Below are 56,609 nucleotides of genomic sequence, written 5' to 3'. Positions count from 1 at the left end.
GCAGCGCCACAGCCTGCCCTTCCTCGAACGCATGGAAGAACAGGCGCGCAACGAAGGCTGGAGCCTGTCGCCGGTCGCCCTGGTGCAACAGGGCCGGGTCGCCGTCGCCGATGAAGTGGCCGAGTTGCTGCGGGCGAAGATGGTGGTGATCCTGATCGGCGAGCGCCCCGGCCTGTCATCACCGGACAGCCTCGGCCTGTACTTCACCTGGGCGCCGAAGGTCGGCCTGAACGACGCCTACCGCAACTGCATCTCCAACGTGCGCCTGGAGGGTTTGAGCTACGGCCTGGCCACGCACCGCCTGCTCTACCTGATGCGCGAGGCGTGCCGCCGGCAGCTGTCGGGAGTGAACCTGAAGGACGAGGCGCAGCTACCTGCGCTGGAAGGAGACGACGGGCCGTCACGGGGTAATTTCCTGCTCGGTGGCTGAGCAGGAAGGCCCTGCCGTGAACGCGACCACATGCCGCGCAGGTGATCGCCGTCTTTAAGAATCGTCTTAAATCGCCCCTCCCGCTCATCGCGATAAAAACCTCGCCATCAAGGACCGTGCACTGGCACGGAAGGCTGCGCCGCCCGGCGCACCCCAGTCGATGGCGAGAACATGGATTCACCCCGTAGCGCTACCTTCACCCGGCTTGCGAGCCAACGCGGCATCACCCTGGTCGAGACCCTGGTGACCATCGCGATCCTGGCGATCCTGCTGGGTATCGCAGTGCCCTCCTTCGACCTGCTGATCAACCGCAACCGCGCCCAGAGCGGCGGCAAGCAACTGATCGGCCTGCTGCAATATGCCCGCGCGCAGGCGCAGATCAGCCACCAGGAAATCAGCGTCACACCGCAGGCATCCGGTGACTGGGCTTCGATGCTGGTGGTGTCCCAGCGGCGTGGCGGCGACCTGGCTGGCAGCCAGGCCATCGAACTGCGCCGCACCCAGCTGGACGACTCGGCCAAGGTGCAGGTCCAGACCAGCACCAGCGCCGCAAGGGTAGTCTTCGACGGCAACGGTATCGCCGAATCCGGCCTCGACTACCCGCTGGTCTTCACCCTCGTGTCCGGCAGCTACAGCAGCCAGGTCTGCCTGCAACGCAGCGGAGCGGCATGGGTATGCGAATGAGGCCGATGCCCAGCGAGCGGGGCTTCTACCTGATCGAGGTCATGGTCGCGGTGATGCTCACCAGCGTTGGGCTGCTGGGCATGCTGGCCCTGCAGGCGCGCAGCATCAGCTACGCCCACGACAGCCAGCAGCGGCAGAACGCGATCCTTCTGGCGGCCGATCTCGCCCGCAGCATGCAGGCCAACCGCGAGGGGCTGGTCCGTGAGGGCAAGCTCAGGGACGATGCGGCATTCCTGGTGGCCAAGGGCAGCGCGTTCCCCAGCCTGGGCAGCGGTGCGTCCTGCGTCACCAGCGGGCTCGGCGCGAGCGACAGGATCCGTCGCGAGCTGGCCTGCTGGACGGCGCAGGTGCAGCGCCGACTCGTCACCGACGACGAACTGCTCAAGGACTCCACCTTCATCTGCGCCACCCGCGACGGTAAATCCTGCGCCAGCGGTTCGAAACAGCCCCTGCTGCTGATCCAGCTGGCCTGGCACAGCCGCAACTGCCGCAACGGCAGCCCGACCGTTGCCGAGGACGCCGACTCCGCCTGCCTGAGCGCGGACGCTGACGGTGGCGTCGAGCGCTATCGACTGAGTTTCCAGCCATGAACGCCAGCACACAGAAAGGCCTGTCACTGATCGAGCTCATGGTCGCGCTGGCGCTCGGCACCCTGGTGCTGTTCACCGTGCTGCAGATCTACCTGTCGGGCAGCGACCACGCTGCCTTCAACAATGCCCAGCAACAGAACCAAAGCCGCGCGCGCTTCCTCCTCGACCTGCTGCAGAACGAGGCCGGGCATGCCGGTTACGTCGCCTGGCAACGCCATGCCGTGGCCCAGGACGCCACGCAATTCGACTTCATCCTCGACCGCGACGGCCCCTTCCCTTCGCTGACCGACAGCCGTACCGGCTGCAGCTTTGGCGCTGGCAAGGTCAGTTCCGTCGACGCCAACGGCAAGGGCCTGTGTCTGCGCTACCAGCGTTCGCAGCGGGTCGACGCACAGTTCCAGCAGGACTGCAGTGGCGGCGCCCTCTACAGCGATACCGACAGCGGCACGCCGCTGGTACTGGTAAGCCACCTGTACTTCTCGAACGGCGAGCTGCGCTGCAAGACCAACAACAGCGCTTCCGCCGGCGAGGCGGTGCTCGCCACGGGCATCCACGACCTGCGTTTCCTCGCCGCCTCGGTCAACCAGGTCCGCGTCGGCCTGGTGCTGACTTCGACCCGCCCGCTGCTGCCGGAGAACTGCACCTATCCCGACCCGCTCGGCGACCAGCAGAAGGACACCGGTACGCGCGGGCTGTGCGGCGCCTTCGCGCAGACGCTCTACCTGAGGAACCAGCCATGACCCGGCAACGCGGCCAGACCCTGTTGATCGCCCTGATCCTGCTGCTCGGCCTGAGCATCCTGACCCTGGGCAATCTGCGCAACGGCCTGCTACTGGACAACAGCCTCGCCGACGCCCGCGACTATCAGGCGGCGCTGGGCGGCGCCACCTCGGCCATCAACGAGGCGCTGTACCGCAGTCGACATAGCCCGAGCATGGCGGTGGGCACCGTCGACGACTGCATCGATACCGCGCAGGACCAGCAGCAGGTGCTGCTCTGCGACCGTCTCTGGCTGAACCCTTCCGACCCGGCCAGCAGCGCCCTCATCACGAAAGCGCGCACCTACCGCGGCAACGACCTCGCCAGTCCGGGCGAGCTGGATGAACTCAGCCGCGCGCCACGCTGGTATGTGGCCGCCCAGTGCGAAAGCCGCTCCTCCAGCGCCATGGCCGACTGCCTGGCCGGCAGCGGCACCCTGCTGCTGCAGGTGAACGCCCTTGCCACCGGCATCACCGACCAGGCCCAGGTACGCCTGCAGGAGTACGCCCGTGTGCAACGCTGAAACCCTCCTGCGTGGCGCACTGCTGGGAGCCGCTGTGCTCGCCGGCGGCAACGCTGCGGCCGCCACGCCGAGCCAGGCACCGCTGTTCCTGGTCGAGGGCGTCTCGCCGAACCTGATCGTCACCCTCGACGACTCCGGCAGCATGACCAGCGCCTACACGCCCGACGGCATGAGTTCCTACACCATCGCCAACCGCTCCGCGTCGTACAACCCGATGTACTACAACCCGGCGATCACCTACGAAGCGCCGTGGAAGGTCACCTTCAGCGGTGGGCGCCTCATCAGCGAGCGCTACACCACCCAGTTCGACAAGGCGTACTACGACGGCTTCCTCACCCTCCAGACCGGGACGTTGGACCTGAACAGGTACACCGGCAACGGCTACGGGCAGAACTCGATCCAGGCTGTCAACACCACCGACAGCTACAAGCAATACGCCCACTACTACCAGTTCGACGCCGCCTGTCCGCATGCCCGCAACGTTGCCACCAATGCGCTCAGCGCCGTACAGAACTGCGCAACCGACTACTCGTACACCAATGCAAACGCCTGCACCAAGAGCTGCTTCGCGCCTCGCTGGGTCACGACGGCAGAGGAAAAACAGAACTACGCCAACTGGTTTTCCTTCTACCGTACTCGCCAGCTCGCGACGCGCACCGCCGCCAACCTGGCATTGTTCGAGCTGCCCGATCATATCCGCGTGACCTGGCAGGGGCTGAACAGCTGCTACAACACCAACTTCAACCTGTCCTCCACAACCTGCGGCAACCAGACCCTGGCGGCCTTCGCCGACCAGCACAAGGCTGACTTCTTCACCTTCACCAGCCGCCTGGTCGCCAGTGGCGGTACCCCGCTGGGCGCCGCGCAGAACCGGGTCAACAGCTACCTCTCCAGCACGTCCGCGTACAACCCCTATGCTCGCGCGCCGGGCGCCACGCGCGACGTGAAGACCGAGTACGCCTGCCGCCCCACCTACCACCTGCTGATGACCGATGGCTTCGGTGACGGCTCCGGTGGCAACAATGCCGACGGCACCACGCGCACCCTGCCCGACGGAAAGGCCTTCGCCGCCAGCGCGCCTTTCTACGACAAGTGGTCCAATACCCTGGCCGACAACATCTTCCTCGGTTGGGCGACCGATGCGCGCGCCGATCTGGAGAACAAGGTCCCGCCGCGCTACCGCGACGGCAACGACTACTGGAATCCGAAGAACGATCCGGCCACCTGGCAGCACGTCACCACCTACACCGTGGGATTGGGCCTCGGCCCGACACTGAAGTACCTGCAGTGGGGAGGTGACACCTACTCGGGTTCCTACCCGCAACTGCTCGATGGCAGCAAGAGCTGGCCCAACCCCAGCGGCAGCACGGTGCTGGACGGCATGACGGTAACCGCCAACGAAGGCAAGGTGGCGGCGCTCTGGCATGGTGCGCTGAACGCCCGTGGCGAGTTCTTCAGCGCCGACTCCACCAGCGAACTGGTACAGGCCTTCCAGGCCATCGTCAGCAGCATTTCCACCAACCAGCTGGCGGTCGCCGCGGCAGGCGCCAGCTCGACCTCGCTGAGCACCGACACCTACCTCTACCGCGCCAGCTACCAGCCCAACGACTGGAGCGGCGACATCCTGCAATACCGCCTCGATGCCGACGGCAACGCCCAGGCCAATACCGCGCTGTCCTTCCGCAACCAGCTCGACCAGCGCTCGCCTGGGAGCCGCAACCTCTACTTCAACTCACGCCCCGACCGTCCAAGTGGGAGCCTCCAGGCCTTCGCCTGGGACAACCTCGCGACCTCACAGCAGGACCTGCTCGACAAGGCGCCCGGCACCCAGACTCGCGACCATCTCGGCCAGCGTCGCCTTGCCTGGCTGCGTGGCGACCGCAGTGACGAAGACGCCACGTTCCGTGCGCGCAACCATCTGCTCGGCGACATCATCTACTCCTCGCCGGTCGTAGTCGGCGCCCCCTCCAGCGTCACCTACTACCTGGAGAAAGCCGCCCGCACCACGGGCTACGAAACCTTCCGTCAGGACCACGCGGACCGCGAACGGCGCATTTACGTCGGTGCCAACGACGGCATGCTGCATGCCTTCGACGAAACGGGCCGGGAACGCTGGGCCTTCATCCCTGCCGCCGTGGTCGACAAGCTCAACTACCTGCCGGCGAAAAACTACGCGGGGCGCTCGGAGGAGGAGAACACCAACAACCTGCACCGCTTCTTCGTCGACGGCACTGCCGTCACCCAGGATGTCTATTTCGACGGTGCCTGGCGCACTGTCCTGGTGATGGCGCCGGGACGCGGCGGGCGCGGGCTGTTCGCCCTGGACATAACCGATCCGGACTCGCCCGCGCTGCTCTGGGAGCACACCGCCCGCGCAACCAGCCGCGACGGCAAGACCATCGACTTCGGCTACCTGCTGGAGCGCCCGGTCATCACCTCCTTCGATGGCGAGCCCTACATCCTCACTGGCAATGGCTACGACGCGGGCAAGGGCTATTCGCTGTCGATCCGCCTGGCCGACGGCCGGATCGATGCCGCCAGCCACGCCACCGGCGGCGACGGTGACGTCGCCAGCACGGTCGCCTGGACCCAGGCCGCCAGCCCCGGGGAACTCGCCCAGCGCTATTACGGCAGCCTTCAGGGCAACCTGTATCGCCAAGGCGGCATCGATGCCAAGGCAAGCCTGCTGGCCAGCCTCGCCAGCGCACGGGGCCAGGCTGTGAGCGCGGCACCGGAAGTCACCCAGCATCCGCGCGGCGGGCAGCTGGTGCTGGCCGGCACGGGCAAGTACTTCGAAGGCAGCGACAAAGAAGGCCCGGCCACCGCGCAATCGCTCTATGGGTTCTGGGACCAGACCGACTACCTCGCCCACGTCGATGGCGCCGGCGATCCCGCCACCCTGACCAGACTGGGCGACCTGCAGAAGCAGACGCTCACCGAGGAAACCGTCAGCCACAGCGGCGGCAGCACCCTGGTCCGGCAACTGAGCAGCGCCAGCGTGAGCTGGGACAGCAGCGGCAAGCGTGGCGTCGGCATCCGAGGCTGGTACTTCGATCTGGCCGACAGCGAGATGATCCTCGACCAGCCCTTCATGCTCGGCGACGTTCTTTTCGTCACCGTCAGCAAGCCCAACGCCGACCCCTGCAGTGCCGGGATCACCTACTGGCTGCTCGCCGTCAACCCGAAGACCGGAGGGGCGCTGAGCTTCAACGTCTTCGACCTGGCAGGCGACGGCTCCTTCAGTGAACGCGCCAGCGGCATCCAGATCGAAGGCCCGGTGACACGCATCGGCGGCAACCTCTATACCCCCGACGGCAGCCGCCTGCCCGTACAGCTCTTCGACCCGGTCAACCAGGGCCGCTTCAACTGGCAGATCCTGAATTTCAACCTGCCCACGGGGTACCCCTGATGTCCATCCGTATGCCCGCGAGCCAGGTGCAAGGCTTCACGCTGATCGAGCTGATGGTAGTGGTCTGCATCCTCGCGCTGCTGGCCGGCATCGCCATCCCCAGCTATCGCCAGTACGTCCTGCGCGCCAATCGCAGCGAGGCCCAGACACTGCTGCGCGACGCCGCTGCGCAGCAGGAGCGCTACCTGGCGCAATACAGCAAGTACACCGATGCCGCGACCCGGCTGGCCTTCGGTTACCCGCTGGTCGATGGCAAACGCCTGTCGCCGCACCAGCTTTATGAACTGCAGGCCGAGTTCATCGGCGGCAACACCCGCAGCTACCGCCTGACCGCCCTGCGCCGGGGCGCCCAGGCCAGCGACAGCGAATGCGGCGACTTCACCCTCGACCACCAGGGCCAGCGCGGCACCAGCGCCGGCAGCGTGGATAGCTGCTGGCGCTGATCAAACGCTCGCTTGGATTGCGCTTTCCACAAATTCTGGTGCAGCATCGGACCAATGGCTATTCGCTGGCATAGCCCCTGCATTGCCATACCAGCCCACCCACCTCCCGCCGAGGCCCGCTTATGCGCATCGTGCAAGCCACGCTCGACCACCTCGATCTGCTCGCTCCGTTGTTCGTCAAATATCGCGAGTTCTACGGGATGCTCCCCTACCCCGAGTCCTCGCGGAAATTCCTCGAGAAGCGCCTGCGCCGCAAGGAATCGGTGATCTACCTGGCCCTGCCGGACGACGACGACAACAAGCTGCTGGGCTTCTGCCAGCTCTACCCGAGCTTCTCCTCGCTCTCGCTCAAGCGCGTGTGGATCCTCAACGACATCTACGTCGCCGAAGAAGCCCGCCGCCAACTGGTCGCCGACCACCTGCTGCAGACCGCCCGACAGATGGCCCGCGAGACCCAGGCCGTGCGCATGCGCGTGTCCACCAGCGTCAACAACGAAGTGGCGCAGAAGGTCTACGAGTCCATCGGCTTCCGCGAGGACAGCGAGTTCAAGAACTACATCCTGCCGATCAGCGACGACCTCAACTGAGGCACGCAACGGCCCGCTGGCGGCGGCGGGCCGGGCACACTAAAGTGCCATCATCGGAATTGCCGCGGCCTCCGCATGAAGGGATCCCATGCGTATTTCCCTGCTCGTCCTGCGCACCGCCTGCTTCTGCCTGGGTCTTGCGGGCGCCATCGCCCAGGCCCAGACGTTACGTGTCGCCACCCTGGAATGGGCACCCTACGTCGGTAGCGACCTGCCGGGCAACGGGCTGGCCAGCCGCATCCTCAACGAAGCCCTGGCGCTCAATGGCGACAAGGCAGAACTGGTGTTCCTGCCCTGGCAGCGGGCGCTCAACGAAACCCGCGAGGGCCGCTTCGACGCGCTGATGCCGGCGTACCTGTCGCCCGACCGCCGCCAGGACTTCTACACATCGATGCCGCTGCTGGACTCCCAGCTCGGCTTCTTCCGCCGTCGCGACCGCGCCCTGCCGATCAACCCCCGCGACCTCGATACCCTGCGCCCCTACCGCATCGGCGTGGTGCGCGGCTACGTCAACCAGGAGAGCTTCGACAGCGCCGACTTCCTCAACAAGGACGTGGTCAGCAGCGACTGGCAGAACCTGGAAAAACTCCTGCGCGGGCGCATCGACCTGGCCGTGGTGGACCGTTACACCGGCTACCAGTTGCTCAGCCAGAACGCCCCGGCGCTGCGCGAACAACTGGAGTTCGTCGACCCGCCGCTGGAGGTCAAGCCGCTCTACGTGCTGGTGCCGAAGAAGCGCGCCGAAGGCGAAGCCCTCGCCGCCAGCCTCGACCGCGGCCTGCGCACCCTGCGCCGCAGCGGGCGCCTGCAGCAGCTGATTGCCGAGGCACGCCTGGAAACCGCGATGAACACCCGTGAAGTCGCCGCACACCCGCTGGCCGAACAATTGCCAGCCGCCGGCGAGCAGCACGGTGCGGCATCGGCACCCAAGGTGGCGCCCGCCCTGTTGAGCTGGCAGGCGAGCCTGCTCTGACGCAGCGTCCAGCGCTTCTGCGGTATTTGTCACAAGGCGTTGCCGCGCTTGCAGCGACAGGATTTTCACGCAGAAGCTGTAATATCCTCCCGCGGCTCTCCGTCGCAGGATTCGACGGAGAGCGCCCCCGGCAGTCAGGTCGCGCCTTATAATGGTCGGCCCGGCCGTTCACCTCGTTGTCAAACAGGCTTCTCATGGAATTCAACCCGATCGACCTGATTCTCCACCTCGACAGCTACCTGTCGCTGGCGGTAGCCAACTATGGCACCTGGATCTACGCCATCCTCTTCCTGGTGATCTTCTGCGAGACCGGTCTGGTGGTGACGCCCTTCCTGCCGGGCGACTCGCTGCTCTTCATCGCCGGTGCCATCTGCGCCGCCGGCGGCATGGACCCCTGGCTGCTCGGCGGCCTGCTGCTGCTCGCGGCGATCAGCGGCGACAGTACCAACTACGTGATCGGCCGAACCCTGGGCAAGCGCCTGTTCAGCAACCCGAACTCGAAGGTCTTCCGCCGCGACTACCTGGACCAGACTCACGCCTTCTACGAGCGCCACGGCGGCAAGACCGTGACCCTGGCGCGCTTCCTGCCCATCGTGCGCACCTTCGCGCCCTTCGTCGCCGGCATGGCCTACATGCCCTACGCGCGCTTCCTGTTCTTCAGCGTGGCCGGCAGCATCGCCTGGGTCGGCGGCCTGGTGACCCTGGGCTACTTCTTCGGCAACGTGCCCTTCATCAAGCAGAACCTCTCGGTGATGATCATCGCCATCATCGCCTTCTCCCTGGTACCCATGCTGATCGGCTTCATCCGCCACAAGATGCGCCCATCGGCCAAGGCCCAGCCAGGCGAGCACTGATCCGCCCATGTGGTCGTTCAGCGCCTGGCGCCGCCGGCGCTTCCTCGCCCGCTATCCGCTCGACGCCCAGCTCTGGGAGCAGGTGCGGCGGCAGCTGCCGATCCTCGACGGCCTGAGCGAAGAGGAACTGCGCCGGCTCGGCGAGCGGGCGCTGCTGTTCCTGCGCGACAAGCGCCTCTCGCCGCTGCCCGGCATCGAACTGGACGACTACCGCCGCCTGCTGCTCGCCACCCAGGCCGAGCTGCCGCTGCTGCACCTGCCGGACCTGAACTGGTACAGCGGCTTCCATGAGCTGGTGCTCTACCCCGACGACTTCGTCAGCCCGCAGAAACACCGCGACCCCGCTGGCGTCATGCACGAATTCGACGACGAGCGCGCCGGCGAAACCTCCCTGCAAGGCCCGGTGATCCTTGCCTGGCCCGGCGTGGAGAGCGGCGGTGGCTGGGACGCCTACAACCTGGTGATCCACGAACTGGCGCACAAGCTCGATATGCTCAACGGCGACGCCAACGGCCTGCCGCCACTGCACCGCGACATGCGCGTCACCGACTGGGCCGCCGCCATGCAGGCCGCCTACGACGACATGAACCGCCAGCTCGACCGCGATCCGCAGGCGCACACCGCCATCGACCCTTACGCGGCCGAGAATCCTGCCGAGTTCTTCGCCGTCACCAGCGAGTACTTCTTTACCGCTCCGGACCTCCTTCAGGCGGCCTATCCCAAAGTCTATGAGCAGCTTTCGCTGTTCTACCGGCAAGATCCGCTCTCGCGCCTGCACCGGCTGCAAGCCGAGCACCCCGAATATCAGGAAACTCGGGCGCACTAGGCGATGTCTGTGGCTTGGACACGGCAATCTGCCTATAATCCGCCGCACTTTTTCGGCCCGACCACTATCTGGAGTCGTCCATGAGCTACAGCAGCATCCCGGCTGGCAAAGACCTGCCGAACGACATTTACGTCGCCATCGAGATCCCGGCCAACCACGCGCCGATCAAGTACGAGATCGACAAGGACACCGACTGCCTGTTCGTCGACCGTTTCATGGCCACCCCGATGTTCTACCCGGCCAACTACGGCTTCATCCCGAACACCCTGGCCGACGACGGTGACCCCCTGGACGTGCTGGTCGTGACCCCGTATCCGGTCGCTCCGGGCTCCGTGATCCGCGCCCGTCCGGTTGGCGTGCTGAACATGAGCGACGAAGCCGGCGGCGACGCCAAGCTGATCGCCGTACCGCACGACAAGCTGACCGTCCTGTACAAGGACGTGAAGGAATACACCGACCTGCCGGCCCTGCTGCTGGAGCAGATCAAGCACTTCTTCGAGAACTACAAGGATCTCGAGAAGGGCAAGTGGGTGAAGGTCGAAGGCTGGGGCGACGCCGCCCAGGCCCACGACTACATCACCAAGGCCGTCGCCGCCTTCCAGGCCAAGTGATGGTCGCGGGGTAGCCCCCGCCGCGAAGAAGCCCCGCCACTGCGGGGCTTTTTTGTGACCGGGATTAGGCTTTTCGTCCCGACTTTGCTACCATGCGCGCCCCGCACGCAGTCCCCTGCGTTGCCACAGAATCAAGGCGGCCCGCCCTACCAGAAGTAAGGTTGGACCACCCCCTGAAAGCCGGCCACAAGCCGGCTTTTTTAATGCCTGCGAAAAAGCCTCAGCCCATGTCAGACCGCTCGCCAGCCAATGCGCCGCTGTCACCAGGCAGGCATAAGATCAAGCTATCCCCTCGCCGGTTGCACCGACATGACACGCCTCTCGCCACTTCACGTTGCCTTGCTCATGGCAGCGCCACTGCTGACATGCAACCCGGCCTGGGCGCAGGCGCAAGACTGGAAACTGGCGAGGAACGAAGATGGCGTGCAGGTTTACCTTCGCGACGTGCCCGGCTCCCGCTACAAGAGTTTCCGCGGGGTGACCCTGGTGAAATCCGACGTCGCCACCCTCGGCCACCTGCAGGAGAACCTGCGCGTCTCCTGCGCCTGGCTCTACGCCTGCGCGCTGATGCGCCTGCTCAAGTACAGTGACGAGGCGATCTGGGTCTACCTCGACACCAAGCTCCCGTGGCCCGCCGCCCCGCGGGACCTGGTGCTGAAGGTGAGCACCGAGGAAACCGCGGACGGCGGCATGATCCGCCACCTGCAGGCTGCGCCGGACTATCTTCCTCCGGTGAAGGACCGCATACGCGTACCCAATGTTTCCGGCACCTGGCAGATGGTCCCCAAGGGCCCGAAGCTCACCGAAGTCACCTACGAAATGCGCGGCGAACCCGGCGGCAGCGTGCCGTCATGGCTGGCGAATCAGTTCGTGGTCGATGCTCCATTCGAGTCGCTGCGCATGCTCAGGGTGGTGGCGGAGCATCAGGGCGTCCGCGACGGCGGCTATTAGAAACCGGTCCGAAAGCGCCGCCGGCAAGGGTTGTGCAGTCGCTGGCGGCCTGACCGAAGATTTGCCCGCAAAGCCCGTCTCTGCTAGTGTCGCGAGGTTTCCGAATACCCCCGCCGAGATGTCCGCATGGCCCGCAAGAAAGCTTCCCTCGACTTCGAACAGTCCCTCGCCGAGCTGCAAACGCTGGTGGAGCGCCTGGAAAGCGGCGAGTTGTCGCTGGAGGACTCGCTGGGGGCCTTCGAGCAGGGCATCCGCCTGACGCGCGACTGCCAGGCGGCGCTGACCCAGGCGGAGCAGAAGGTGCAGATCCTGCTGGAACGCGATGGCGAACTGAGCGAAGCGCCCTTCGATCCGGAAGGCGAAGACGCATGATCGCCGGGTACCAGGCGCGCTGTACGGCGCGTGTCGACGCTGCGCTGGAAAAACTCTTCGTCGCCCCCCGTGAAGAACTCACTCGCATCTACGCCGCCATGCGCTACAGCGTGGTCAACGGTGGCAAGCGCGTGCGCCCGCTGTTGGCCTACGCGGCCTGCGAAGCACTGGGCGGCGACGCCGAGCGGGCGGACGGCGCTGCTTGCGCAGTGGAGCTGATCCACGCCTATTCCCTGGTGCACGACGATCTGCCGGCGATGGACGACGACGACCTGCGTCGCGGCCAGCCGACCACCCACATTGCCTACGACGAGGCCTGCGCGATTCTCGCCGGTGACGGCCTGCAGGCACTGGCATTCGAGGTGATCGGTAACGCCCAGCTCAATCCGCAGGATGCCCAGACCCGCTTGGACATGCTGATGATCCTCGCCCGCGCCGCCGGTTCGGCCGGGATGGTTGGCGGGCAGGCGATCGACCTGGAGTCCGTGGGCCGCAAGATCGACCAGGCCGCACTGGAAACCATGCACCGGCACAAGACCGGCGCGCTGATCGAGGCCAGCGTGCAGCTCGGCGCCCTCGCCAGCGGCCGCGCCAACACCGATGCGCTGCAAGCCCTGCGCCGCTACGCCGAAGCCGTGGGCCTGGCGTTCCAGGTGCAGGACGACATCCTCGACGTGGAAAGCGACACCGCCACCCTCGGCAAGACCCAGGGCAAGGACCAGGCGCACGACAAGCCGACTTACCCCGCCCTGCTCGGCCTTGACGAAGCGAAGGCCTACGCCTTGGCGCTGCGCGACCAGTCGCTGGCCGCGCTGGAAGGCTTTGGCGATAGCGCCGAACCGCTGCGCGCCCTCGCCCGCTATATCGTCGAACGCCGTAACTGATTCCCCGGCACGCGCATTGCGTGTGCAAATCCCCTGATTCATCCATTGCGATGACCGCTCGCCGGTGCTTCACTGCATTACAGGGATTTCGTATACCATATCCGACAACAACCACCTGACCGGACTGCATCGTGCCGCTACGCAACGCCCCCAACCTGGGTATCGTCCCCTCCGCCTCGGAGACCATCGCCAAGCACCTGCGCGAGGCGATCATTTCCGGCCAGATGGCAGAGCACGAGCCGATCCGCCAGGACGATATCGCGCAGATCTTCAACGTCAGCAAAATTCCCGTGCGCGAGGCGCTCAAGCGCCTGGAGGCCGAGGGGCTGGTGGAGTTCCAGCGCAACAAGGGGGCGCTGGTGACGAAGATATCCGAGCCGGAACTGGCGCAGATGTTCGAGGTACGGGTCGTTCTCGAAGCCCAGGCGATCCGCCTGGCGGTGCCGAACATGACCGCCGAGACCTTCGAGCGCGCCGAGCGCATCTGTGCCGAGTTCGTCGGCGAGGACGATGTCGGCCGCTGGGCGGAACTGAACTGGGAGCTGCATGCCTGTCTCTATGAACCGGCGCAGCGGCCCTACCTGGTTGGCCTGATCCGCTCCATCCATGACAAGCTCGAACGCTACCTGCGCATGCAGATGAGCCTGTCCTCCGGCAAGGATCGCGCGGATCACGAGCACCACGACATCCTCGACGCCTGCCGCGCCGGCGATGGCGAGCTGGCCGCGCGCCTGCTGGAAGAACACATCAACGGTGTCTGCCGCACGCTCTACGAGCACCTGCCGAATCGGCCGACACCGAGCTGATCGAAAAGACCCGCTGTGCCGATTTCATCATCGGCCCGGCGGAAAACCCTCAAGCTCCCATCCCCGCTCCGCGCCACCCTAGGGTCAACCACAAGACCACCTCAGGGGGCAGCATGAAACGCATCCAGGTTCTCGATTCCCACACCGGCGGCGAACCCACGCGCCTGGTGCTCGACGGCTTTCCCGATCTGGGCAAGGGCAGCATGGCCGAACGCCGTGCGCTGCTGGCCAGGGAGCACGACAGCTGGCGCGCCGCGACCGTGCTGGAGCCGCGCGGCAGCGATGTGCTGGTCGGCGCATTGCTCTGCGAGCCGGTGGACCCGAGCGCCTGCGCCGGGGTGATCTTCTTCAACAACACCGGTTACCTGGGCATGTGCGGCCACGGCACCATCGGCCTGGTCGTCTCGCTGGCGCACCTGGGGCGTATCGGCCCCGGCACGCACAAGATCGAGACGCCGGTGGGCACCGTCGAAGCAACCCTGCACGACGACCGCTCGGTGAGCGTGCGCAACGTCCCTTCCTATCGCTACCGCAAGCAGGTGCCGGTGCAAGTGCCCGGCCATGGCCTGGTGCACGGCGACATCGCCTGGGGCGGCAACTGGTTCTTCCTGATCGCCGATCACGGCCTGCGCGTCGCCGGCGACAACCTGGACGAACTGACTGCCTACACCGTCGCCGTGCAGAAGGCGCTGGAAGACCAGGGCATCCGCGGCGAAGACGGTGGCCTGATCGATCACATCGAGCTGTTCGCCGACGATCCCGATGCGGACAGCCGCAACTACGTGCTCTGCCCCGGCAAGGCCTACGACCGCTCGCCCTGCGGCACCGGCACCAGCGCCAAGCTGGCGTGCCTGGCCGCTGACGGCAAGCTCGCCGCCGGCGACGCCTGGCGCCAGGCCAGCGTGATCGGCAGCCAGTTCGAGGGCCGCTTCGAGTGGGTCGGCGAGCCTGCCGAGGGGCGCATCATCCCGACCATCCGCGGGCGCGCCAACATCAGCGCGGAAGCCACCCTGCTGCTGGAAGAAGACGACCCGTTCGCCTGGGGCATCCGTTCGTGAGCGATGCGGACATCATCGTCATCGGCGCCGGCATCGTCGGCGCCGCCTGCGCCCACGCCCTCGCCCGCCGCGGCCTGGACGTGCTGGTGCTGGATGCGCGCCTGCCCGGCGCCACCGCCGTCGGCATGGGCCACCTGCTGGTGCTCGACGACAATGCCGCCGAACTGGCGCTGAGCAACTACTCGCTGCAGCGCTGGCGCGAGTGGGGCCACGACATGCCCGCCGAATGCGCGTACCGCAGCAACGGCACGATGTGGCTGGCGGCCAATGACGAAGAGATGGCCGAAGCCGAACGCAAGTTCGCCGTGCTGCGCGAGCACGGCGTCGCCGCAAGGCTGCTAAACAGCGCGGAGCTGCAGCAGGAAGAACCCGAGCTGCGCAGCGACCTGCACGGCGGGCTGGAGATCACCGGTGACGGCATTCTCTACGCGCCGCGCGCCGCCGCGTGGCTGCTGGAGTCGGCGCTGAAACCGATCCGCCAGCGCCAGGCCAAGGTGGTGGAAATCGACGAACCCCGAGTGCGCCTGGACGACGGCCAGTGGCTGAGCGCCAAGGCCATCGTCCTGGCCAATGGCATCCAGGCCACGCAGCTCTGCGCCGACCTGCCCATCGAACCGAAAAAAGGTCATCTGCTGATCACCGACCGCTACCCCGGCAAGGTGCGCCGCACGCTGGTGGAGCTGGGCTACGTGACCAGCGCGCACAACGCCAGCGGGCCTTCGGTGGCCTGCAACATCCAGCCGCGCCCGACCGGCCAGTTGTTCATCGGCGCCTCGCGGCAGTTCGGCACCACCGACCCGCAGGTGGAAGGCTGGATGCTGGCGAAGATGCTGCGCCGCGCTGTGGACTACATGCCCGGCCTGGCCAACCTCAACGTGATCCGCAGCTGGGCCGGCTTCCGCGCCGCCAGCCCGGACGGCATGCCGCTGGTGGGCGAAAATCCGCAGCGCCCCGGCCTGTGGCTCGCTGTCGGCCACGAAGGCCTGGGCGTAACCACCGCGCCGGGCACCGCCGACCTGCTCGCCGCGCAGCTGTGCGGCGAAGCGTTGCCGCTGCCGGCCGAACCCTACTCCCCGCGCCGCTTCCTCGGAGCCACCACCCATGCCTAACCTGACTCTTGACGGCCGCCCACTGCATGTCGTCGCCGGCACCACGGTGGCCGCCGCACTTGCCCTGGGCGGCGACGGCACCACACGCACCTCGGTCAGCGGCCAGCGCCGTGCGCCGCTATGCGGCATGGGCATCTGCCAGGAGTGCCGGGTGATCATCGACGGCCAGCGCCGCCTGGCCTGCCAGACCCTGTGCCGCGAGGGCATGCAGGTGGAGACGCGCCCATGAGCGAGCCCGTCGATATCCTCATCATCGGTGCCGGGCCGGCGGGAATGTCCGCCGCCCTCGCCGCCGCGCCGAGCGGCGCCAGCATCGTCATCCTCGACGACAACCCGCTGCCCGGCGGGCAGATCTGGCGCGACGGGCCCAATGCGCACCTGCCGCGCGCCGCTCTGGAGCTGCGCGAAGAAGTCGCCGCCTGCGCCAACATCAGGATTCACAGCGCCACACGCGTGGTGGCCCTGGCCGGCGAACGCGGCCTGCTGCTGGAAGACTTCCAACGTGGCTGGCGGCTGGATTACCGCAAGCTGATCCTCTGCACCGGTGCCCGCGAGCTGCTGCTGCCCTTCCCCGGCTGGACGCTGCCCGGCGTCACCGGTGCAGGCGGACTGCAGGCACTGGTGAAAGGCGGCGTACCGGTGGACGGCCAGCGTGTAGTGATCGCCGGCAGCGGCCCGTTGCTGCTCGCCAGCGCCGCGACCGCCCGCGCCAACGGCGCGAAGATCCAGCGCATCGCCGAACAGGCCTCTTGGTCTGCGTTGGCCAGCTTCGCCCTGAAGCTGCCACGCTGGCCGAACAAGCTGTTGCAGTCCTTCGGCCTGTACGACCCGGCCTACCGTGCCGACAGCCATATCGTCGCCGCACTGGGGACAGATCACCTGGAAGGCGTGCGAATCAGCCAGGGTGGCAAGCTGAAGGAAATCGAATGCGACCGACTGGGCTGCGGCTTCGGTCTCATCCCCAACGTGCAGTTCGGCCAGGCACTGGGCTGCGCGGTGGACGACGGTGCAATCCGCGTCGACGCCTGGCAGGCGAGCAGCCGCGATGGCATCTACGCCGCGGGCGAATGCACCGGCTTCGGCGGCTCGGAGAAGGCCCTGGTGGAGGGCAGCATCGCCGGCCACGCCGCCGTGGGTGAACACGACCGCGCCCGTGGGCTCTGGCCGCAGCGCCAGCGCTGGCAGGGCTTCGCCGACGCACTGAAAAAGGACTTTGCCCTCGACCCGCGCCTGAACCAGCTCGCCCAACCGGACACCCTGGTCTGCCGCTGCGAAGACGTGCCCTACTCGGCACTGGCGGGCAAACCGGACTGGACCGCCGCCAAGCTCGCCAGCCGCTGCGGCATGGGCGCCTGCCAAGGCCGTGTGTGCGGTGCGGCAGCCAAACAGCTGTTCGGCTGGCAACCGCCGGCGCCGCGTCCTCCCTTCAGCCCGACGCGGGTGGAAACCTTGCTGCAGCTCGCCGAAGACTGAGCTCCAACCGGATCACTCGTAGGGCGGATAAAGCGGCACGCTTTATCCGCCACGCCCACCTGCGTACGTGGCGGCCGGCGGATAACGCCCGAGGCGTTATTCGCCCTACGAGTTGACAGCGTCCCGCCATCTCGCCACCTTGCAGCGTACCTTCCGCCATGTTCCGACAGCCGACTCGCCTCCCGATGCACGACCTGATTCCCCAGGGCGCCCGCGACCTGGATAGCCTGCTGCAGACCCTTGCGCAGATTTCCCCGCTGCTCGATGCCATGCCCGGCGTGGTGTTCTTCATCAAGGACACCGCGGCGCGCTACGTGCTGGTCAACCAGACCCTGGCGCGGCGCTGCGGTGTGAAGGATGCCCGCGAGCTGCTCGGGCGCACCGCCGAGGAGGTCTTCCCGTCGCGCTTCGGCCCGATCTACACCGAGCAGGATCGCCGCGTACTGGAAACCGGCGGCCAGCTCAGCGATCAGCTGGAGCTGCACCTCTACCCCGGCCGGCTGCCAGGCTGGTGCCTGACCCACAAGCTGGCGCTGCGCGATGCGCAAGGCGCCGTGATCGGCATGGCGGGAATTTCCAGCGACCTGCAGGCGGCGCAATCCACGCATCCCGCTTACCAGCGCCTGGCGGCAGTGGACGCCTATATCCGCGAACACTTCGACAAGCCGATCAACCTTGCCGAGCTGACCGAGCTGGCCGGCCTCTCCGTCGCCCAGCTGGAGCGCCACTGCAAGCGCATCTTCCAGCTCACGCCACGGCAGATGATCCACAAGGCGCGCCTGGGTGCCGCCACGCGCCTGCTCGGCGAGGACCTGCCGATCACCGAGATCGCCCTGCGTTGCGGCTACACAGACCACAGCGCCTTCAGCCGGCAGTTCCGCGCACTGACCGGGCTGTCGCCGACGCAATATCGCGAGTCGCAGGTCGCGCCCAACTGACGAAACCTGTAGCGCCCCATGCGCGCGATCGCTGGCATGGGCTGAGGGGCTCCTCCTCTACAAGTGCCCCCTCACCCTAACCCTCTCCCGCAAGCGGGAGAGGGGACCGTTCTGAGCAGCATGAGACCCCCAGCGTCAGCCGGCACGATCTGCCCCCTCACCCTCAGGAGCGGGGCGCGTAGCCAGGGCTGGGGATAGGGGAAAGCAGGCACGAACTTTCCCGCAGAAGACAATTGCTCCCACAAGGGACATCAACGCGCACAGCTTCCCGAGTGCTCCCATACGGGGCAGCGAAACACGCTCCTGCTTCATTTGGTAACAGCGCTCGGAACGCACCTACAGCCAATTCGAAGCACCCTGTAGCCCTGATCCCACCAATAGCAGGCCTCGCGACCGATCGGTCATGCCCGGGCCATTTCTGGCACATGCCTTGCTCTAAGAAATATCGTATACGAAATCCATAATACAAAATCGCTGCACAACACTGACTCAGAGAGGCCCCCATGAAATTCTCCCGAATTGCGCTAGCCCTCACCGCTGTGTTTCTCGTCGGCCAGGCCCAGGCTGACAAGCTCGACGACATCATTGAATCCGGCAAGCTGCGCTGCGCCGTCACCCTGGACTTCCCGCCGATGGGTTCGCGCGATGCGCAGAACAACCCGGTCGGCTTCGACGTGGACTACTGCAACGACCTGGCGAAAGTCCTCGGTGTTACCGCCGAAGTCGTCGAGACGCCCTTCCCGGATCGTATCCCCGCGCTGGTATCCGGCCGCGCCGACGTGATCGTCGCTTCCACCTCCGACACCCTGGAGCGCGCCAAGACGGTCGCCATGACCATCCCCTACTTCGCCTTCCAGATGGTGGTGCTGACCCGCGAGGACACCGGCATCACCCAGTACGAGGACATCAAGGACCGCCCGGTGGGCAACACCAGCGGCACCTATGAAGCCATCGCTCTGGAGAAGGACGTGAAGAAATGGGGCGGCAAGGGCTCCTTCCGCGCCTACCAGAGCCAGAACGACACCATCCTCGCCGTCGCCCAGGGTCACATCGACGCCACCGTGGTGACCAACACCGTCGCCGCCTCCACCCTGAAATCCGGCAAGTACAAGGGCCTGAAGGTCGTCGGCAACGCGCCCTACGTGATCGACTACGTGTCGCTGGCCGCCGCGCGCAACGAGTACGGCCTGATCCACTACCTCAACCTCTTCGTCAACCAGCAGGTCCGCACCGGCCGTTACGCCGAGCTGTACGAGAAGTGGGTCGGCGGCACCCCGGTCGACCTCACCGTTCCCCACGTGTACTACTGACGGCGGGCGCAACATGTCTTCGATTCAGGCTTCAAGGGTGCGGGACTCACGCCTGACAGGGCGGGTCCTGATGGGGGGTAGCGCCGAAGGGGCGCTACTCCATGCCGACACCGGGCTGAGCTTCTGGGGAGGCGTAGAGCCTTTCACGGGCGAGGTCATCGACCGCCACCATCCGCTCTCCGGCAGCTTCCTGCCCGGGCGGGTGCTGGCGATTCCCAGCGGACGCGGCTCCTGTACCGGCAGCAGCGTGATGCTGGAAATACTGCTCAACGGCCATGCGCCGGCAGCCCTGCTGCTGGCCGAGCCGGACGAGATCCTCACCCTCGGCGTGCTGGTGGCGCAGGCGTTGTTCGGCCGCTCCATACCGGTGCTGTGCCTGGGCCACGAGGCTTTCGAGCAGTTGTCCACGGGCGCCTGGGCCCGTATCGAAGACGGACAGGTAACACTCACCGCCGAGCGCCCTGCCGATAGCTGGCAGGGCGTGATGGCCAGCGACGCCGGGCCACTGCCGGAAGGCCTGGCACTCACCGCCGGCGACCATGAACTGCTCGACGGCAAGCGCGGCAAGGCCGCCCAGGCCGCCATGCAGATCGTCCTGCGCATGGCCGCGCTGCAAGGCGCGAAAGACCTGCTCGACGTCGCCCAGGCGCACATCGACGGCTGCATCTATACCGGCCCCGCCAGCCTGCGCTTCGCCCGCCAACTGGCGGACTGGGGCGGCAAGGTGAAGGTGCCGACCACCCTGAATTCCATCTCCGTGGATCACCGCCGCTGGCGCGAGCTGGGCGTCGACAAGGCCTTCGGCGAGCCCGCCGCCGCGCTGGGCGATGCCTACATGGAGATGGGCGCGCAGATGAGCTACACCTGCGCGCCCTACCTGCTGGACAGCAAGCCGAGCCTCGGCGAACAGGTCGTGTGGGCCGAGTCCAACGCCGTGGTCTACGCCAACAGCGTGCTCGGCGCGCGCACCCTGAAATACCCGGATTACCTCGACATCTGCATCGCCCTCACCGGCCGTGCGCCGAACGTCGGCAGCCACCGCGACGAAGGTCGGCTGGCCGTGCTGCGGATCGATGTCGAGCTGCCGGCCGAACATGACGAGTCGATCTTCCCGCTGCTCGGCTATCACATCGGCGAGCTGTGCGGCACGCGCATCCCGGTGGTCGACGGCCTGCAGCCGCTGGCGCCGGACAGCGATGCGCTGAAAGCCTTCGGCGCAGCCTTCGCCACTACCTCCGCTGCGCCGATGTTCCAAATCGCCGGCGTCACCCCGGAAGCGCCGGACGTCGCCACCGCACTGGGCGGCAAAGCCCCGCTGCAACACCTGCGCGTCACCCCGGCGGACCTGATCGCTTCCTGGCGCGAACTGGACCACGCGGCAGAGCCCAGCGTGCAACTGGTGTCCCTGGGTAACCCGCACTTCTCCGCCAGCGAGTGTGCCGAGCTGGCCAGGCTGGTCGCCGGGCGCCGCAAGCATCCGGGTGTCGCGCTGGTCGTCGCTCTCGGCCGCGCCGTGGAGGAAAAGGCCCGCGCCGCCGGCGACGTGAAGGTGCTGGAAGACTTCGGCGCGCAACTGCTCAACGACACCTGCTGGTGCATGATCGGCGAGCCGGTGATTCCGCCGTCCTGCACCACGCTGATCACCAATTCGGCGAAGTACGCCCACTACGGTCCGGGCCTGGCCGGGCGCCAGGTGCACTTTGGCAGCCTTGCCGCCTGCATCGAGGCGGCCTGCAGCGGGCGCGGTGACGGTGGCGTCCCGAGTTGGCTGAGCGAGGGGGTGCGCTGATGTTCAACTACAGCTTCCACTGGCGCTCCGCCTTCAAGGCCCTGCCGGACATGCTCGGCGGCGCCTGGGTAACCCTGGAAACCGCGGCGCTGTCGATGATCCTCGGCGTGCTCATCGCGCTGCTGCTCACCGTCATGCGGCAGATGAAGAATCCGTGGCTGAAGGGCTTCGCCGACACCTGGGTATCGATCGCGCGCAACACGCCGTCGCTGTTCCAGATCTACATCCTGTACTTCGGCCTGGGCTCCTTCGGCCTGCACGTCAGCTCCTGGGTGGCGCTGCTGGCGGGGATCACCTTCAACAACGCCGGCTACCTCGCGGAGAACTTCCGCGGCGGCCTCAAGGCCGTGCCGGACACCCAGATGCGCGCCGCGCGCTCGCTGGGCATGAGCGCCTTCCAGGCGTACCGGATGATCATCGTTCCGCAGCTGCTGCGCATCGTCTATTACCCGCTGACGAACCAGATGGTCTGGGCGGTGCTGATGACCTCGCTGGGCGTGGTCGTGGGCCTGAACAACGACCTCACCGGCGTGACCCAGGACTTCAACGTGCGCACCTTCCGCACCTTCGAGTACTTCGCCCTGGCCGCGGTGCTCTATTACCTCATCGCCAAGGTCATCGTGGTGGTCGCCCGCCTGCTGAGCTGGCGACTGTTCCGCTACTAGGAGAAGCACGCATGTTTTCCACGAGCTTCACCGTCAATGACCTGATGTTCCTGCTGCAAGGGGCCTGGGTCACCGTCAAGCTGACCGTCGGCGCCATGCTCATCGGCACCCTCGCTGGCGTCGTGCTGGGCTGGCTGCGCGCCACCCTGCCGCGCGCCACGATGCCGGTCGGCTGGTTCCTCGACATCTTCCGCAGCGTGCCGCTGCTGATCCAGTTCGTGCTGTTCAACTCGCTGAAAAGCATCGTCGGCCTGAACTGGAGCGCCTTCACCGTCGGCTGCCTGGTGCTGGGCGTGTACGCGGCGGCGTTCTGCACCGAGATCATCCGCAGCGGCATCCTCGCCGTCGGCCCGAACATCCGCCGCGCCAGCCGCTCGCTGGGCCTCAGCTACTGGCAGGACCTGCGCTACATCGTGCTTCCGCTGGCCGCGCGGGTGGCCTTCCCCGGCTGGCTGAACCTGGTGCTGGGGGTGATGAAGGACACCGCGCTGGTCATGTGGATCGGCATCGTCGAACTGCTCCGCGCCTCGCAGACCATCGTGACGCGCATCCAGGAACCCCTGCTGGTGCTGTGCATCGCCGGGGTCATCTATTACCTCATGAGTTGGGTCGTGGCGCGCCTCGGCGCTCGGCTGGAACAAAGGTGGCAGGAAAATGATTGAAATCGACAACGTGCACAAAGCCTACGGCGATCTGGAAGTGGTCAAGGGCGTCAGCCTGACCGTGAAGAAGGGCGAGGTGGTCTCGATCATCGGCGGCTCGGGTTCGGGCAAGTCCACCCTGCTGATGTGCATCAACGGCCTGGAGCCGATCCAGCGCGGCAAGATCCGCGTCGACGGCATCGAGGTCCACGCCAAGACCACCGACCTGAACAAGCTGCGGCAGAAGATCGGCATCGTCTTCCAGCAGTGGAACGCCTTCCCGCATCTGACCGTGCTGGAGAACGTCATGCTCGCCCCGCGCAAGGTGCTCGGCCTGTCCAAGGAAGAGGCCGAGGCGATGGCGGTGAAGCAGCTCAAGCACGTCGGCCTGGGCGACAAGCTCAAGGTGTTCCCGCAGAAGCTCTCGGGCGGGCAGCAGCAGCGCATGGCGATCGCCCGCGCGCTGGCCATGTCGCCGGACTACATGCTGTTCGACGAAGCCACCTCGGCACTCGACCCGCAACTGGTGGGCGAGGTGCTCGACACCATGCGCCTGCTCGCCGAAGAGGGCATGACCATGGTGCTGGTGACCCACGAGATCCGCTTCGCCCGCGATGTGTCCGACCGCGTGGCGTTCTTCCGCGAGGGGCTGGTACATGAGATCGGCACGCCGGAGCAGGTGATCGGCAATCCGCAGCGGGCGGAGACGGCGGAGTTCCTCCGTTCGGTGAACTGACAAGAGCCCCTCACCCTGACCCTGGCTGCGCGCCCCGCTCCTCAAGCGGGAGAGGGGACTGATCGGTGCAGGATGAAACCACAGCATCAGCCGGCACGGCCTGCCCCCTCTCCCTCTGGGAGAGGGCTGGGGTGAGGGAGGCCGGGCTCCACAACGTAGGGAGAAAGACAATGCGTTCGAGCAAGATCATCCACGTCGTCAGCTGCCACGCCGAAGGCGAGGTCGGCGACGTCATCGTCGGCGGCGTCGCCCCGCCGCCGGGCGATACCGTGTGGGCACAGTCGCGCTTCATCGCCAGCGACAACACCCTGCGCAACTTCGTCCTCAACGAACCGCGCGGCGGCGTGTTCCGTCACGTGAACCTGCTGGTCCCGCCGAAGGACCCGCGGGCGCAGATGGCCTGGATCATCATGGAGCCGGCGGACGTGCCGCCCATGTCCGGCTCCAACTCGCTGTGCGTCAGCACCGTGCTGCTGGACAGCGGCATCCTGCCGATGCAGGAACCGCAGACGCGCCTGACCCTGGAAGCGCCGGGCGGCCTGATCGAAGCCGTGGCCGACTGCAAGGACGGCAAGGTGCAGCGCGTGGAAGTGCGCAACCTGCCCTCCTTCGCCGACCAGCTCGATGCCTGGATCGAAGTGGAAGGCCTCGGTTCGCTGCAGGTGGATACCGCCTACGGCGGCGACAGCTTCGTACTGGCCGACGCGCACGCGCTGGGCTTCACCCTGCACGCCTCGGAGGCCGCCGACCTGGTTGCCACCGGCCTGAAGATCACCCAGGCGGCAAACCAGCAACTGGGCTTCAAGCACCCGGAAAACCACGACTGGGCGCACATCTCCTTCTGCCAGCTGACCGCGCCGGTGGAGCGCATCGACGGCGTGCTGAACGGCCGTAACGCCGTGGTCATCCGCCCCGGCAAGATCGACCGCTCACCCTGCGGCACCGGCTGCTCGGCACGCATGGCGGTGCTGCATGCCAAGGGCCAGTTGAAGGACGGCGAACGCTTCGTCGGCCATTCGATCATCGATTCCAAGTTCCACTGCCGCATCGACGGCCTCACCAGCGTCGGCGGCAAACCGGCGATCCACCCGTGCATTTCCGGCCGCGCCTGGATCACCGGCACCCACCAGCACCTGCTCGACCCGAGCGATCCCTGGCCCGAGGGCTATCGGCTCTCGGATACCTGGCCGAACGGCTACTGATTTCCCCCTAACCGATTCCACCCCTGATTCGCCGCGTAGCGGCACCCGACGACGAAATGCTGCGGGATTTCCTTCAGACGTTTCGTATACGAAATACGACAATTGGAGAGCAACATGAGCAAGAAGGTCAATTGGAGTGGCGTGTTCCCCGCGGTGACCACTCAGTTCAACGATGATTTCTCGGTCAACCTGGAAGCCACCCACAAGGTGATCTCCAACCTGGTGCGCGACGGCGTCTCCGGCCTGGTGGTGTGCGGCAGCGTGGGCGAGAACACCTCGCTGACCATCGAGGAGAAGATGGCCGTCACCGAAGTCGCCAAGGACGCCTCCGGCGGCCGCGTGCCGGTGATCTGCGGCATTGCCGAGTTCACCAGCCACGGTGCCTCGCAGGTGGCCAAGGCGGTGCAGAAGGTCGGCGTCGACGGCATCATGGTGATGCCCGCGCTGGTCTACTCCTCCAAGCCCCATGAAACCGCCGCGCACTTCCGCAGCGTGGCCACCAGCACCGACCTGCCGGTGATGGTCTACAACAACCCGCCGATCTACAAGAACGACGTCACCCCGGACATCCTCATCTCCCTGGCCGACTGCGAGAACATCGTCTGCTTCAAGGACAGCTCCGGCGACACCCGCCGCTTCATCGACGTTCGCAACGAAGTGGGCAACCGCTTCATCCTCTTCGCCGGCCTCGACGACGTGGTGCTGGAGAGCATCGCCGTGGGCGCCGAAGGCTGGATCTCGGGGATGTCCAACGTCTTCCCGCAAGAGGGCGAGACCATCTTCCGCCTGTGCAAGGCCGGCCGTTACGAAGAAGCCATGCCGATCTACGAATGGCTGATGCCGATCCTCCACCTCGACGCCCGCCCGGACCTGGTGCAATGCATCAAGCTCTGCGAAGAGATCGCCGGCCGCGGCACCGCCCTCACCCGCCCGCCGCGCCTGGCGCTGCAAGGCGCGGACCGCGAGCACGTGGAGACAATCATGGCCAAGGCACTGGCGAATCGGCCGAAGCTGCCGGATGTCGGACTCTGAGTGGAGATTGAACCACCCTCACCCTAACCCTCTCCCAAGGGGAGAGGGGACCGTGCGTACCCGCTAGAACTCCCGTGTTCGCAGGTACGCTCACGGTTTCCGAGCACCGTGCCAGCCGGCCAACTCCAGCGTCACCGGTCGCACGATCTGCCCCCCTCTCCCTCCGGGAGAGGGCTGGGGTGAGGGGCTTTCGTTCCTCGCCTGCACTTTTCCACCAGAGAGCCCGCCCATGACCGCCCAGAACTTCATCGCCGGCCAACGCATCGGCACCGGCAGCATCCGCCTGCAGAGCCTTGACGCCAGCACCGGCGAAGCACTACCGCGCGAATTCCTCCAGGCCACCGAGGCCGAAGTCGACGCCGCCGCCGGCGCCGCCGAAGCCGCCTTCCCGGCCTACAACGCGCTGCCGGCGGAGCGCCGCGCGCAGTTCCTCGACGCCATCGCCAGCGAACTGGAAGCCCTCGGCGACGACTTCATCGCCACCGTCTGCCGCGAGACGGCCCTGCCCGCCGCGCGCATCCAGGGCGAGCGTGGCCGCACCGCCAACCAGATGCGCCTGTTCGCCAAGGTGTTGCGTCGGGGCGACTTCCTCGGCGCGCGCATCGACCGCGCCCTGCCGGAGCGCCAGCCGCTGCCACGCCCGGACCTGCGCCAGTACCGTACCGGCGTCGGCCCGGTAGCCGTTTTCGGCGCCAGCAACTTTCCGCTGGCCTTCTCCACCGCCGGTGGCGACACCGCTGCCGCGCTGGCCGCCGGCTGCCCGGTCGTGGTGAAAGCCCACAGCGGCCACATGGCGACCGCCGAACTCGTCGGCGAAGCCATCGTCCGCGCAGCCGAATCCACCGGCATGCCCGCTGGCGTGTTCAACATGATCTACGGCGCCGGCGTCGGCGAACCGCTGGTGAAGCACCCGGCGATCCAGGCGGTCGGCTTCACCGGCTCGCTCAAGGGCGGTCGCGCACTGTGCGCCCTGGCCGCCGCCCGCCCCCAGCCGATCCCGGTATTCGCCGAGATGAGCAGCATCAATCCGGTGCTGGTCCTCCCCGCCGCACTGGACGCACGCGGCGAGAAGATCGCCCGCGAACTGGTGGATTCGGTGGTCATGGGCTGCGGCCAGTTCTGCACCAACCCCGGCCTGGTGATCGGTATCGCTTCGCCGGCCTTCAGCCTGTTCGTCGCCAACCTGATCGCCGAGATCGGCCAGCGCCCGGCGCAGACCATGCTCAACGCCGGCACCCTGAAAAGCTACGAGAAGGGCATCGCCAAGCTGCTCACCCACCCCGGCCTGCGCCACCTCGCCGGCCAGCCGCAGGAAGGCTCACAGGCGCAGCCGCAACTGTTCCAGGCCAAGGCTGAATTGCTGCTGGCAGGCGAGGAACTGCTGCAGGAAGAAGTCTTCGGCCCGACCACCCTCGTCGTCGAAGTGGCCGATGAAGCCGAGCTGCGCCGCGCGCTGGATGGCCTGCACGGCCAGCTCACCGCCACGCTGATCGCCGAGCCGGGCGACCTCACACACTTCGCCGCCCTGGTGCCGGTGCTGGAGCGCAAGGCCGGGCGCCTGCTGATCAATGGCTACCCGACCGGCGTGGAAGTCTGCGACGCGATAGTCCATGGCGGGCCATATCCGGCGACCTCCGACGCGCGCGGCACATCAGTCGGCAGCCTCGCCATCGACCGCTTCCTGCGCCCGGTGTGCTACCAGAACTACCCGGATGCGCTGCTGCCAGACGCATTGAAGGACGCCAACCCGCTGGGCATCGCGCGGCTGGTGGATGGCGAGACGACACGCAACGCCGTGACTCGCTGAGGGTTCGTCGGCGCGGGAGTCAACTGTCGGCCAGTCCCGCACCGATGCTCAGCCCCGGCCTTGCGCCGGGGCTTTTTTATGCGCGCCTACAGGGAAGTGCCGTTACTCCAGCAGCTTGCGCAAGTCGGCATACAGCGAATCGCTGATCTCTACGCCCTCTTTCAGGCTGCGTTCGCGCGCTGCAAAGCGCCGCTGCGACGGCAGGCGCGCGCCCATGTCGACGATGGACTCGAACAGCGTCTCGGCCCGCGCCAGGTGCTGCGGTGCTTCGGCGCCGAGGAAGCGCGCCGGGTCGATGGCGATCAGCAATTCGCCGTGGTACGGCGAGGACTTCGTCCCTTCGTCGAACACCGTGGACTCGGCACTGGTCAGGTCGCCGATCAGCGGGCCGGCGATCAGCTCGACCATGGTCGCCAGCGCCGAGCCCTTGTGCCCGCCAAAGGTGAGCATGGCGCCGTCGAGCACGGCGCTTGCGTCAGTGCTGGGGTTGCCCTGCGCATCGATCCCCCAGCCCAGCGGAATCGACTTGCCCTCGCGCTCGTGCAGCTGGATTTCACCACGCGCCACGACCGTGGTGGCGAAGTCGAAGACATAGGGGTTCTGCCCGGCGCGCGGCCAGCCGAAGGCGATGGGATTGGTGCCGAACAATGGCCTCTTCCCGCCGGCCGGCGCCACGTAAGCCTGGGCCGGCGTAACGGCCAGGGCCACGAGGCCGTGGGCGACGATCCGCTCGATCTCCACCCACAGCGCCGAAAAGTGCACGCAGTGGTTCACCGCCATCGCGGCGATACCCTGGCTGCGCGCCTTCTCCACCAGTTTCGGCAGCCCCAGATCGAAGGCGCACTGCGAGAAGCCACCCTTGGCGTCCACCCGCACCAGCGCCGGGGCCGGTTCCGACAGCTCTGGCACAGCGTCCAGCGAGACCTTGCCGGCGCGCGCCGTATGGATGCAACCGAGCAGGCGCCAAACACCGTGGGACGTGCAGCCATCACGCTCGCCGGCCAGCACAGTCTCGGTCACGCCCTGCACATGGGGCTCGCTGAAGCCATGGCGACGCAGGATCGCCTCGGACAATTCGCGCAGTTCTTCCAGACTCAGTCGGGTCACGCCATCCTCCTCGATTGCTACAAAAGGCTGCGGCAAACCGCCGCCGGTCGGTCATCGTGCCTACAGTGGCGCCTGGCGCCGGGGCTGGCTTGCCTGCAATCGGCAGGGGCGACGACGATTTCGGCACAGCCGGCGGCCGAATCCCGACCATCCGGTCGTCCGAAGGATTGGCCCCACGTTGCTTGGGCCAATCCGGAGCTTCGGGTAAACTTCCGCATCTTTGCCTCTCATAACGATCAGCCTGATGCCCACGACGTTCCACGAGATTCCCCGCGAGCGCCCCGCCACGCCTCTGCTCGACCGCGCCAGCACGCCGGTCGAGCTGCGCCGGCTGGGGGAAGCGGAGCTGCTGACCCTCGCTGACGAACTGCGCCAGTACCTGCTGTACAGCGTCGGCCAGACCGGCGGCCATTTCGGCGCTGGCCTGGGCGTCATCGAGCTGACGGTCGCCCTGCACTACGTCTTCGACACCCCGGACGACCGCCTGGTGTGGGACGTCGGCCACCAGGCCTACCCGCACAAGATCCTCACCGGTCGCCGCGAGCGCATGGGCAGCCTGCGCCAGAAGGACGGCCTGGCCGCCTTCCCGCGCCGCTCGGAGAGCGAGTACGACACCTTCGGCGTCGGCCACTCCAGCACCTCCATCAGCGCCGCCTTAGGCATGGCCATCGCCGCGCGCATGCAGGGCTCCAACCGCAAGTCGGTGGCGGTGATCGGTGACGGCGCGCTGACCGCCGGCATGGCCTTCGAGGCGCTCAACCACGCGTCGGAAGTGAAGGCCGACATGCTGGTGATCCTCAACGACAACGACATGTCGATCTCCAACAATGTCGGCGGCCTGTCCAACTACCTGGCCAAGATCCTCTCCAGCCGCACCTACAGCAGCATGCGCGAAGGCAGCAAGAAGGTGCTCTCGCGCCTGCCCGGCGCCTGGGAGATCGCCCGCCGCACCGAGGAATACGCCAAGGGCATGCTGGTCCCCGGCACGCTCTTCGAGGAGCTGGGCTGGAACTACATCGGCCCCATCGACGGCCACGACCTGCCGACCCTGATCGCCACCCTGCGCAACATGCGCGACCTCAAGGGCCCGCAGTTCCTCCACGTGGTGACCAAGAAGGGCAAGGGCTTCGGCCCGGCCGAGATCGACCCGATCGGCTACCACGCCATCACCAAGCTCGAACCCGAGGGCGCCCCCGCCCACGCCGTGCCGAAGAAGGCCGGCGGGCCGAAGTACTCCAGCGTGTTCGGCCAGTGGCTGTGCGACATGGCTGCCCAGGACCCGCGCCTGGTCGGCATCACCCCGGCGATGAAGGAAGGCTCCGACCTGGTGGCCTTCGCCGACAAGTTCCCGGATCGCTACTTCGACGTCGCCATCGCCGAACAGCACGCCGTGACCCTGGCGGCCGGCATGGCCTGCGACGGCGCCAAGCCCGTGGTGGCGATCTACTCCACCTTCCTGCAGCGCGGCTACGACCAGCTGATCCACGACGTCGCGGTGCAGAACCTCGACGTGCTGTTCGCCATCGACCGTGCCGGCCTGGTGGGCGAAGACGGCCCGACCCACGCCGGCAGCTTCGACCTCTCCTACCTGCGCTGCATCCCCGGCATGCTGGTGATGACCCCCAGCGACGAGAACGAACTGCGCAAGCTGCTCACCACCGGCCATCACTTCGAAGGCCCGGCGGCGGTACGCTACCCGCGCGGCACCGGCCCGAACGCCGCCATCGAAGCCGAGCTGGCTCCGGTGGAAATCGGCAAGGGCGTGGTGCGCCGTGAAGGCAAGGCCGGCAAGGTCGCCTTCCTGGTATTCGGCGTGCAACTGGCCGAGGCACTGAAAGTCGCCGAGCAGTTCGACGCCACGGTCGCCGACATGCGCTTCGTCAAGCCGCTGGACGAGGAACTGGTGCGCCAGCTGGCCGCCAGCCACGAGCTGCTGGTGACCATCGAGGAGAACTCGGTGATGGGTGGCGCCGGCGCCGCCGTCAGCGAATTCCTCGCCCGCGAGAATATCCAGCAGCCGATCCTGCACCTGGGCCTGCCGGACTACTATGTCGAGCATGCCAAGCCTGCGCAGATGCTGGCGGAGTGCGGTCTGGACGCCGCCGGCATCGAAGCCGCGGTACGTGCGCGCCTGCACGTCCTCGGCGACCGCTGAGCACATCCCTCGTCCTGAGTATTGCCAGCCACGGGCGCACCTACTAAGGTGCGCCCGTTTTCGTTCGAGGTAACGGGAAGCAGGTGAAAGACCTGCGCTGCCCCCGCAACGGTAACCGACACGTTCCCGAACCGGATCCTGATCTCGCGAGCTAGAGCAGAACAAGGCGAAAGCAGAAGTGGAAGCGGAGTTTGCTACAGCAAATGAGCATTTCGCTTCTGCTTTCAACGCCGTTATGCCGACGTGCAGCAGATCAGGGCCGGTTCGATTCGTAGCATCGCCATGGCCACTGCAGATTGTGGGAAGGCGGCGATGTGACGTCGGCAGCCCGGAGACCGCCCTCGACACGCCCCGACAGGTGTTGCGGAGGGCCGCACCGTCAAGTGCGGCCTGCCGCCCTTGCCACGCCCTCCTCGAAAGTCATCCGCCCGCTTTTGAGGACGCTCCATGAAACTGACCCGACTCGCCCTGGCCACCAGCCTGCTGCCCGGCCTGGCCTTCGCCGCCGACGACATCTACCGGCTCTCCGACCAGGTGATCACCTCCGCGCGCCAGGCCGAGCCGCGCGCCGAAGCCACCTCGGCCAACAGCGTGTTCACCCGCGCCGACATCGAGCGCCTGCAGGTACGCAGCGTCCCTGACCTGCTCGCCCGTGTGCCCGGCGTGCAGATGGGTAGCTCCGGTGGCGTGGTCTCCTACTCCGTGCGCGGCACCAGCACCGCGCAGACCCTGGTGCTGGTGGACGGCCAGCGCATCGCCTCGGCCAGCAGCGGCATTGCCCGCCTGGACTACCTGAGCATCGACAGCATCGAGCGCGTCGAAGTGACCCGTGGCCCGCGTTCCGCGCTGTACGGCGCCGACGCCATCGGCGGCGTCATCCAGATCTTCACCCGCCGCGGCGAAGCCGGCCTGCACCCGGAAGTGCGCCTGGCCGCCGGCAGCCACGGCACCTTCGAGCGCAGCCTGAGCCTCTCCGGCGGCACCGAGCAGACCCGCTACAACCTCGGCGGCAGCCTGGACGAAAGCCAGGGCTGGGACCGCACCAGCGACAACGTCGGCGCCGACAACGACCACGACGCCCAGCGCAACAAGGCCGTGCACCTGAACCTGGACCATCGCTTCAGCGAGGACTGGAAGGCCGGCCTGAACCTCAACGACCAGCGCGGCAAAAACGAATACGACGACGCCTACAACTTCGAGCCGGGCTCGCCCCGCGACGAATTCCGCGTCAGCAGCTACAGCGCCTACCTCGACGGCCAGATCACCAACATGTGGAGCAGCCGCCTGGAGCTGGGCCGCAGCTTCGACCGCAACAAGGCCGTGGGCGCGGCCGACAGCTGGAACAACGGCACGCTGGAAACCACCCGCCACTCGGCGAGCTGGATCAACCGCCTGCAACTGGACGAGGCCAATCAGCTGGCCCTGGGCGCCGACTGGTACGAGGACAAGGTCGACGGCAGCACCGACTTCGCCGAGGACCAGCGCAGCAACCGCGCCTTCTTCGCCCAGCACAGCTTCAAGGGCGACGACTTCGGCACCGAGCTGGGCATCCGCCACGACAACAACCAGGCCTACGGCAGCCAGAACAGCTGGAACGCCGCCTTCAGCCTGCCGGTCGGCAACAACCAGACCTGGATCGCCAGCTACGGCGAAGGCTTCCGCGCACCGACCTTCAGCGACCTCTACTACCCCGGCGCGAGCAACCCGGACCTGAAGGCCGAGACCTCGAAGACCTACGAGCTGCAATGGCGCGGCGACTTTTCCGGCACGCACCTGGAAGCCGCGCTGTACCGCACCGAGGTCGACGACCTGATCGCCTGGGACAGCACCAGCAACCAGCCGGAGAACATCAACAAGGCACGCATCAATGGCTTCGAGGCCAGCGTTGCCCGCGAAGTACTGGGCTGGCAGGCCGCGCTCGGCCTGAGCCTGATCGACCCGCGCGACCGCGATACCGGCCACACCCTGCCCTACCGCGCGCGCCGCACCCTGAGCCTGGACCTGGATCGCCAGTTCGGCGCCTTTGGCGTCGGCAGCACCTGGCGCGCGGTCAGCCAGCGCTACGACGACGCGGCCAACACCCGCGAACTCTCCGGCTACGGCGTTCTCGACCTGCGCACCAGCTGGCTGGCCAGCAACGAAGTCCGCTTCGACCTGAAGCTGGATAACGCCCTGGACCGCAACTACACCCTGGGCGACTACCTGCGCCCCACCAGCCCGAGCGACTTCATGGGCGAAGCCCGCCCCTACCGCGAACCAGGCCGCACCGCGCTGCTGGCGGTGACCTGGACGCCGGAGCTGTAAGAAAAGCGGCCTGGCGGCCCCTCACCCTAACCCTCTCCCGGAGGGAGAGGGAACTGACCTGGCGTCCGGCGAACGCCGTGCCCCCCCGGCAACGCCGAACGGCCCCCTCTCCCTTTGGGAGAGGGCTGGGGTGAGGGGAGGAGCCCCAGCACCGATGCCAATCAGGCCACCATAGGAGCGGATTCATCCGCGATGCCCAATCGCGCACGGGCAGACATCCACGGCGGCCCGGTGCAGGAGCCCGCTCGCAAGCAGCGGATTAAACCAGTACCCCCGCCATCCGCCCCAGTTCCGCGCAGTCCTGCGCATGCCAGTCGGTCAGCTCGGGCCAGGGATTCTCAGCAAGATTCACCAGCGCACTGTGTGCCCCAGCCGCACGCGCGCAGTCGAGGTCGAAGCGGTAGTCGCCGACCATCAGCATGGTCTGCGGCGCCACGTCCCAGCGTGCGGCCAGACGCAGCAGGCCATCCGGGCTCGGCTTGGGGTCGGCCTCGCCACGCCCGAGAACATCCTCGGTCAGGAAGCAATCGCCAACGCCGATGGCCGCCAGCGTGATCAGCGCCAGCTCGTGGGCATTGCGCGTCAGGATGCCCAGGCGGTAACCCGCAGCATGCAGCGCACGCACCAGATCCACCGCGCCCGGCGCCGCTTTGGACGCCACCGCCAGCTCGCGCTCGTGCTCCAGCAGCCAGGCGTGCTTGGCCGCCGCCTCATCCTCCGGCAGCGCGGCCAGGTGGGTGAGGATGTCGTGCTCCTGGGGAATCCCCAGGGCCCGCTTGATCGCCGGGAAGTCGTGCACGGCCAGGGTCAGGGTGCCGTCCATGTCGAACACCCAGTGGCGAATCTCTCCCAGCGGCAGGGCGAGCGTCATGCCCAGTCCTCGCGGCGACGGATCAGGCCTTCCTGGGTCGAGGAAGCGACCAGTTGGCCTTCACGGTTGAAGATACTGCCGCGCACGAAGCCGCGGCCATTGCCGGCCCAGGGGCTGTCGATGGCGTAGAGCAGCCACTCGTCCGCGCGCAGGTCGCGGTGGAACCACACGGAATGGTCGATGGTGGCGACCTGCATGTCCTTCTGCCACACCGAGCGGCCATGGGGCAGCAGCGAGGTGGTGAGGAAGCCGAAGTCCGAGGCGTAGGCGAGGATGTACTTGTGCAGCGCCGGGATGTCCGGCAGCTTGCCGTCGGCGCGCAGCCAGAGGTACTTGATCGGCTCGCCGACCTCCGGGTCGTACGGGTCGTTCTCGGTCACCGGGCGGATTTCGATGGGCTTGGGGTAGAGCAGCTTGTCGCGGATACGCTCGGGGAACTGCGCGGCGCTGCGCTTCTTGAGTTCCTGATCGGTCGGCAGGTTCTCCGGGCCGACCACGTCGGGCATGCTGATCTGGTGCTCGAAGCCTTCCTCGTCGGTCTGGAACGAGGTGCTCAGGGCGAAGATCGGCTGGCCCTTCTGGATCGCGGTGACGCGGCGGGTGCTGAAGGTGCCGCCGTCGCGCACGCGGTCGACCTGGTAGACGACCGGCTTGCTGGCGTCGCCCGGACGCAGGAAGTAGCCGTGCATCGAGTGCACGTGGCGCTCCGGGTCGACGGTCTGGCTGGCCGCCGACAGCGCCTGGCCGAGTACCTGCCCGCCGTAGAGCTGGCGGAACCCGAGGTCCTGGCTCGTGCCGCGGAACAGGTTCTCTTCGATCTGTTCCAGGCTCAGCAGAGCCACCAGGTTGTCCAGGATCTGGGTCATGCGCGTTGTTTCCTCAATTGCGGTCTTGCTGAAGTGGGAGTCGGCGTGGCGACGGATAGGCGGGAAGGCTGGTGAGCCGTTCATCCCAGACCGCGCGGCCAATGGTGAAATGATAGAGGCTGACTGGGCAGTCCGGCCCCCCTTCCAGCAGTTGGCGTACTGCCGGATCGAAATAGCAGCCGATGCCGGTGCCCGACAGGCCCGCCGCTTCGGCTTCCAGGTAGAGCAGTTGGCCGATCTGCCCGGCTTCCCAGTACAGGCGCGGATAAGTCCAGGCGCCCTCGGTCAGCGCGGTGTCGAGGTCGGCGAGCATGGCGAAGGCGACGCAACCGTCGCTGGCGATGTCCTGCCCACAGGACAGGAACGCCGACAGCCCGCGTGCATCACCGGACAACAGGCGGTACAGCGGCACACCGCTCTCCTCGACCGGCTGCCACAGGTAGTCCTCGCGCAACCCTCCCGCCTCGCGACCACTGCGGCCCAGCCAGTACAGGCCCGGCTCCAGGCCCTGGACGCGGTGGACAAACAGCAGCAGGTCGACACGCGCCGGCTCGCCGGTGCAGGCGAACGGCACGGGCGAGCGCTCCGGCATCAACCGCTGCAGCCAGGCATACAGCAGTTCGGCGCGAATGCCGCTGCGGCCATCCATGGACTGCGCGCTGCGCCGACGATGCAGGATCGGGCGCAACGGCAGGCCGGGGTTATCCACAGCGGGATAGGCATTCGCGACGCTCCATTGGCCGGCGGGCAACGCGGGCGCGCGGCACAACTGGTGCACGCGCTCCAGCTCCGGCCAGTGGCGATAGTCGCGGGACAGGCGATTCGGCGTGCCGTCCAGCGGCAACTCGGCAAGGCCCTTGAGCAGGGAGTCGGGCAATGGGAATTCGGCCGGCTGCGCCGGGCCGATCCATAGCAGTGCGTCGGCGAACTCATGCTCGCTGAAGCCTTCGCGGTCGAGACCGATCAGCGCATCCAGCCGTGATTCGGCAATGCCGCGCAACAGGCGCACCTCCCAACCCTGGATCGCCGCGGCGATGCCCAGACAGGCCAGCGCGTGGCCCAGGTCATGATTGCAGTAGCGGTAGGCGCGCTCGCCGTACTTCCAGGCCTCGCGCCAGGGAATGCTCGCCAGCGCCAGCAGGAAACCACCCGCCGGCAGCGCATCGTTCAAGGGTTCGGCCAGCGGCGCGGGCAGCTCGGCGCGCACCTCCAGCACGTGTTCGTCGGCGCTGTAGTGCACCAGCAGCGCAGCGTTATCCACAGCGCCGGGGGGCAGCAGCAGATAGGCTTCGGTCGGGTGCAGATTGCCGCTGGACGGGTTGACCCGCAGCGCCCAGCGGTTGCCGCCGGCCTCCTTCCACGCCGAGATCGCCAGGCTGTCGTAGAGCAGCTGCGAAACGCTGGCGAGGCTCAGTGGCGCCGGTGGGCCGATGGGGCCGGCGAAGGCGTCGTCATACCCCGGCGACTCTTCCTGCGGCCGGTGCAGCAGTTCGACACAGCGCGCCCCCGCGTAGCGGCGGAAGGCGGCCGGCTGGGTCGCCCAGTCGAGCTGGCCGGGGCCGGGGGCGAAGCGCTCCGGACGATGGCTGCTCAGTTCGTGGTAGGCGCGCACGCCGTCTTCCGGCTTCATGGGCGGCGAATCCGGTACAACACATGGGGGCGCAAGGCGTGGCCTTCCGGCAGGCGCGGGTGCTCGAAGTCGCCGGCTTCATCGCGAATCATCCCCAGGCGCTGCATCAAGCCCTGGGACGGCAGGTTGGCCGGCACGGTGAAGGCCACCACTTCCTCCAGCTGCAACTGCTCGAAAGCGAAATCCAGCGCGGCGCGGGCCGCTTCCAAGGCATAGCCCTGGCGCCAGTGGGCGACGTTGAAGCGCCAGCCGATCTCCACTGCGGGCGTGAAGGCCGCCTCGAAGGACACCCGCGCCAGCCCGAGCACGCCGAGGAACGCGCCATCCTCGCGGCGCTCGACTATCCACTGGCCGAAGCCATGCTCGTCGAAATGCTGGAGGATGCGCGCGGCCAGCAGGTCGCTCTCCTCGCGGCTCATGCAGGCGGGGAAGTGGCGCATCACCTGTGCGTCGGCGTTCAACGCGGCGAAGGGCGCAAGGTCCTCGGTGCGCCAGGGCCGCAGCAGCAGGCGCTCGGTAGTCAGGCTCGGGATATCCATGGTCGGCATCACGCGTCGGCAAAGGTGACCATGATACCCGCCCACGGACCTGTAGGCGGCAATCCGTCAGACCAGGCGCAATCGATTCAGCAACGAGCGCCATCATCTGGTATTTTTCTCCTACCTTCGCTGTCGGTCACTGCCTTGACCGTGCTCTCGCAGACAGCCGCGCTGCCACGGCGCACCTCAAGAAGACCAAGGAAACCCCATGACGACCTCCACCACCGGACTGCAACGCAGTACGGCCCTGGTGCTTTTCGCCCTTGCCGTCGGCGGCTTCGCCATCGGCACCACCGAATTCGCCACCATGAGCCTGCTGCCCTATTTCGCCCCGGCGCTGGGCATCGATGCCCCCACCGCCGGCCACGTGATCAGCGCCTACGCCCTGGGCGTGGTGGTCGGCGCGCCACTGCTGGCGGTGCTCGGCGCGCGCCTGCCGCGGCGTACCCTGCTGGTGCTGCTGATGGCGCTGTTCGCCGTCGGCAACGGCCTCAGCGCCCTGGCGCCGACCTACCACTGGATGCTGCTGTTCCGCTTCATCAGCGGCCTGCCCCACGGCGCCTACTTCGGCATTGCCGCGCTGGTCGCTGCCTCCGTGGTGCCGCCGCACCGGCGCACGGTGGCGGTCGGGCGGATGTTCCTCGGCCTCACCGTCGCCACCATCATCGGCGTGCCGCTGGCCAACTGGCTGAGCCAGGCCGTGGGCTGGCGCTGGAGCTTCGCCCTGGTCGCGGCACTGGGCGTGCTGACCATGATCTGCGTGCGCCTGCTCGCGCCCTACTCGCCCGCCGAGCCGGACTCCAGCCCGCTGCGCGAGCTGGGCGCGCTCAAGCGCGGCCAGGTCTGGCTGACCCTGGGCATCGGCGCCATCGGCTTCGGCGGCCTGTTCGCGGTGTACACCTACCTGGCCGACATCCTTGGCGCCGTCACCCACATCTCGCCGAGCATCGTGCCGCTGGTGATGGCGGTGTTCGGCATCGGCATGACCCTGGGCAACCTGTTCATCCCGGTACTCGCCGACCGCGCCGTGATGCCCACCGCCGGTGGCCTGCTGGTGTGGAGTGCGGTGGTGCTGGCGATCTTCCCGTTCACCGCCGGGAACATCTGGACCATCTCCATCTGCGTGTTCTTCGTCGGCTTCGGCGGCGCCCTGGGCACCGTGCTGCAGACCCGCCTGATGGACGTCGCCGAAGACGCCCAGGGCCTGGCCGCGGCGCTGAACCACTCGGCGTTCAACTTCGCCAACGCGCTGGGCCCGTACCTCGGCGGCCTGGCCCTGGCGGCCGGCTACGGCTGGACCTCGCCGGGCTGGGTCGGCAGCCTGCTGGCCATCGGCGGCTTCGTGCTGTGGTCGGTCTCGGTGGTCACCAGCCGAAGCGCGCAACGCAGCACCGCCCTCTCCAACGAAGGCTGATCCAGAAGGGCCGGCGCCATGCCGGCCCTTTCGTCCGTGCACGAGCTCGGCGTACCCTTGTCGCCATGCCGCTGCCCCTGGTCTACCACGACGACTACAGTCCGCCCTTCCCGGACAACCACCGCTTCCCCATGGAGAAGTTCCGCCTGCTGCGCGACCACCTGGTGGACAGCGCCCTGGTGAGCGACGCCGAGCTGCTGCGTCCGGAACTCTGCCCTGTGGATATCCTCGCCCTGGCCCACGACCGCGATTACATCGAGCGCTATTGCAGCGGCGAGATGAGCCGCGAAGAACTGCGCCGCCTCGGCCTGCCCTGGAGCGAAGCGCTGGCCCGGCGCACCGTGCGTGCGGTCGGCGGCTCGCTGCTGACGGCCGAACTGGCGCTCGAACATGGGCTGGCCTGTCATCTGGCCGGCGGCACCCACCACGCGCACCACGACCACGCCTCGGGCTTCTGCATCTTCAACGATCTTGCCGTGATCAGCCTCTACCTGCTGGAAAGCGGCAAGGCCAACCGTGTGCTGATCTTCGACTGCGACGTGCACCAGGGCGATGGCACTGCACGCATCCTGGAGAACGTGCCGGACGCGGTGACCGTGTCATTGCACTGCGAAAAGAATTTCCCCGCGCGCAAGGCGCAGAGCGACTGGGACATTCCCCTGCCGCTGCACCTGGACGATGCGGACTACCTGAAGGTGGTGGAGGAAGCGCTGGACTACCTGCTGCCGCTGTACCAGCCGGACATCGTGCTCTACGACGCCGGCGTGGACGTGCACAAGGACGATGCCCTGGGCTATCTGCAACTGACCGATGCGGGATTGGCAGCGCGGGACGAGCATGTCATCCGCCGCTGCCTGGCCAGCGATATTCCGGTGATCGGCGTGATCGGCGGGGGCTACGACAAGGACCGCCGCGCGCTGGCCCGGCGCCATGGCATCCTGCACCACAGCGCGGCGCGGGTAGCGCGCGAGCTTCAGTTGGCCCGGTAGCGCGAGTTGTTGGTGTCCATGCGCGAGGGCAGGCGCTGCTGCTCCCAACGCGCCAGCTCTTGGGCCGAGAAGCCCAGCAGCGCGCTGGCGCGCAGGCGGCAATCCTCACCGTAGTGCTTCTCGCAGAAACGCATCACCTGTTCGGGTACATGGTGCTGCAGCAGTTCCTGGGCGCGCAGCGGCCCCGCGAACTGCAGGTAGCGCGGTAACAGGCGGCTCCAGTTGGTGAACACGTAGAGGTTGTGCAATGCGACCTGTATCGACAGCAACTCGAGCACACGCTGCTCGAACTTCACTTTCGAACCCTGCAGGTTTTTATTCAGGCGCACCACCATATGGGCCACCGCCTCGTTGAGCAGAGTGCGAATTTCCTCGCTGGGGAGCGCGCGAATAACGATGTCGAGGCCATTCACGCGCACGCGGGTGTCACTGCCCTCCACCCAAAGGTGAGCCTCATGAGAGCGAAGGTAATCACGAACTTTCATCGAGCATCGGACCAAGGTTGCAAGAGGCCCGCATGCTGACGGATTCACAAAAGCGCCAACATCGGCGGAATCTCGATCCGCTGTCAGAATTATCGTAACCCCTACCCTCTGGGGATCAGGGCGCGCTGTACGATACTGACCACCTCCTTGGAATATGCCGCGGCCAACGTTTTCCACCATGGCTGTGGAACGGCCTGTGGATAACCTGCGGGAAAGCGCTCGACGCCCTCGCCTGCGCAGGCTCCGGGAAAACTGGGCAAAAAATGAGCAACCGGCGCGCAGTGCTGCTGCGCTAGAATTGCGCCTTTTCCCGCACTCTCCGCCTGGCCTTCTGCATGATCGATTCCCGCCCGCTCGCCTCCCGTACCGCCATCGTCATCGGCGGCGGCCCCACTGGCCTGATGGCGGCCGAAGTCCTGGCCGGCGCCGGGGTGAAGGTGGACCTGTTCGACGCCATGCCCTCGGTCGGTCGCAAATTCCTGCTGGCCGGCGTCGGCGGTATGAACATCACCCATTCCGAGCCCCGCGAGCCGTTCCTGTCGCGCTACGGAAAGCGTGCGCAAACCCTGGCGCCGCTGATCGACGCTTTCGACAACCAGGCGCTGTGCGCGTGGATCCATGGCCTGGGCATCGAGACCTTCGTCGGCACCTCCGGCCGCGTATTCCCCACCGACATGAAGGCCGCACCACTGCTGCGGGCCTGGCTCAAGCGCCTGCGCGAAGCCGGCGTGGTCATCCACACCCGCCACCGCTGGCTGGGCTGGAACGTCAACGGCGCGCTGCTGATCGAAGGGCCGGAAGGCCAACGCAGCGTGACGGCCGATGCCACCGTACTCGCCCTCGGCGGCGGCAGCTGGCAGCGCCTGGGCTCGGACGGTGCCTGGGTACCGCTGCTGGCCGAGCGCGCTGTGGATATCTCGCCGCTGCGCCCGGCCAACTGCGGTTTCGAGGTGGCTGGCTGGAGCGAATTCTTCCGCGACAAGTTCGCTGGCGCACCGGTCAAGCCGGTGGCCCTCTCGCTGCCCGGCGACACGCCGCGCCAGGGCGAGTTCGTGGTCACCGCCGGCGGCATCGAGGGCAGCCTGGTCTATGCCCTGTCTTCCGCTATCCGCGAGCGCATCGAGCAGTCCGGCAGCGCCACGGTGCACCTGGACCTGCTGCCCAGCCGCAGCCTGGAACAGGTCGCCAAGGCCGTGGCGCAGCCGCGCGGCTCCAAGTCCATGGCCAACCATCTGCGCGGCCGCCTGGGGCTGGACGGCGTGCGTGCCGGGCTGTTGCGCGAGTTGTCCACAGCCGCCGACTATGCCGCCCCGCAGCGCCTCGCCGCCCTGATCAAGGCGCTGCCGCTGACCGTGGTGCGCACCCGCCCGCTGGACGAAGCCATCAGCAGCGCCGGTGGCGTGACCTTCGAGGCGCTGGACGACTGCCTGATGCTCAAGGCGCTGCCGGGCGTGTTCTGTGCCGGCGAAATGCTCGACTGGGAAGCGCCCACCGGCGGCTACCTGCTTACCGCCTGCTTTGCCAGCGGCCGCGCGGCCGGGCTTGGCGCACTGCACTGGCTCGAAGCACAAGGCTGAGCGCTGCACTTTATGGAACCATGGTGCTAGATTCTCGACTCCCACCCAGGAGTCGCCTGCATGCCGCTGACCTTCCGCCGCGCCCGCCCCGATGATGTCGACGCCGCCATCCCGCTGATCTACAGCTCAGGCCCCGACGCCTTCGACTATGCCTTCGCCCGCCCCGGCCGCAATAGCGCGCAGGACTTCCTGCGCTACGCCTTCGTCCAGGGTGGCGGGCAGTTCGGCTGGCGCCAGCACTGGGTCGGCGAACAGGACGGTAAAGTCATTACCGCCGGCACGGTGTTCGGCGGCGAGGTGACGCTGGGCTACATGCTTGCGGCCACGCGGCAGATTCTCGGCTATTTCGGCCTGGCCGCGCCCGGCGTCATCCGCCGCGGCCTGCAACTGGAAAGGATCATCTGCCCGCCGCCGCGCAGAACGCTGTACCTCGCGCACCTGGGCGTCACGCCGGACCTTCGTGGCGAGGGGCTGGGCAGCCAGCTGATCGAGCACTTCCTGCAAATCGGCCGCAGCAATGGCCTGCCCATGGCGGCGCTGGACGTCTCGGTAGCCAATCCCAAGGCACAGGCGCTCTATGAACGTTTCGGCTTCGAGGTGCAGGTGGAGCGCGTCTCGACGCTGCCGGGCGTCTCCAGCCATCGCTACATGCAGCGCAAGCTCTGAGTTAGACTCGCAGCCAGCCGCCCGCCAGAGGCGGCCCGGCCCATAGAAAACACCGTCGAGAAGCCTGCTCACGCATGAACCAGGAAGGTTGCCCATGAGCACTGCCAGCGTTGAACTGAAAGTCTTCGTCCCCGCCCGCGATTTCGCACTCTCCCAGCAGTTCTACAAGGACCTGGGCTTCAACTCGCCGTGGAGCTCCGAGGAGCTCGCCTACTTCCACCACGGCGACCATTGCGCCTTCCTGCTGCAGAACTACTACGTCAAGGAATTCGCCGAGAACCTGATGCTGCACCTGCTGGTGGAGGACGCCGACGCCTGGTACGCCAAGGTGCGCGACGCCGGCCTCGCCGAGCGCTACGGCGTGCGCCTTGGCGCGCCGGAAGACCAGCCGTGGAAGATGCGCGACTTCACCCTGCACGACCCGAGCGGCGTGCTCTGGCGGATCGGGCACAACCTCGATTGAGTGCCGGATTCACACCATCCCCTCTCCCTGAAGGGAGAGGGCTGGGGAGAGGGGCGAAGCCCGGCCGAAACACCCGAATGACCGAGAGTATCCATTCGCGAGCAAGCTCGCTCCAACAGTGATGCCCCTACTTCAGGTACCAGCCCCAGGGCTGGTCGGAGATGTACTCGGTCACCTGCTTCACCTCCAGGTAGTTCTCCAGCCCCCACACGCCCAGCTCGCGGCCGATGCCGCTGTGCTTCATGCCACCCCAGGGCGCCTGGGTGAAGGTGGGTTGCGAGCAGTTGACCCAGACGATCCCCGCACGCAGCCCGTCCGCCACCCGCGCGGCGCGCTGCGGATCGCCGGACATCACCGCGCCGGCCAGGCCGAAGCGGCTGTCGTTGGCCAGGCGCAGGGCCTCGGCCTCGGTCTTGAAGCGCTTCACGCAGAGCACCGGGCCGAAGATTTCCTCGCGCCAGATCAGCGCGTCCTCGGCCGGTTCGTCGAAGATCGCAGGCTCCATGAACCAACCCTGCTCCAGCCCCGCGGGACGCTTGCCGCCGGTGAGCAGGCGGGCACCGCCGGCGCGGCCCTTGTCGACGAAACCGAGCACCTTCTCGTGCTGCCCCTGGCTGACCAGCGGGCCGAGCAGAACGCCCGGCTCCATGCCGTTGCCGATGCTGATGGCGCGGGTCGCTTCCACCAGACGCTCGATCAGGCGCGGGGCGATGCCCTCCTGCACCAGCAGGCGCGAGGTGGCGCTGCACACCTGGCCCTGGTTCCAGAAGATGCCGAACAGGATCCACTCCACCGCCGCTTCTACATCGCTGTCTTCGAAGACGATGAAGGCAGACTTGCCGCCCAGCTCCAGGCTGACGTTCTTGATGTCCTGGGCCGCCGCCGACATGATCCGCGAGCCGGTCGGCACGCTGCCGGTGAAGGCCAGCTTGTCCACGCCCGGGTGCTGGCTCAGCGGCCCGCCGGCCTCCGCGCCCAGCCCCGGCAGCACATTCAGCACGCCGGCCGGCAAGCCGATGGCGTCCGCCGCGGCGGCCAGTTCCAGGGCGCTCAGCGGCGTCAGCTCGGACGGCTTGAGCACACAGGTGGCGCCCGCCGCCAGCGCCGGCGCGACCTTCCATGCAGCCATCAGCAGCGGGTAGTTCCAGGGGATGATCTGCCCGGCCACGCCCACCGGTTCCTGGCGGATGCGGCAGCGGAAGCGTTCGTCGGGCAGTGGCAGAGCCTGGTCCTGGCGCTCGTCCAGTTCCCGCGCAAGCTCGGCGTAGTAGCGGAAGCAGCCGATCGCGTCGGCCACGTCCCACTGCGCTTCGGGCAGCGGCTTGCCGTTGTCGCGCACCTCCAGTTCAGCCAGCGAATCCTGGTTGCGTGCGAGCTCCTCGGCCAGCGCTTCCAGCCATTCGGCACGCTCGCTGCCGCGGCTCTGCCCCCAGCCACGATTGAACGCTGTACGCGCCGCGCGCACCGCGTGGTCGACGTCTTCCTCGGTGGCCGCCGGCACTTCATGCAGCGGCTGGCCGGTGGCGGGGTCGTAGCTGGTGAAGCGGCCGCCCAGGTCCGGCCTGACCCACTGCCCGTTGATGTAGAGCTGGTCGCGCATCCTCGAGTCTCCTTGAAGTCGGCCCTCAGGCGGCCTGAACGCCGGTGCGGCGGTTCTGCAGGTAGCGGGAGGTGAACAGCAGCGCCAGCGAGGCGCAGATGATCACCGTGGAGATGGCGTTGATCTCCGGCGTGATACCGCGGCGGATCGACGAGAAGATGTAGATCGGCAGCGTGGTTTCCGAGCCGGCGACGAAGAAGGCGATGATGAAGTCGTCGAAGCTGAAGGTGAACGCCAGCAGGAAGCCGGCGAGGATTGCCGGGGCGATCTGCGGCAAGGTCACGCGCCAGAAGGTGTCCAGCGGCGGCGCGTAGAGATCGGCGGAGGCTTCCAGCAGCGACTTGTCCATCGCCTCGACGCGGGTGCGGACGATCACCATCACCAGCGCCATGGTGAACAGCGAGTGCGCTGCCACCACGGTGCCGAAGCCCATGTTGAGTTTCGGCAGGCCGATATCCAGTAGCGCCAGCAGCGGATTCACCACGTCGAACAGGGTGATGAAGGCAATCAGCGTGGCGATGCCGATGACGATGCCCGGCACGATGATCGCGCAGTAGGTCAGCGCGTCGAACAGCAGGCGCACGCGCTTGCCGACCCGCTGCAGGCCGAACACCGCGAGGGTGCCGAACAGCGTGGCGATCAGCGCCGAGCAGAAGGCGATCAGCGCGCTGTTACCCAGGGCTTCCATGATGAACGGGTTGCCGAAGGCGCGGCCGAACCACTGCACCGAGCAGCACTGGAAGCTCAGCCCGCTGCGCCCGGCGTTGAAGGCGAAGAGCATGATCAGCGCGATGGGCGCGTAGAGGAACAGGTAGACCGAGGTGGAGTAACTGCGTAGCCACATGTCAGAGCACCCCGTCGTTGCGTGAGCCGCCGTAGCGCGCCACGAGTTTCAGGTAGACGCCGATGATCACCAGCATCATCGCCACCAGGGTCATTGCCACCGCGCTGCCGAACGGCCAGTTGCGCGATTGCAGGAACAGGTCGACCAGCGCGTTGCCGACAAAGAACACCTTGCCGCCGCCGAGAATCGCCGGGATCAGGAACTCGCCCATGAGCAGGATGAATACCAGCATCACCCCGGTGATCACCCCCGGCGCGGAGAGCGGCAGGGTCACCCGGCGGAAGGTCTCGAAGGCGCTGGCGCCGAGGTCGCCGGAGGCTTCCAGCAGGCGTTTGTCGAGCTTCTCCAGGGTCACGTAGATGGGGAACACCATCAGCGGCAGGTAGCCGTAGACGATGCCGATCAGCACCGCGTAGGGCGTGTTGATCAGGCGCACGTCGGCAATGCCGAAGCTCTCCAGCAGCGCGGGAATGCCGCGACCGCTGAGGATGAAGATCCAGGCATAGGTGCGGATCAGGAAGCTGGTCCAGAACGGCACGATGACCAGCGTGAGCAGCAGCGACTTGTTGCGTCGCACCTTCACCGCCAGGAAGTAGGCCAGCGGGTAGGCCGCCAGCAGGCAGGCCAGGGTGCCCAGCGGCGCCAGGGTCAGGGTGTTCCAGAAGGCCTGGGCGCGGGAACCGAGGTTCAGGTAGTTCTCCAGCGTCAGCCCGCCGCCATAACCACCCACGGCGCTGCGTTCGCCGAAGCTGAAGACCAGGATGATCACCAGCGGCATCAGCAGCAGTAGCAGGAACCACAGGGTGGACGGCAGGAGCAGCAGGAGCGTGACGCGCCGGCCGAGGCTTTTCGCGCGCGAAACCGCGGGCGTCGCCTGGGTCTGCGGCAACGGGGCGCTGACAGCGATGTTCATGTTCGATTCCCTACGCATGGAGCGGACCTTCGCGGCAGGGCGAATAACGCACCAGCGTTATCCGCCGCATTCCGCATAAACGCTGAAGCTGCCGATCAGGCGGCCTTGAACCGCGCCATCAGCTCGGCGCGCGCCGGGCTGGTAAGGGTCGCCGCGGCGCCGAACTCCAGCGGCGACAGACGCTCGGCCGCCGGGTACATGATCGGGTCGTCGAGCATTTCCTTGGAGAGCAGCGCGTCGACACGCTTGTCGCCGCTCGGGTAGCCGTGGGAGAGCACCTCCAGCTTGTTGTGCGGCGGGTCGAGCAGATAGTTGATGAAGGCGTAGGCGGCATCCTTGTGCTCGGCGCTCTTGGGGATGGCGAAGAAGTCGCTCCAGATCTCGCCGCCCTCCTTGCCCAGCACGAAGGTCATGTCCGGGTTGTCGCGGTGCAGTTGGGAAGCATCGCCGGTCCAGGCCATGGCCATCCAGGCATCGCCGTTGCGCAGCGAGGGCTGGATGTCGGAGTTGATCGCGAACAGGTGCGGCTTGGCCTGGATCAGCAGCTTCTCGGCCTCGGCCAGCTCCTTCGGGTCCAGCGAGTTGAAGCTGTAGCCGTAGTACTTGAGCGCGTTGCCGATAGCGGTGAGCTGGTAGTCGTGGACGATGGTGCGGCCCGAGGCGCTGGTCAGGGTGAGGTCCCAGAACTGTTTCCAGGAATCCGGGCTGCCCTTCACGCGGCTGGCGTCGTAGACGATGCCGGTGGTACCCCAGTTCTTCGGCACCGCGTAGACCTTGCCGTCCACCGTGCCCTGGGCCATGAAGCGCTCCTCGAAGGCCTTGGGGTCGAAGTTGGGGATGCGCGAGAGGTCCAGCGGCTCGATCAGCCCGAGCTGCACGTAGGTACTGATGGTGTAGTTGGTCGGCACGAAGACGTCCCAGCCACTGCCGCCGGCCTGCAGCTTGGCGAGCATCTCCTCGTTGGAGCCGAACACGTTCATCTGTACGCGGGCGCCAGTGGCCTTGGCGAAGGCGTCGAAGTTCTCCTGGCTGTGGTAGTTCGGCCAGGTGGCCAGGGCCAGACGGTCGCCGATATTGCTGCCCTCGGTCGCGTAGGCCTTGCCGGTCAGCAGACCGGGAGTGTTGGCGGCGACCACCGCCATCGCCAGGCCGAGGCCGGTCTTGCCGAGGAAATCGCGCCGCGTGATGGAGCCGTTTTCCCAGCTGCGCATCGTCTTGATGAAGTTCTTCTTGTCCATCGTCACTCCCCGCCTGTCTGCTGATTTTTCTGGTTAGGATTGGATCGTTTTCAGAGCGCCATGGCCAGGCCGCTGGCCTGGTTCCAGCCGACCTGCACCGGCGCGCCGTGCTCGAAGGCTTCCGCCTCGCCGCCGGCCTTGCGCGGCACGCGCACGCAAACAATGCCGAAGGCGTCGGTGCGCACGCGGTATTCGGTGAGGTTGCCCAGGTAGATGCGGTCTTCGACGCGGCCCTTCAGGCGTACTTCGCGCTGCAGCTCCGAATCGGCGGCGGCGATGCCGACCAGTTCGGGGCGCACGGCGATGCAGCCTTCGGCCTGGGGCGAGAGCGAGGGACCGGTGGGTGTCGGCGGGCTGCTCAGTTCCAGCCCGGCCGGCGTGCCCAGCACCACACGGCCGGAATCGAGGCGGCGGACGGTGCCGGCGAACAGGTTGGACTCGCCGATAAAGTCCGCCACGTAGCGGCTCGCCGGGGTCTCGTAGAGCGCCTCGGGGGTGGCGGTCTGGATGATCAGGCCGTCCTTCATGATGCTGATGCTGTCGCTCATCGACAGCGCCTCTTCCTGGTCGTGGGTGACCAGCACGAAGGTGATGCCGACCTCGCGCTGCAGGCGCAGCAGTTCCGACTGCATCTCCTTGCGCAGCTTGCGGTCCAGCGCCGCCAGCGGCTCGTCGAGCAGCAGCACGGTGGGCTTGTTGACCAGCGCGCGGGCCAGCGCCACGCGCTGCTGCTGGCCGCCGGAAAGCTCGTGGGGCTTGCGTGTGCCGAAGCCGGACAGACGCACCATCTCCAGCGCCTCGTCAGCCATGCGACGCTGCTGCGCGCGGTCCGGGCGCGGCGTGCGATAGCGCAGGCCGTAGGCGATGTTCTCGGCCACCGTCAGGTGCGGGAACAGCGCGTAGTGCTGGAACACCATGTTCACCGCACGCTGGTGCGCCGGCACCCCTGCCACCGCCTGGCCGGCCAGCAGGACCTCGCCTTCGCTGGGCTGCTCGAAGCCGGCAATCATCCGCAGGGTGGTGGTCTTGCCGCAGCCGGAGCTGCCGAGGAAGGAATGGAAAGCGCCGCGCTTGACCTTGAAGCTCAGCCCGTTGACCGCCGGCACGCTGCCATAGCGCTTGACCACGTTACGGAACTCGATATCGACATCCTGACCGCTTTCCATCACCGCGCTCCCACCTTGTTCTTGTTGGTGGTCACGCTAGCAATGGGGCTTTCGGGGTGTATATATCCCTCGGGGGATAGATGGCGGGATTGGTTCTCTCGGCGCGCGATCGCGGGACAGGAATCCCCTGCAGGACCGAGGGGGCGCCCGGCCCTTGCTCGCGAATCGCCCAGCGCCGGAGTTATCGGGGAGCCCGTTCGCGAGCAAGCTCGCTCCTACAAAAGAGCTACCCGGTTCAGCCGGCTGCGCGCATCCCACCCGCCACATCGCGTCCGGCCAACTCGCGGATGAACAGCCCGAGCAGCTCCGACTGGCTGCCGATGCCGAGCTTGGCGTAGATGTTCTTGCGGTGGATCTTCACCGTGCCTGGGCTGATATCCAGCTGCTCCGCTACCGAGGCGCTGGAGTGCCCGCGCAGCAGCAGCTGGACGATCTCCTGCTCGCGGGGCGTGAGCAGCTGGGCGCCGAACTGGTCGAAGGCCTCGCGGATCTGGTAGTCCAGGTCCTGCGCCGGACGCGGTTGCGCGCGGCGCAGTTCCCAGGCTTCGCGCACCACCTGCTCGACCACCGGCCGCGCACATTCGAGCAGCTGCATCTCGTCGCGGCTGTAGGCCGGACTGGAAGTCTTGCGCATCAGCGAGAGCACGGCGGTGGCACCGTCGGCCAAGTCGACGAAGAAGGCGATCTCCTCGGTCAGGCCGGTCTGCTGGTAGTAGGTCTGGTAGTACTCGCCCACGTAGAAGTGGTCCGGCGCGAACTGCCGCAGGCGCCACAGCCCCGGCGCCTGGTGGCGGGTGCAGGCGAGGTAGAAGGGATCGAGCAGGTAGGGGCCGACCTGGTAGTCCTCGACGTAGACGTGGCGGATGTCGGCCGGGAAGGTGTCGAACAGGTCCAGTGGGCGGTGGTTGCCTTCGTAGACGAAGAGCACGAAGTTATCCACCGCACAGACCTGCTGCAGCCATTGGCTGAGGCCGAGCAGGCGCGGACGACCGGCGGCCAGCGGGAGCAGATGGGCGACTCCGCCGGTCCAGGCTTTGAGTTCCTTGTGGCGCATGGGCTGTCGTTCTTGTTGTGTGCGCGATGGGCACACTATAGGCGTTCGGGATTCCACACGGAAATGCAGCTTTTGCGCCACACCCCACAAGACCCCGCCACGCCTGGGGAAAGCCCCGACTCAGCCCTCGGCGGCGCACCGCGATGAAGCAGGCGCGCGCCTTAACGGCTCAGGGGCGGCGACCGCCCTTGCCGGCCGGCTTTCCAGAAGAGAGTTTTCCAGAAGACGGCTTGCCACCTGCCGGTTTGCCGCCAAGGCCGAACCCCGGCGCCTTGCGCACCGCCTTGACCTGCGGCTTGTCGTCCAGCAGCGAGCCCAGGTGGACCTTGCCCGGTTTGCCTTCGGGCACCTTGGATTGCTTGGGCTTCTTCGGTTTTTTGGTTATCTGGCCGCCGGGGGCGGTGACGGGCACCCGGTGTTCCGCCTCGAAGCCATCTTCTTCCTGGCGCTGCAGGGTCTGGCCGATCAGCGTCTCGATGGCCGCCAGCTGCTGCACTTCGTCGGCGCAGACCAGCGAGATCGCCTGCCCGCTGGCGCCGGCGCGACCGGTACGGCCGATGCGGTGCACGTAGTCTTCGGGGACGATGGGCAGGTCGAAGTTGACCACCAGCGGCATTTCCTCGATATCCAGGCCGCGGGCAGCAACGTCGGTGGCAATCAGGAAGTCCACTTCGCCGGCCTTGAACCGCGCCAGCGCGCGCAGGCGCGATGGCTGCGGCTTGTCGCCGTGGATCGAGTCGGCGCGGATGCCTGCTTTCTGCAACAGGCCAACCAGCTCATCGACGCCCTTGCGGGTCTTGGCGAACACCAAGGCCTGGCGCCAACCCTGCTCCCGCATCAGGTGCAGGAACAGCTCGGCCTTGCGCTTCTTGTCGACGGTGACCAGGTGCTGCTTCACCGTCTTCGCCGCCGTGTTGCGCGGCGCCACGTCGATGGTCAGCGGGTCGCGCAGCAGCTCGCGGGCCATCTGGCGGATGGCATCGGAGAAGGTTGCGGAAAACAGCAGGGTCTGCCGGCGCCTGGGCAGCGCGGCGAAGACCTCGTCCAGTTCGCGGGAGAAGCCGAGATCGAGCATGCGGTCGGCCTCATCCAGCACCAGGGCCTGCAGCTGGGTGAACTTCAGGGCGTTCTGACGATACAGGTCGAGCAGTCGGCCAGGAGTGGCCACCAGTACGTCGACGCCCTTGCGCAGCTTCATCATCTGCGGGTTGATGCTGACCCCGCCGTAAGCCACGGCAGTGCGCAGCGGCACATGCTGGCCGTAGGCGCGGAAACTCTCGTGGACCTGCTCGGCCAGTTCGCGGGTCGGCACCAGCACCAGCGCGCGCATCGAGTTGGCCGCGACCTGGTGACCTTCCTGCAGGAGCTTCTGCAGCAACGGCAGTGCGAAACCGGCGGTCTTGCCGGTACCGGTCTGCGCGGCGGCAAGCAGGTCTCGGCCCTTGAGCACGGCAGGAATGGCCTGGGCCTGCACCGCCGTCGGGTTCTGGTAGCCGAGCCCGTCGAGGGCGCGCAGGAGGGGATCGATCAGGCCGAGGTTGGCGAAGGTCATGGAGCGCTCGCAATACGAATTCGGAATGGGCGGCATTGTAGCCGCAAGGCTCAGGAACGCAGCAGCAGCGCGCCTTCGATGGGCACATAGCGGCTGGCCGCGCGGATCAGCGCCTGGGCGGTGAGGCCCGGCACGCCGTAGGCGGTGGCATCGGTGCCGCCGGCGCGGACGCGGTCCAGGAGCAGGTCGAAGTCACCGTCGCCGGAAGCCAGCACGACTTCGTCCACATTCGGCGCGGCGTCGAGGATGTCGATGGTGATGCCCACGTCCCAGTCGCCCTTGGCCGAGCCGTCGGCGCGCTGGATGTAGGGCTTGAGCTTCACGGTGAAGCCGAGCTTGCGCAGGATCTGCTGGAACTGCTGCTGCTTCGCGTCACCCCGGTCGATGGCATAGGCGTAGGCCTGGACGATGTTGCCCTGGGCGCTCAGCTCGGCCCATAGGGCGGCGTAGTTGAAGTGGCAGCCGTAGGCCTGACGCACGGTGTAGTAGAGGTTCTGCACGTCGGCGAACAGGGCGATGGTCTTCAACGGTGACTCCGGGACTCGAACAGCGGGGGCGCATTATCGGCACAGCGGCGCGCCCCCGCCAGTCCCGGTGGGCGGGCGGCTCAGCTGAACATGTCGCCGTCGTCGCCGCCGAAGAAGCCGGAGTCGTCGCCGAAGCTGCCACCGTCGTCGTAGTTGGCGTCACTGAAGTTGCTGTCGGCATAGCGGTCGCCGCCGCCAAAGGAGTCGTCCGTCCGCGAGTCGTCGAAGCTCGAAGGTTCCGGCTGCACCGGCTGCTCCTGGATCACTTCGACGATTTCCTGCGGCTGGTTGTGGTGGAACATGCTGGTCAGCAGGTCCGCCACCATCACCCCGCCGGCCACGCCCGCGGCGGTCTGCAGCGCACCGCGCATGAAGCCACCGCCCTGCGGTGCGGCTTGCGCCGGCTGTGCGGGGCGGAAGTCGTTGGGATTGCCGGCCGCAGGATTGTTGGCGTACGCCGCATTGCCGCCGGGCTGCGAGAAACGCGTCTGGCCCCAGCCGTCCGGGCGCTGCTGCGGTTGCGCCGGGCGCTGCTCCTGGCTCTGACCGCCACCGAACAGCCCGGCGAGGAAGCCGCCGCTGCTCGGGCGCTGCTCCTGAGCCCTGGCCTGCTGCGCTTCGAGTTCCTTGACGCGCTGGTCCAGGCGTTTGATCGCCGCTTCCTGGATCAGCATCGCCTGGGCCATGTAGTAGGGCGCGGCCGGCTGCTGCACCAGGTGCCTGTTGATCTGTGCCTCGGCGTCGGCGTCACGGGGCGCGGTCTGCGACTCGGCGTCACGCAGGCGGGTGAACAGACCATCGATCAGGGATTGCTCTTCGGAATTCATGACAGGCCTCGAGTGAGCGGGTGAATCAAAACGGATCGCTGAAGCGAAACATTGGATCGGGTCGGAAAAAAACAAGTTCCGGTCACAGAATTCTTGCGCCTTCTATCTGAGGGTTTGCTTAAGTTAGAGTCGAAGCCCTCGGACAGTATCGGGTTACTGATGAATCCCCTTTCCATCCTCCGCGACACCTGGTTCTTCTTCTCCCGTCATCTGGGCACCCTGGTGCCGCTGTGCCTGCCGTGGATCGTCATCGAGACACTGGTGCAGCAGCAAATCAACATCGCCGCCGGCTCGCAGAACATCGCGCCCTGGGGCATGGCGGCGGGCCTGGTGTTCTACCCGATCTACACCGCCAGCCTGATCCTCTACATGATCGACGCGGGCGAAGGTATCGAGCGCAGCGTGCGCGAACTGTGGAGCGCAGCGTTGCGCCTGTGGCCGGCTTTCGCCCTGCTCTCGGCGATCACCTCGCTGCTGATCGTGATCGGCCTGTACCTGATGGTGCTGCCGGGCATCTTCGTGATGATCAAGCTGGCCTTCGCCGAATTCCTCCTGGTGCAGCGCGGCCGCGCGCCCATCGACGCGATGCGCGAGAGCTTCAGCCTGACCACCGGGCATTTCTTCCTGCTGCTGATCACCTCCCTGGCCATCCTCGCGCCGGTGTGGATCGCCGAGGGCTGGATCACCGAGGCCGGTCAGGACGCGCCGGTACTCAGCGTCGCGCTGCACTCGCTGAGCGGGTTCTTCCAACTGCTGCTGACGGTGGCCGCCTACCGCATCTTCATCCTGCTTGGCCGCGAGGCCGCCTAGCGGCAGCAAGTCGCAACAAATCCCCCGGCACGTCGAGCGCCGGGGTTCTACGCTGGAGTCTCCTTTCCCCGAGTATGGAGACTCGCCGTGAGCGACTTCCCGCCCAGCTGCCTCTCGCACATTTCCATCGGCACCAACGACTACCCGCGCGCCAAGGCGTTTTACGACGCCGTGCTGCCCACCCTGGGCTGCCAACAGATCATGGAGCACCCCGGCGCGGTGGCCTATGGCCGCGCCTTCCCGGAGTTCTGGCTGCAGACGCCCATCGACGGGCGCCCCGCCAGCGTCGGCAACGGCACGCACTTCGGCTTCATGGCCAATTCCCGCGAGGAAGTGGACGCGTTCTATCGCGCCGCGATAGCTGCCGGCGCCACCGACGAGGGCGCCCCCGGCCCGCGCCCGCTCTATGGCGATCCGTACTACGGCTGCTTCATCCGCGACCTGGACGGGCACAAGATCGAGGCGTCGTTCTGGGACATGGCGCTGGCAGGCGGTGGTTTCGACACGCACTCGCATTGATCTGAACCGATCTTCGTCAAGGGCATTTCCGGCTGGCCGCTGTGTTCATCGTTCTGCCCAATGGTCCCCTCTCCCGCTTGCGGGGGAGGGTTAGGGAGGGGACGGGCTCACGCCCGGCAATGCAGTTCCACGGCGAGTGCCCTCTCCCCAACCCTGGCTGCGCGCCCCGCTCCGAAGGGAGAGGGAGCAAGAGCCCCCGGACATTCAGTTTCCCGGCCTGAGCCCCGACATCTTCGGTACCAGCAGCTTCTCGAACAGCCGCGGGAAGAAGCGCGCCAGCAGCCTCGCCCGCCAGTTGACGTTGGACAGCACCAGCAACCGCCGGCGGCGCAACGCGCCCTGGTAGATCGCCTCGGCCACGTCGCGCGGCGAGGCGACCTCCGCGCCCAGCACCAGCGCCGGCTGCCGGATCACCGAGCCATCGCCCACCAGCGCGTTCTTGCGCAGGTCGGTGGCAGTGAAGCCGGGGCATGCCAGGGTGATTGCCACACCGGTGCCGTCCAACTCCATGCGCAACGTGTCGAACAGGCCGTGCAGCGCATGCTTGCTGGCGTTGTAGGCGCTGCGGTAGAGCAGCGGCGCGAAGCCGGTCAACGAACTGAGCACGACGATCTGCCCATGCCGCGCCAGCAGGCTGGGCAAGGCCGCCTGGGTGCAGTGCAGCGCGCCGTAGAAATTCACCGCCATCACCCGGCGGAAGACTGCCAGCTCGGTCTCGATGAACAGGCTGCGGTGGGTGATGCCGGCGTTGTTCACCAGCACGTCGATACCGCCGAAGCGCTCGACAGCCAGTGCCACCGAGCGCTGCACCGCCTCGGCATCGGCGATGTCGCAGCGCAGGCCAAGGGCCTCGACGTTCAGGTGTTCGCGCAGGTGCTGCACCAGGCTGTCCAGCGCCGCCTGGTCAAGGTCGAGGATCACCGGATGGGCCCCGGCCCGGGCGAAGCGCAGCACCAGAGCGCGGCCGATGCCGGAGCAGCCGCCGCTGACCAGCACCACCTTGCGTCGGTAGACGGGATGGGAGAAGAGCTTGCTCGACATGGCAGCCTCCCGGAGCGCGCGGGTGCGAAACAGCATCCTGCGAACTACGTCTCACAAGGTTTCAGGATTATTCCCACACTAAACACAGAGATGAAATACGAAGTCACAGCCACTATCCTCTGGTCCCAACAAGCATAGCCCCTGGTCACCCATGAGCCTCTCGCTTCGCCGTCGCGCCCTGTTCCTGCTGTTCATCGTCCTGCTGCTCGCCCTCTCCGCCGCCGCCTGGCTGCTGGCCTGGCACCCCGCCGAGCGCGAAAGCGTCGCCGCCCAGTGCCGCGCGCCCGCGCCGCAACTGCAGCCGGGCCAGGCACTGAAGGTGATGACCTGGAACGTCCAGTACCTGGCCGGCAAGCGCTACATCTTCTGGGACGACCTGCCCGACACCACTGGCCCGGACGACAGCCCCAGCCCCGAAGACATCGCCTACAGCCTCGACGAGGTGGTACGGGTGATCCGCGACGAGGCTCCGGACATCGTCCTGCTGCAGGAAGTGGACGACGGCGCCGCCGCCACCGGCAAGCAGGACCAGCAGGCGCTGATCGGCGACCGCCTGGCCGACCTTTATCCCTGCTCCAGCGCCGCCTTCGACTGGAAGGCACGCTTCGATCCCAATCCCCATGTGTTCGGTAGCGCCGGGCGCAAGCTGGTGACCTTCAGCCGCTTCCAGATCGCCAGCAGCGAGCGCATCGCCCTGCCGCAGCGTTCATCCATCCCGCTGCTGCATCTGTTCGCCCCGCAACCGGCGCTGTTGCAGAGCGACCTGCCGATCCGCGGTGGCGGCCAGTTCAGCGTGATCAACACGCGCCTGGAACGCCCCAACGGCGACGACACCCCGCAGCGCCAGGTGGAAGCCGTCGAGGCCCAGCTGAACTCCCTGCAGGCCGCGGGCCGCCCCTGGCTGCTGGGTGGCGATCTCGGCCTGCTGCCGCTTGGCCAGTATCCCTACCTGCCGGAAGTGCTGCGCGCGCCCTATCGCGCCAACAGTGAACTGAACCTGCTGGCAGCGCGCTTCCCGGTGATCCCGGCGGTGGAAGAGTCCAGTGGCGCCGACCAGGAGAACTGGTACACGCATTTCCCCAACGATCCGCGCGTGCACAAACCCGACCGCACCCTCGACTACCTGTTCCACAGCCCCAGCCTGAATCGTCTGGAGGCCGGCGTACGCGCCCACGACACCCTGCGCATCTCCAATCACCTGCCGCTTTCCGCACGTTTCCTGCTGCCCCACTGAGCGCTTCGGCATAACGCCGCCGGTGGACGCTGGACAAGTGCGAGGCGGCAGTCGCATGCTCGGCCCGCTTCGAACAAAAACGATAACGAGCACCCAGGCCATCCATGCATTTGCGCCGTCTTGCCGGGCTGATCCTCGCCCTCCTCTGCCTCAACGCCCTGGCCGTCGACCGGCCCACGCTGGCCGACCGCCTGCCGCATCCAGTGCCGGCGCTGACGGTGGGCTACTACGAATTCCCGCCCTACACCTATACCGCCCCGGATGGCAGCACCCGCGGCAGCGGTGCCGAAATGGTCCGGCGCATCCTGCTCAAGGCCGGCTACCGCGCCGACTTCCGCCCGCTGCCCAGCGCCCGCCTGTACCTGGGCCTGCAGGACGGCAGCGTGCAGCTCTGGGCCGGCGCACCCGGCAAGCAGGAACTGGCGGGCAGCACGCTGGAGTGCGAGCGCGTGCTGGGCCACGTCGAGCTGAACCTCTACCGCCTGCCCTCGCGGCCCTCGCCCGAAGTGCCCGGCGGCCTGACCGGCAGCCGGGTCATCCTCATCAGCGGCTACAGCTACTGGCGACCGATCACCGACCTGCTCGCCGACCCGGCGCTGAAGCTGGAGCTGCACCGCACCAGCACCCACACCGCAGCGCTGCAGATGCTCGAACGCGGTCGCGGCGACTACCTGATCGACTACCAGACGCCGGTAGAGCAGGCGCGCCGGGAGCTGAACATGGCGCCACTGGCCTTCGACAGCCTGTACAGCGTGC

Annotated in this window: 56 protein-coding genes and 1 riboswitch (2 of these 57 cut by a window edge); of the genes, 40 read left to right on the top strand and 16 right to left on the bottom strand. The window is 67.1% G+C overall.

Annotated features, from left to right (window positions below; all coding sequences use genetic code 11):
• The 29 genes from eutC to GJV37_RS14310 form a co-directional block, all read left to right on the top strand.
• Positions 1-430: the 3' portion of an ethanolamine ammonia-lyase subunit EutC gene (eutC, locus tag GJV37_RS14450; protein ID WP_170859220.1), read on the top strand. Its footprint begins 377 nt before the window's first position; only the last 430 of its 807 coding nucleotides appear in the window; its start codon lies beyond the left edge, outside the window; its stop codon occupies positions 428-430.
• A gap of 171 nt (positions 431-601) precedes the next feature.
• Positions 602-1,114: a GspH/FimT family pseudopilin gene (locus tag GJV37_RS14445; protein ID WP_065086592.1), complete on the top strand. Its 513-nt coding sequence runs from the start codon at positions 602-604 to the stop codon at positions 1,112-1,114.
• A gap of 5 nt (positions 1,115-1,119) precedes the next feature.
• The gene (pilV, locus tag GJV37_RS14440) at positions 1,120-1,704 is read left to right on the top strand and encodes a type IV pilus modification protein PilV (protein WP_024764679.1); all 585 of its coding nucleotides are present in this window, start codon (positions 1,120-1,122) and stop codon (positions 1,702-1,704) included.
• The gene (locus GJV37_RS14435) at positions 1,701-2,444 is read left to right on the top strand and encodes a PilW family protein (protein WP_065086593.1); all 744 of its coding nucleotides are present in this window, start codon (positions 1,701-1,703) and stop codon (positions 2,442-2,444) included. The genes pilV and GJV37_RS14435 overlap by 4 nt, the downstream gene beginning before the upstream one ends.
• Positions 2,441-2,986 carry a hypothetical protein gene (locus GJV37_RS14430; RefSeq protein WP_024764677.1) on the top strand — a complete coding sequence of 182 codons (546 nt, stop codon included), beginning with the start codon at positions 2,441-2,443 and terminating at the stop codon, positions 2,984-2,986. The genes GJV37_RS14435 and GJV37_RS14430 overlap by 4 nt, the downstream gene beginning before the upstream one ends.
• Entirely contained in the window at positions 2,973-6,395 is a 3,423-nt protein-coding gene (locus tag GJV37_RS14425; protein ID WP_170859219.1) for a pilus assembly protein, read from the top strand. The genes GJV37_RS14430 and GJV37_RS14425 overlap by 14 nt, the downstream gene beginning before the upstream one ends.
• Positions 6,395-6,838, top strand: coding sequence for a type IV pilin protein (locus GJV37_RS14420; protein ID WP_276511415.1), 444 nt, complete (start codon positions 6,395-6,397; stop codon positions 6,836-6,838). The genes GJV37_RS14425 and GJV37_RS14420 overlap by 1 nt, the downstream gene beginning before the upstream one ends.
• Positions 6,839-6,960: 122 nt before the next feature.
• On the top strand, positions 6,961-7,425 hold the full coding sequence (locus tag GJV37_RS14415) for a GNAT family N-acetyltransferase (RefSeq protein ID WP_024764674.1): 465 nt from the start codon (positions 6,961-6,963) through the stop codon (positions 7,423-7,425).
• A gap of 88 nt (positions 7,426-7,513) precedes the next feature.
• Positions 7,514-8,398 carry a substrate-binding periplasmic protein gene (locus GJV37_RS14410; protein WP_170859217.1) on the top strand — a complete coding sequence of 295 codons (885 nt, stop codon included), beginning with the start codon at positions 7,514-7,516 and terminating at the stop codon, positions 8,396-8,398.
• 194 nt (positions 8,399-8,592) lie between these two features.
• Complete coding sequence (locus GJV37_RS14405; protein ID WP_024764672.1) at positions 8,593-9,252, top strand: DedA family protein; 660 nt, start codon at positions 8,593-8,595, stop codon at positions 9,250-9,252.
• Positions 9,253-9,259: 7 nt separating this feature from the next.
• A complete protein-coding gene (locus tag GJV37_RS14400) occupies positions 9,260-10,078 on the top strand; it encodes a M90 family metallopeptidase (protein WP_054908336.1) in 819 nt (272 codons plus the stop codon).
• 80 nt (positions 10,079-10,158) lie between these two features.
• A complete protein-coding gene (ppa, locus tag GJV37_RS14395; RefSeq protein ID WP_017521720.1) occupies positions 10,159-10,689 on the top strand; it encodes an inorganic diphosphatase in 531 nt (176 codons plus the stop codon).
• Positions 10,690-11,034: 345 nt separating this feature from the next.
• Positions 11,035-11,640: an START domain-containing protein gene (locus tag GJV37_RS14390; RefSeq protein ID WP_246228345.1), complete on the top strand. Its 606-nt coding sequence runs from the start codon at positions 11,035-11,037 to the stop codon at positions 11,638-11,640.
• Between the two features lie 126 nt (positions 11,641-11,766).
• The gene (locus GJV37_RS14385) at positions 11,767-12,012 is read left to right on the top strand and encodes an exodeoxyribonuclease VII small subunit (RefSeq protein ID WP_024764669.1); all 246 of its coding nucleotides are present in this window, start codon (positions 11,767-11,769) and stop codon (positions 12,010-12,012) included.
• The gene (ispA, locus tag GJV37_RS14380; RefSeq protein ID WP_193452679.1) at positions 12,009-12,896 is read left to right on the top strand and encodes a (2E,6E)-farnesyl diphosphate synthase; all 888 of its coding nucleotides are present in this window, start codon (positions 12,009-12,011) and stop codon (positions 12,894-12,896) included. Before GJV37_RS14385 ends, ispA begins: the two co-directional genes overlap by 4 nt.
• Positions 12,897-13,027: 131 nt before the next feature.
• A complete protein-coding gene (locus GJV37_RS14375) occupies positions 13,028-13,702 on the top strand; it encodes a GntR family transcriptional regulator (protein ID WP_024764667.1) in 675 nt (224 codons plus the stop codon).
• Positions 13,703-13,815: 113 nt separating this feature from the next.
• The gene (locus tag GJV37_RS14370; RefSeq protein ID WP_024764666.1) at positions 13,816-14,760 is read left to right on the top strand and encodes a 4-hydroxyproline epimerase; all 945 of its coding nucleotides are present in this window, start codon (positions 13,816-13,818) and stop codon (positions 14,758-14,760) included.
• A complete protein-coding gene (locus GJV37_RS14365) occupies positions 14,757-15,869 on the top strand; it encodes an NAD(P)/FAD-dependent oxidoreductase (protein WP_170859215.1) in 1,113 nt (370 codons plus the stop codon). Before GJV37_RS14370 ends, GJV37_RS14365 begins: the two co-directional genes overlap by 4 nt.
• Entirely contained in the window at positions 15,862-16,098 is a 237-nt protein-coding gene (locus GJV37_RS14360) for a (2Fe-2S)-binding protein (RefSeq protein WP_170859214.1), read from the top strand. The genes GJV37_RS14365 and GJV37_RS14360 overlap by 8 nt, the downstream gene beginning before the upstream one ends.
• The gene (locus GJV37_RS14355) at positions 16,095-17,342 is read left to right on the top strand and encodes an NAD(P)/FAD-dependent oxidoreductase (RefSeq protein WP_193452678.1); all 1,248 of its coding nucleotides are present in this window, start codon (positions 16,095-16,097) and stop codon (positions 17,340-17,342) included. The genes GJV37_RS14360 and GJV37_RS14355 overlap by 4 nt, the downstream gene beginning before the upstream one ends.
• Positions 17,343-17,500: 158 nt before the next feature.
• Entirely contained in the window at positions 17,501-18,280 is a 780-nt protein-coding gene (locus GJV37_RS14350; RefSeq protein WP_084358087.1) for an AraC family transcriptional regulator, read from the top strand.
• 503 nt (positions 18,281-18,783) lie between these two features.
• Positions 18,784-19,590 (top strand): ABC transporter substrate-binding protein, encoded by an 807-nt coding sequence (locus GJV37_RS14345; protein WP_024764662.1) that lies wholly within the window; start codon positions 18,784-18,786, stop codon positions 19,588-19,590.
• A 70-nt stretch (positions 19,591-19,660) separates the two neighbouring features.
• Positions 19,661-21,379, top strand: a complete 1,719-nt coding sequence (gene lhpI, locus GJV37_RS14340; RefSeq protein WP_193452677.1) for a cis-3-hydroxy-L-proline dehydratase — start codon at positions 19,661-19,663, stop codon at positions 21,377-21,379.
• Positions 21,379-22,044: an amino acid ABC transporter permease gene (locus tag GJV37_RS14335; protein WP_065086602.1), complete on the top strand. Its 666-nt coding sequence runs from the start codon at positions 21,379-21,381 to the stop codon at positions 22,042-22,044. The genes lhpI and GJV37_RS14335 overlap by 1 nt, the downstream gene beginning before the upstream one ends.
• Positions 22,045-22,055: 11 nt before the next feature.
• Entirely contained in the window at positions 22,056-22,706 is a 651-nt protein-coding gene (locus tag GJV37_RS14330; protein WP_024764660.1) for an amino acid ABC transporter permease, read from the top strand.
• Positions 22,699-23,421: an amino acid ABC transporter ATP-binding protein gene (locus GJV37_RS14325; protein ID WP_024764659.1), complete on the top strand. Its 723-nt coding sequence runs from the start codon at positions 22,699-22,701 to the stop codon at positions 23,419-23,421. The genes GJV37_RS14330 and GJV37_RS14325 overlap by 8 nt, the downstream gene beginning before the upstream one ends.
• Positions 23,422-23,591: 170 nt before the next feature.
• Positions 23,592-24,623, top strand: coding sequence for a trans-3-hydroxy-L-proline dehydratase (locus GJV37_RS14320; protein ID WP_193452676.1), 1,032 nt, complete (start codon positions 23,592-23,594; stop codon positions 24,621-24,623).
• Between the two features lie 114 nt (positions 24,624-24,737).
• Positions 24,738-25,655, top strand: coding sequence for a dihydrodipicolinate synthase family protein (locus GJV37_RS14315; RefSeq protein ID WP_024764657.1), 918 nt, complete (start codon positions 24,738-24,740; stop codon positions 25,653-25,655).
• A gap of 229 nt (positions 25,656-25,884) precedes the next feature.
• Entirely contained in the window at positions 25,885-27,462 is a 1,578-nt protein-coding gene (locus tag GJV37_RS14310) for an aldehyde dehydrogenase (NADP(+)) (RefSeq protein ID WP_170859209.1), read from the top strand.
• 102 nt (positions 27,463-27,564) lie between these two features.
• On the opposite strand, the gene GJV37_RS14305 is transcribed toward GJV37_RS14310, so the two are convergent.
• Positions 27,565-28,569 (bottom strand): Ldh family oxidoreductase, encoded by a 1,005-nt coding sequence (locus GJV37_RS14305; protein ID WP_024764655.1) that lies wholly within the window; start codon positions 28,567-28,569, stop codon positions 27,565-27,567.
• A 244-nt stretch (positions 28,570-28,813) separates the two neighbouring features.
• Between GJV37_RS14305 and dxs the strand changes: the two genes are divergently transcribed.
• A complete protein-coding gene (dxs, locus tag GJV37_RS14300) occupies positions 28,814-30,724 on the top strand; it encodes a 1-deoxy-D-xylulose-5-phosphate synthase (protein WP_024764654.1) in 1,911 nt (636 codons plus the stop codon).
• Between the two features lie 19 nt (positions 30,725-30,743).
• Positions 30,744-31,082, top strand: a riboswitch (cobalamin riboswitch).
• Between the two features lie 89 nt (positions 31,083-31,171).
• Complete coding sequence (locus GJV37_RS14295; RefSeq protein ID WP_193452675.1) at positions 31,172-33,028, top strand: TonB-dependent receptor domain-containing protein; 1,857 nt, start codon at positions 31,172-31,174, stop codon at positions 33,026-33,028.
• A 259-nt stretch (positions 33,029-33,287) separates the two neighbouring features.
• On the opposite strand, the gene GJV37_RS14290 is transcribed toward GJV37_RS14295, so the two are convergent.
• From GJV37_RS14290 to GJV37_RS14275, 4 genes are read right to left on the bottom strand one after another with little or no spacing between them, the layout of a single operon-like run.
• Positions 33,288-33,887 carry an HAD family hydrolase gene (locus tag GJV37_RS14290; RefSeq protein ID WP_170859279.1) on the bottom strand — a complete coding sequence of 200 codons (600 nt, stop codon included), beginning with the start codon at positions 33,885-33,887 and terminating at the stop codon, positions 33,288-33,290.
• A gap of 8 nt (positions 33,888-33,895) precedes the next feature.
• Positions 33,896-34,765 (bottom strand): acyl-CoA thioesterase II, encoded by an 870-nt coding sequence (gene tesB / locus GJV37_RS14285; protein WP_037010855.1) that lies wholly within the window; start codon positions 34,763-34,765, stop codon positions 33,896-33,898.
• Between the two features lie 13 nt (positions 34,766-34,778).
• A complete protein-coding gene (locus tag GJV37_RS14280) occupies positions 34,779-36,395 on the bottom strand; it encodes a nitroreductase family protein (protein ID WP_170859208.1) in 1,617 nt (538 codons plus the stop codon).
• The gene (locus tag GJV37_RS14275) at positions 36,392-36,934 is read right to left on the bottom strand and encodes a GNAT family N-acetyltransferase (protein ID WP_170859207.1); all 543 of its coding nucleotides are present in this window, start codon (positions 36,932-36,934) and stop codon (positions 36,392-36,394) included. The genes GJV37_RS14280 and GJV37_RS14275 overlap by 4 nt, the downstream gene beginning before the upstream one ends.
• A gap of 208 nt (positions 36,935-37,142) precedes the next feature.
• Here GJV37_RS14275 and GJV37_RS14270 point away from each other — a divergent pair, with 208 nt between their 5' ends.
• Both GJV37_RS14270 and GJV37_RS14265 read left to right on the top strand, forming a co-directional pair.
• Positions 37,143-38,348: an MFS transporter gene (locus GJV37_RS14270; RefSeq protein ID WP_169888571.1), complete on the top strand. Its 1,206-nt coding sequence runs from the start codon at positions 37,143-37,145 to the stop codon at positions 38,346-38,348.
• A gap of 65 nt (positions 38,349-38,413) precedes the next feature.
• A complete protein-coding gene (locus GJV37_RS14265) occupies positions 38,414-39,337 on the top strand; it encodes a histone deacetylase family protein (RefSeq protein ID WP_170859206.1) in 924 nt (307 codons plus the stop codon).
• Here the strand turns inward: GJV37_RS14265 and GJV37_RS14260 are convergent.
• Positions 39,322-39,777, bottom strand: coding sequence for a hypothetical protein (locus GJV37_RS14260; RefSeq protein ID WP_024764648.1), 456 nt, complete (start codon positions 39,775-39,777; stop codon positions 39,322-39,324). The genes GJV37_RS14265 and GJV37_RS14260 overlap by 16 nt on opposite strands.
• A 380-nt stretch (positions 39,778-40,157) precedes the next feature.
• On the opposite strand from GJV37_RS14260, the gene GJV37_RS14255 reads away from it, so the two are divergent.
• From GJV37_RS14255 to GJV37_RS14245, 3 genes are all read left to right on the top strand, one after another.
• A complete protein-coding gene (locus GJV37_RS14255) occupies positions 40,158-41,399 on the top strand; it encodes a TIGR03862 family flavoprotein (protein ID WP_170859205.1) in 1,242 nt (413 codons plus the stop codon).
• Between the two features lie 60 nt (positions 41,400-41,459).
• On the top strand, positions 41,460-42,065 hold the full coding sequence (locus GJV37_RS14250; protein ID WP_170859204.1) for a GNAT family N-acetyltransferase: 606 nt from the start codon (positions 41,460-41,462) through the stop codon (positions 42,063-42,065).
• Positions 42,066-42,159: 94 nt separating this feature from the next.
• A complete protein-coding gene (locus tag GJV37_RS14245; protein ID WP_065086612.1) occupies positions 42,160-42,528 on the top strand; it encodes a VOC family protein in 369 nt (122 codons plus the stop codon).
• A gap of 127 nt (positions 42,529-42,655) precedes the next feature.
• On the opposite strand, the gene GJV37_RS14240 is transcribed toward GJV37_RS14245, so the two are convergent.
• The 9 genes from GJV37_RS14240 to GJV37_RS14200 all read right to left on the bottom strand — a co-directional run bounded on the left by GJV37_RS14240 (position 42,656) and on the right by GJV37_RS14200 (position 52,249).
• A complete protein-coding gene (locus GJV37_RS14240; RefSeq protein ID WP_170859203.1) occupies positions 42,656-44,128 on the bottom strand; it encodes an aldehyde dehydrogenase family protein in 1,473 nt (490 codons plus the stop codon).
• A gap of 25 nt (positions 44,129-44,153) precedes the next feature.
• The gene (locus GJV37_RS14235) at positions 44,154-44,972 is read right to left on the bottom strand and encodes an ABC transporter permease (RefSeq protein ID WP_024764643.1); all 819 of its coding nucleotides are present in this window, start codon (positions 44,970-44,972) and stop codon (positions 44,154-44,156) included.
• A 1-nt stretch (position 44,973) separates the two neighbouring features.
• Positions 44,974-45,885, bottom strand: coding sequence for an ABC transporter permease (locus GJV37_RS14230; protein ID WP_024764642.1), 912 nt, complete (start codon positions 45,883-45,885; stop codon positions 44,974-44,976).
• Positions 45,886-45,980: 95 nt separating this feature from the next.
• The gene (locus GJV37_RS14225) at positions 45,981-47,123 is read right to left on the bottom strand and encodes an ABC transporter substrate-binding protein (protein WP_193452674.1); all 1,143 of its coding nucleotides are present in this window, start codon (positions 47,121-47,123) and stop codon (positions 45,981-45,983) included.
• A 50-nt stretch (positions 47,124-47,173) separates the two neighbouring features.
• On the bottom strand, positions 47,174-48,289 hold the full coding sequence (locus tag GJV37_RS14220) for an ABC transporter ATP-binding protein (RefSeq protein WP_065086614.1): 1,116 nt from the start codon (positions 48,287-48,289) through the stop codon (positions 47,174-47,176).
• A gap of 235 nt (positions 48,290-48,524) precedes the next feature.
• Positions 48,525-49,343 (bottom strand): helix-turn-helix transcriptional regulator, encoded by an 819-nt coding sequence (locus GJV37_RS14215; protein ID WP_024764640.1) that lies wholly within the window; start codon positions 49,341-49,343, stop codon positions 48,525-48,527.
• A 169-nt stretch (positions 49,344-49,512) separates the two neighbouring features.
• The gene (gene rhlE1 / locus GJV37_RS14210) at positions 49,513-50,895 is read right to left on the bottom strand and encodes an RNA helicase RhlE1 (protein WP_193452673.1); all 1,383 of its coding nucleotides are present in this window, start codon (positions 50,893-50,895) and stop codon (positions 49,513-49,515) included.
• A gap of 50 nt (positions 50,896-50,945) precedes the next feature.
• Positions 50,946-51,422, bottom strand: a complete 477-nt coding sequence (locus tag GJV37_RS14205; protein WP_024764639.1) for a LabA-like NYN domain-containing protein — start codon at positions 51,420-51,422, stop codon at positions 50,946-50,948.
• An 80-nt stretch (positions 51,423-51,502) separates the two neighbouring features.
• Positions 51,503-52,249: a DUF2076 domain-containing protein gene (locus GJV37_RS14200; RefSeq protein WP_170859200.1), complete on the bottom strand. Its 747-nt coding sequence runs from the start codon at positions 52,247-52,249 to the stop codon at positions 51,503-51,505.
• Positions 52,250-52,408: 159 nt separating this feature from the next.
• On the opposite strand from GJV37_RS14200, the gene GJV37_RS14195 reads away from it, so the two are divergent.
• Positions 52,409-53,059, top strand: a complete 651-nt coding sequence (locus GJV37_RS14195; RefSeq protein ID WP_193452672.1) for a YciC family protein — start codon at positions 52,409-52,411, stop codon at positions 53,057-53,059.
• Positions 53,060-53,146: 87 nt separating this feature from the next.
• Positions 53,147-53,578, top strand: coding sequence for a VOC family protein (locus tag GJV37_RS14190; protein WP_065086617.1), 432 nt, complete (start codon positions 53,147-53,149; stop codon positions 53,576-53,578).
• Positions 53,579-53,782: 204 nt separating this feature from the next.
• On the opposite strand, the gene GJV37_RS14185 is transcribed toward GJV37_RS14190, so the two are convergent.
• Complete coding sequence (locus GJV37_RS14185; protein WP_038803592.1) at positions 53,783-54,619, bottom strand: SDR family oxidoreductase; 837 nt, start codon at positions 54,617-54,619, stop codon at positions 53,783-53,785.
• A gap of 151 nt (positions 54,620-54,770) precedes the next feature.
• Here GJV37_RS14185 and GJV37_RS14180 point away from each other — a divergent pair, with 151 nt between their 5' ends.
• Together GJV37_RS14180 and GJV37_RS14175 are read left to right on the top strand one after the other, a co-directional pair.
• Positions 54,771-55,853 (top strand): endonuclease/exonuclease/phosphatase family protein, encoded by a 1,083-nt coding sequence (locus GJV37_RS14180; RefSeq protein ID WP_024764637.1) that lies wholly within the window; start codon positions 54,771-54,773, stop codon positions 55,851-55,853.
• A 104-nt stretch (positions 55,854-55,957) separates the two neighbouring features.
• Positions 55,958-56,609: the 5' portion of a substrate-binding periplasmic protein gene (locus GJV37_RS14175; protein WP_193452671.1), read on the top strand. The gene runs 113 nt beyond the window's last position; only the first 652 of its 765 coding nucleotides appear in the window; its start codon is at positions 55,958-55,960; its stop codon lies off the right edge, out of view.

The organism is Pseudomonas nitroreducens (assembly GCF_010994165.1).
Lineage (GTDB): Bacteria > Pseudomonadota > Gammaproteobacteria > Pseudomonadales > Pseudomonadaceae > Pseudomonas > Pseudomonas nitroreducens.
This window is presented reverse-complemented; position numbering and strand designations above follow the sequence as displayed.

Coding starts and splice junctions, on each gene's coding strand:
- GJV37_RS14230 (WP_024764642.1), bottom strand. CDS start 45,885: ATGAACATCGCTGTCAGCGCCCCGTTGCCGCAGACCCAGGCGACGCCC.
- GJV37_RS14320 (WP_193452676.1), top strand. CDS start 23,592: ATGCGTTCGAGCAAGATCATCCACGTCGTCAGCTGCCACGCCGAAGGC.
- GJV37_RS14255 (WP_170859205.1), top strand. CDS start 40,158: ATGATCGATTCCCGCCCGCTCGCCTCCCGTACCGCCATCGTCATCGGC.
- GJV37_RS14400 (WP_054908336.1), top strand. CDS start 9,260: ATGTGGTCGTTCAGCGCCTGGCGCCGCCGGCGCTTCCTCGCCCGCTAT.
- pilV (WP_024764679.1), top strand. CDS start 1,120: ATGCCCAGCGAGCGGGGCTTCTACCTGATCGAGGTCATGGTCGCGGTG.
- GJV37_RS14350 (WP_084358087.1), top strand. CDS start 17,501: ATGTTCCGACAGCCGACTCGCCTCCCGATGCACGACCTGATTCCCCAG.
- ispA (WP_193452679.1), top strand. CDS start 12,009: ATGATCGCCGGGTACCAGGCGCGCTGTACGGCGCGTGTCGACGCTGCG.
- GJV37_RS14335 (WP_065086602.1), top strand. CDS start 21,379: ATGTTCAACTACAGCTTCCACTGGCGCTCCGCCTTCAAGGCCCTGCCG.
- GJV37_RS14215 (WP_024764640.1), bottom strand. CDS start 49,343: ATGCGCCACAAGGAACTCAAAGCCTGGACCGGCGGAGTCGCCCATCTG.
- GJV37_RS14370 (WP_024764666.1), top strand. CDS start 13,816: ATGAAACGCATCCAGGTTCTCGATTCCCACACCGGCGGCGAACCCACG.
- GJV37_RS14390 (WP_246228345.1), top strand. CDS start 11,035: ATGGCAGCGCCACTGCTGACATGCAACCCGGCCTGGGCGCAGGCGCAA.
- GJV37_RS14315 (WP_024764657.1), top strand. CDS start 24,738: ATGAGCAAGAAGGTCAATTGGAGTGGCGTGTTCCCCGCGGTGACCACT.
- GJV37_RS14410 (WP_170859217.1), top strand. CDS start 7,514: ATGCGTATTTCCCTGCTCGTCCTGCGCACCGCCTGCTTCTGCCTGGGT.
- ppa (WP_017521720.1), top strand. CDS start 10,159: ATGAGCTACAGCAGCATCCCGGCTGGCAAAGACCTGCCGAACGACATT.
- GJV37_RS14220 (WP_065086614.1), bottom strand. CDS start 48,289: ATGGAAAGCGGTCAGGATGTCGATATCGAGTTCCGTAACGTGGTCAAG.
- GJV37_RS14275 (WP_170859207.1), bottom strand. CDS start 36,934: ATGGATATCCCGAGCCTGACTACCGAGCGCCTGCTGCTGCGGCCCTGG.
- GJV37_RS14195 (WP_193452672.1), top strand. CDS start 52,409: ATGAATCCCCTTTCCATCCTCCGCGACACCTGGTTCTTCTTCTCCCGT.
- GJV37_RS14180 (WP_024764637.1), top strand. CDS start 54,771: ATGAGCCTCTCGCTTCGCCGTCGCGCCCTGTTCCTGCTGTTCATCGTC.
- GJV37_RS14310 (WP_170859209.1), top strand. CDS start 25,885: ATGACCGCCCAGAACTTCATCGCCGGCCAACGCATCGGCACCGGCAGC.
- GJV37_RS14405 (WP_024764672.1), top strand. CDS start 8,593: ATGGAATTCAACCCGATCGACCTGATTCTCCACCTCGACAGCTACCTG.
- GJV37_RS14235 (WP_024764643.1), bottom strand. CDS start 44,972: ATGTGGCTACGCAGTTACTCCACCTCGGTCTACCTGTTCCTCTACGCG.
- lhpI (WP_193452677.1), top strand. CDS start 19,661: ATGGGGGGTAGCGCCGAAGGGGCGCTACTCCATGCCGACACCGGGCTG.
- GJV37_RS14445 (WP_065086592.1), top strand. CDS start 602: ATGGATTCACCCCGTAGCGCTACCTTCACCCGGCTTGCGAGCCAACGC.
- GJV37_RS14240 (WP_170859203.1), bottom strand. CDS start 44,128: ATGCGCGACCAGCTCTACATCAACGGGCAGTGGGTCAGGCCGGACCTG.
- rhlE1 (WP_193452673.1), bottom strand. CDS start 50,895: ATGACCTTCGCCAACCTCGGCCTGATCGATCCCCTCCTGCGCGCCCTC.
- GJV37_RS14280 (WP_170859208.1), bottom strand. CDS start 36,395: ATGAAGCCGGAAGACGGCGTGCGCGCCTACCACGAACTGAGCAGCCAT.
- GJV37_RS14200 (WP_170859200.1), bottom strand. CDS start 52,249: ATGAATTCCGAAGAGCAATCCCTGATCGATGGTCTGTTCACCCGCCTG.
- dxs (WP_024764654.1), top strand. CDS start 28,814: ATGCCCACGACGTTCCACGAGATTCCCCGCGAGCGCCCCGCCACGCCT.
- GJV37_RS14415 (WP_024764674.1), top strand. CDS start 6,961: ATGCGCATCGTGCAAGCCACGCTCGACCACCTCGATCTGCTCGCTCCG.
- tesB (WP_037010855.1), bottom strand. CDS start 34,765: ATGACCCAGATCCTGGACAACCTGGTGGCTCTGCTGAGCCTGGAACAG.
- GJV37_RS14225 (WP_193452674.1), bottom strand. CDS start 47,123: ATGGACAAGAAGAACTTCATCAAGACGATGCGCAGCTGGGAAAACGGC.
- GJV37_RS14355 (WP_193452678.1), top strand. CDS start 16,095: ATGAGCGAGCCCGTCGATATCCTCATCATCGGTGCCGGGCCGGCGGGA.
- GJV37_RS14345 (WP_024764662.1), top strand. CDS start 18,784: ATGAAATTCTCCCGAATTGCGCTAGCCCTCACCGCTGTGTTTCTCGTC.
- GJV37_RS14295 (WP_193452675.1), top strand. CDS start 31,172: ATGAAACTGACCCGACTCGCCCTGGCCACCAGCCTGCTGCCCGGCCTG.
- GJV37_RS14430 (WP_024764677.1), top strand. CDS start 2,441: ATGACCCGGCAACGCGGCCAGACCCTGTTGATCGCCCTGATCCTGCTG.
- GJV37_RS14385 (WP_024764669.1), top strand. CDS start 11,767: ATGGCCCGCAAGAAAGCTTCCCTCGACTTCGAACAGTCCCTCGCCGAG.
- GJV37_RS14250 (WP_170859204.1), top strand. CDS start 41,460: ATGCCGCTGACCTTCCGCCGCGCCCGCCCCGATGATGTCGACGCCGCC.
- GJV37_RS14265 (WP_170859206.1), top strand. CDS start 38,414: ATGCCGCTGCCCCTGGTCTACCACGACGACTACAGTCCGCCCTTCCCG.
- GJV37_RS14330 (WP_024764660.1), top strand. CDS start 22,056: ATGTTTTCCACGAGCTTCACCGTCAATGACCTGATGTTCCTGCTGCAA.
- GJV37_RS14360 (WP_170859214.1), top strand. CDS start 15,862: ATGCCTAACCTGACTCTTGACGGCCGCCCACTGCATGTCGTCGCCGGC.
- GJV37_RS14185 (WP_038803592.1), bottom strand. CDS start 54,619: ATGTCGAGCAAGCTCTTCTCCCATCCCGTCTACCGACGCAAGGTGGTG.
- GJV37_RS14325 (WP_024764659.1), top strand. CDS start 22,699: ATGATTGAAATCGACAACGTGCACAAAGCCTACGGCGATCTGGAAGTG.
- GJV37_RS14435 (WP_065086593.1), top strand. CDS start 1,701: ATGAACGCCAGCACACAGAAAGGCCTGTCACTGATCGAGCTCATGGTC.
- GJV37_RS14420 (WP_276511415.1), top strand. CDS start 6,395: ATGTCCATCCGTATGCCCGCGAGCCAGGTGCAAGGCTTCACGCTGATC.
- GJV37_RS14270 (WP_169888571.1), top strand. CDS start 37,143: ATGACGACCTCCACCACCGGACTGCAACGCAGTACGGCCCTGGTGCTT.
- GJV37_RS14245 (WP_065086612.1), top strand. CDS start 42,160: ATGAGCACTGCCAGCGTTGAACTGAAAGTCTTCGTCCCCGCCCGCGAT.